This window comes from Spongiactinospora sp. 9N601, from assembly GCF_044326295.1.
Classification (GTDB): Bacteria; Actinomycetota; Actinomycetes; order Streptosporangiales; family Streptosporangiaceae; genus Spongiactinospora; species Spongiactinospora gelatinilytica.
The window spans coordinates 1-57671 of the sequence record NZ_JBIRBB010000017.1 but is presented as its reverse complement, the minus strand read 5'-3'; the positions used below and the strand labels follow the sequence as shown (position 1 = coordinate 57671).

Genomic DNA, 57671 nt, shown 5'->3' with positions numbered 1-57671 from the left:
ACCAAGATCGTCCGCAAGTGATCCGTAGGTAATACGGAGCACGGCGCCCGCCCCCGGTGTGGGGGCGGGCGTTTTGCGTTGTCCGTTATGATCTTTACCTTGGCGCGTTCGCGCTGGTCTGAACGCCGGGCGACCTTATGGTGAACCGCGTGTCGGCCACCGCCGGCGGCCAAGTACCGTTGAGCTGAGATGAATCAACGCACGCTCCTGATCACACTGACCGGCCCCGACCGGCCAGGCGTGACATCGCGGCTCTTCGCGGTCCTGGCCGGGTTCCCGGTCACGGTGGCCGACGTCGAGCAGGTCGTCATCCGCGGCAGGCTCACCCTCGGGGTGCTCGTCGCCTACGCGGGCGACCGTCCGACCGGCACCGGCGGCACACTCGGGGCCCTGTGGACCGCCGTCGAGCGCATCGCCGAAGACCTCGGCATGGACGTCGAGCTGTCCACCAGCACCGCGGCCAAAGAGCACCGCAAGCGCGGGCGGCTGCACGTCAGCGTGCTCGGCGCGCCGCTGCTGCCGGCCGCCATCGCGGGCATCGCCGGGCGCATCGCCGCCGCCGGGGCCAACATCGACCGGATCGAGCGCCTGGCCAACTACCCGGTGACGTGCGTCGAGCTGGCCGTCTCCGGGGCCGACCCCGACGCGCTGCGCGCCGACCTGGCCGCCGAGGCCGCCGCCCAGCAGGTCGACGTGGCCGTGCAGCGCTCCGGCCTGCAACGCAGGGCCAAGCGGCTGGTCGTCATGGACGTCGACTCCACGCTCATCCAGGGCGAGGTCATCGAGCTGCTGGCGGCCCACGCCGGGTGCCTGGACGAGGTCGAGAAGGTCACCGCCGCCGCCATGCGCGGCGAGCTCGACTTCGCCGAGTCCCTGCGCGAGCGGGTCGCGCTGCTGGCCGGGCTGCCCGAGGAGGTCTTCGACCGGGTCCGCGCGGAGGTCGTGCTCACGCCCGGGGCCCGCACGATGGTCCGCACCCTCAAGCGGCTCGACTACCGGTTCGCGATCGTCAGCGGCGGGTTCACGCAGATCACCGACGCGCTGGTGGCCGAGCTCGGCATCGACTACTCGGCGGCCAACACCCTTGAGGTCTCCGGCGGCAAGCTCACCGGGCGGGTGGTCGGCGAGATCGTCGACCGTCCGGGCAAGGCCCGCGCGCTGGAGCGTTTCGCCGCCGAGGCGGGCATCCCGATCACCCAGACGGTGGCGATCGGCGACGGGGCCAACGACCTCGACATGATCGCCGCGGCGGGGCTCGGCATCGCGTTCAACGCCAAGGCGGTCGTACGGCAGGCCGCCGACACCGCCGTGACCGCGCCCTACCTCGACTCGATCCTCTACCTCCTCGGGATCCCCCGGGCCGAGGTCGAGGCCGCCGACGCCGAGGACGGCCTCGCCCACGACCCCCACCACACCCGCCTCGGCCCCCCACCGGCCGCCTCTTCCTGAGGGCCGGGGCGAGCCGGTCACGTTAGCGCGGCCTCCTCGGAGGTGGCCGCGCGGCTCAGCCGGCCCGCGTTGGCGACCAGGTCCTCCAGGGCCGGGTGCGCCGAGGCCGCGTGCATGTACGCGTACCTGATGGCGGTCCACTCCTCCGCCGCGCCCTCGGCGAGTTCGTCGAGGCGCTGCGCGGTCAGCTCCTCGACGTGGGTGGCCAGGGTGTCCATCGCCTGGTCGAGATCGTCCGGGATCCCCTCCGAATCGCCCGTGCGCACGGCGTCCGCCGCCCCCGAGAGGCGGTCCGCGACCGCGTCCAGCACGGCGGCCGTCGGCCCTGCCTGGTCCTCCTCGCCCGGCACCGGGGCCGGTACCGCGTACAGGGCCAGCGCGTCCGCCCTGATCCGCGCCGCGTGCTCGACCGTGTCCCGCAACGCCCGGGGCACCGCGCCGCCGGGCTCCTTCGCCAGCCGTTCCAGCGACTCGTCGAGCCGCCGCGCCGACTCGGCGGCCTCCTCGACCTGCTCGGCGACGCTCGTCCGCTGCTGCTCGACCAGCGCCCGCACCAGCCGGGCGTGCTGGTCGAGCAGCGCCGCCACCCGCCCGGACATCCGTACCCGCTCGCCCCTCGGCCACAGCAGCCGCGCCGCGCCGACCACCGCGACGCCGCCCGCCACCGCGAACCCCACCCGCCACACGGCCGCGTTCCACGACAGCGGCATCGCGTAGTCGGCCAGCAGCAGGCCGAGCGGCGTCGCGAAGACCGTCCACCAGTTGAAGCTCAGCGTGCCCAGCGCGTACCCCACCACCGCCAGCCCGGCGATGACCAGCGCCAGCGTCACATGACCCGGGGTGAGCGCCAGCATGAACGCCGCCGCCGTCGCTCCGACCGCCATGCCGAGCACCGGGAACAGCAGCCGTTCCACCGTGTCGCCGAAGGTCGGCCGCAGGCTGGCCACCACCGTCACCACGAACCACTTCCCGTACGGCTCGTGCGTGACCTCCGCCAGTGTGACCGCGGCCACCGTCACCACCGCCAGCCGGGCCGCGTAGTGCGCCATGCGCTGGCCGTGGCGGCGGCGTCCGCCGGGCCGGGGCGTGAACCGTGGCAGCCGCGGCCCCACCGCCACGCCCTCCGCCGAGATCAGCGCCGCCGAGCGCACCGCGAGGCCGATCCGGTCCAGGCAGCGGCGGACCTGGCCGAGCAGCGCCGACACCGCCAGCGGCTCATCGCCCGACAGGGCGGCCCTGCGGATCGCCTCCACCCGGTCGGCGAACTTCGCGGCGCACGCCAGCGCCCTCGGCACCGCCATCGCGCTGTCCTCGGTCATCGCCTCGCGCAGCGCCCGGGCCTGCGCGCCGGTCGCGGTGTCCAGGTCCTCGACCCAGTCGCGGCGGCCGGTGAGGCCGGTGACGCCGTCGCGCAGGATGTGCAGGGCGACGGTCTCGTGGAAGATCCGGGTGAGCGCGTCGAGCATCCGGCCGGGGCCGGGGTCGTCCTCGTCCTCCTCCTCGCGTTCGACGGCGGTGTAGTGGGCGACCGCCGTACGGGCCTCGGCCAGGGCCTCCTCGGCGGCCTTGCGGCGTTCCTCCCACTCGCGTTCGGCCTCGGCGTCGCCCGAATCGGGCTGGAACTCGGCCGCGTCGAGCAGGTCGGCGAGCGCCACCCCGGCCGTCTCCAGGGACGCCCGCAGCGGCCTGAGCCTGCGCACGGGCCACGACAGCAGTACGACGGCGGTGATCCACAGGCCCCCGGCGCCCGCCAGCTCCATGTGGACCACGGCGCCGTAGGAGACCGGTCCCTGGAAGTAGCTCAGGATCAGCGCGAGCGTCGGCGGCAGGCCGATCATGGGCCACTGCGCGCCCGCGGCGGCGACCAGGCCGATCACCGGCACGGCGATCCAGGGGTGGGGGGCGAGGAGCGTGCCGAGGCCGGTGCCCAGCGTGACGAACAGGGTGCCGCGCAGGAGGCGCCGGGCCCGCCTGCCGTACGGCATGGCGGGGTCGTCGGCGAAGGCCGTCAGGTACGCGCCCAGGGCCGCCGCGGAGCCCTCCCTGATATGGCCGGTGAAGGTCCCGGCGAGCAGCAGCACGCCGATCGCCACGCCGCACAGCGCCCCGTACCCCCACGCCGGCCGCCCGGAGACCCGGAACGCCTCCCGCAACGCCGCTCCCGCCCGCCGCGCCCCCTTCCTCCCGGCCTCCGCCCCCCGACGCCGCAGCCCCCGAACCACCCGCCCCACCGCGCCGGACTCCCCCACACGCCCCTGGGACACCCCAGGATCCTCACCACACCCGCTACCGCGACCACGCAAAACTCGCCCCGCCACCCCCCGCCCCCGCCCAGCACCCTCACAGGACGCTCCAGGGTCCTGACCACGCTCGGTACCGCGACCACCCGCCACCCCCCGACCCCGCCCAGCACCCTCACGGGACGCCCCGGGGTTCTGCTCACCCCCGGCGTGCTCGTGGGACGCGCTGGGGGCCGGATCGCGGCCGGTACGGCGGCGGCGCAGGGCGTGGAGCGTTCGGCCGAGTGCGTTTCGTGCTGAATCGGCCGCTTCGCGGAGCGCCCCCGCGACCCGCTTCATCCCGGCCCCCCCGTTTTCCGCTCCACGGGGTTGTGCCCGGATCGGCCTGGCCTAGTCAGCCCGCCGCGCGCCAAGAATTCCAGGTCAGAGGGGTCAGCCGGCGGATTTGGGGGTCCACAGCGTGACCGCCCGCCCGGACTCCAGCTCCGCCCAGGGAACCGCGGCCTCGATCACCGCGAACGCCCCCGGCGGAAACCCGGGGTCGCCTTCGCCCCCGGTGAGGTCCATGACCAGCTCGTGGACGCCCGGGTTGTGCCCTACCAGCAGAAGCGTCCGCACGCCGGGATCGGTACGCCGGACCAGCTCCAGTAGTTCGTCCGCGTACGCCTGGTAGATCCCATGCTCGAAGTCGACCGGCGCGTCCGGGGCGAGCTGGGCGAGGGCCAGCTCCGCCGTACGTCTCGTGCGCAGGGAGGGCGAGCACAGCACCAGGTCAGGACGCAACTCCAGCGCCTGCAAGGTCTCTCCGACGCGCTTGGCGTCGCCTTCGCCCCGGCCGGTCAGCGGCCGCTCGCGGTCGGCCAGGCCGGGCGTGTGCACCGCCTTGGCATGCCGCAGCACGACCAGCGTGCGCACCCCCGCCTCAAGCACCGGAGGCCCAGATCGAAAGGCCCACCAGCACGGCGAGCACCAGCACCATGGCCAGCAGGATGAGCCCGAGCGTCTTGCCGCCCGAGGGCTTCGGCTTTTCCTTCAAGGGCTGGTCGGACCGGCTCACCGTGGCGCTCCTCCGTTCGTCTTCCACCAGTGTTCCACCCCCGTGACGCGGTACGGCCTGCGGTCCCCTCCAAGGAAACCGCAGGCCGTACCGACGAACTGACCGACCGGACCGGCTACTTGCCGACCGGCTGCGGCTCGCGCTTCTCGCTGTCCTCCGAAGGCGTGTCGCTCACCGAGCGCCGCTTGGAGATCACGACCGCGCCGACCACGACCACGACTGCCACCGCCGTCACACCGACGCGCAGCGCGACGTTGTCGGCGTAGGTGACGACGGCGGGCGCGACCAGCAGCGCGACCAGGTTCATCACCTTGATCAGCGGGTTGATCGCCGGGCCCGCGGTGTCCTTGAACGGGTCGCCCACGGTGTCGCCGATGACCGTGGCCGCGTGGGCCTCGGAGCCCTTGCCGCCGTGGTGGCCGTCCTCGACGAGCTTCTTGGCGTTGTCCCAGGCACCGCCCGAGTTGGCCAGGAAGACCGCCATCAGCGTGCCCGAGGCGATGGCGCCCGCCAGGAACGAGCCGAGCGGCGCGTAGCCGAAGGCGAACCCGACCGCGATCGGGGTCATCACCGCCAGCAAACCGGGCGTGGCCAGCTCGCGCAGCGAGTCACGGGTGCAGATGTCGACGACGCGGCCGTAGTCGGGCTTCTGGGTGCCGTCCATGATGCCCGGATTGTTGCGGAACTGGTCGCGTACCTCGAAGACCACCCGCATCGCCGCGCGGCCCACCGCGCTGATCGCCAGGCCGGAGAACATGAACACCACCGCGGCGCCGATGATCAGCCCGACCAGTACGTTCGGTGCGTCCACGCTGAGGCTGAAGACGCTCGACCCGGCGAGTTGTTCCTCGACCGAGGTCCGGAACGCGCCGAACAGCGCGGTCGCCGCGAGCACCGCCGTGGCGATCGCGATGCCCTTGGTGATCGCCTTGGTGGTGTTGCCGACCGCGTCGAGCGAGGTGAGCACCTTGGCGCCCTCGCCCTCCACGTCACCGGACATCTCCGCGATGCCCTGCGCGTTGTCGGCGACCGGGCCGAAGGTGTCCATCGAGACGATGACGCCGACCGTGGTCAGCAGGCCGGTACCGGCCAGCGCGACGGCGAACAGCGCGATCGTCGTGTTGCCGAACCCGAGCAGGAACGCTCCGTACACCGCGCCGCCGATCAGCAGCGCCGAGTAGACCGCCGACTCCAGGCCGACGCTGATGCCGGCCAGGATGACCGTCGCCGGGCCGGTACGCGAGCTCTCGCCGATGTCCCTGACCGGACGCCGGTTGGTCTCGGTGAAGTAGCCGGTGAGGATCTGGATGGCGCTGGCCAGGACCAGGCCGATCAGCACCGCGCCGACCGCGATGATCCGCGGGTCACCGCTCAGAGCCTGGATCTGCGCACTGACTCCGGTCAGGTCGGCGAAGCTGCCCGGCAGGTAGACGTAGGCGGCGACGGCCACCAGCACCGCGGAGATGATCGCGGAGATGAAGAAGCCGCGGTTGATGGCGGACATGCCGCTGCGGTCGCCGGCCCGCGGGGCGGTCACGAAGATGCCGATGATCGCGGTGATGACACCGATCATCGGGACGATCAGCGGGAAGACCAGACCTTCCGTGCCGAACGCCGCCTTGCCCAGGATGAGGCTGGCGACCAGCGTCACGGCGTAGGACTCGAACAGGTCGGCCGCCATGCCGGCGCAGTCGCCGACGTTGTCGCCCACGTTGTCGGCGATGGTCGCCGCGTTGCGCGGGTCGTCCTCGGGGATGCCCTGCTCGACCTTGCCGACCAGGTCGGCGCCGACGTCGGCGGCCTTGGTGAAGATGCCACCGCCGACCCGCATGAACATGGCCAGCAGCGCCGCGCCGAAGCCGAAGCCCTCCAGCACGGTAGGGGCGTCGCCCTTGTAGATGAACACCACGATGGCCGCGCCGAGCAGGCCCAGGCCGACGGTGAACATGCCCGCGACTCCGCCGGTGCGGAACGCGATGCGCATCGCGGGCCGTTCGCCCGCCTCACGGGCCGCGGCGGCGACGCGGACGTTGCCCCGCACCGCCAGCCACATGCCCATGAAACCGGTCAGCGCGGAGAAGACCGCGCCGACCACGAAGAAGACCGACCGCCCGATCTGCACGCTGGTCGAATGCGCGGGCAGCAGGAGGAGGACCAATGGAATGACGATGACGAATGGCGCGAGCGTCCGGAACTGCCGCCCGAGATAGGCGGCGGCCCCTTCCTGTACGGCTCGCGAGATGTTCTGCATGCGTTCGGTACCCTGACCGGCGCCGAGCACCTCCCGCACCAGACCGCCTGCGACGGCTAGTGCGAGCAATGCGACGGCGGCCACCACGATCACGATCGTGAGATGGGAACCGCTCAGGGAAACCGCTGTGCCCTCCACAGCGGCGAGGTAAGGGCCAGACATCCGTTCTCCTCGGCAAGACGGGTACGTCCTGCCCGGACGGCGCTGCGATAATCACTCGGCGGGCTTTGGCGGCGCGCATCCGGGTCGGTAGGCAGTGCCGCTTCCGGTTGAGTCCGCATACCTACCGCTTGCGTCCGCATACCTACCGCGGAGGTGGCGCGTGGCGGGACAAACCTTGGCCGGTGCCGGGAGTCTACGCAGCGGTGCCGCGGATATGAAGCCTCTCGGGCTGGTCAATTGGCTACGAGTCGGCTATCGAGCGTAACCACGCCAGGCTGACGGGCGATCTGACACGACATGACTGGCTTCGTGGCGAGGATCGGACAGATTTCGCTCTAAGATGAAACCGGGGTTTCGGATGACCGAAACCCCGGGACTAGGCGGGGGTGACCCCGTTCGCCGCTGCGGGCCAGCTCATCCTGATGCGCATGCCCTTCGCACTGGGGTAGACCTCGACGTCGTCTGCGAGCCCCGCGATGACGGCTATCCCGAAGCCCGCAGAGAGGGAATCGGACATCAAGCCGAACTGATCGCTCGGGCCGCTCTGACCGCCCGGCCCGCCCATCAGCGGCGAGAGGTCGTTTTCCATGTCATCGCTCGGGGCCACGTCGGTCACGATCACCTCGAAACGCCCCGAGTCGTCGCGCAGCTCGATGCGGATCGGCTCTCCCGGACAATGCAGGCGGTGCGCCTCCACGGCCCGGGAACATGCCTCCCCCACCGCGAGCCGCACCTCGTCCAGCAGCGACTCCTCCACCCCGGTGCGGCGCGCGATCGCCGTGGCGACCAGGCGTGCCGTACGCACATGCGCGGGCAGTGCGCTGAACGTGAGCTCGACGGTCGCCATGACTACTTGTCTCGGCCGTGAGCTTCCTTGGCCTCGTCGACCGAGGCGTAGATCCCGAAGACCTTGGTGAGCCCGGTGATCCGGAAGATCTTCAGAATGCGCTCCTGAGTGCAGACGAGCTCCAGCGAGCCGTCGTGCGCCCGCACCCGCTTCAGGCCGCCCACCAGCACACCAAGGCCGGTCGAGTCGAGGAAGTCGACCTTCTCCATGTTGACGAGCAGGTGGAAGTTGCCCTTGTTGACCAGGTCGATCAGGAGCTCACGCAATCTCGGCGCGGTGTAGACATCGATCTCACCCTCGACCTCGACGATGGTGAGCCGATCCTCGGTACGGTGGTCCAACTTCAGATCCACTGATCCTCCAGCGCCTTGCCTGCAAAAGTATTGTTCTATCCCTGACGCCCCGGAGGTGGGACTCCGGAACACCAGACCCCGACGCGCGGCATTCAACCACGGTCTGCCTCAGTGTCTATACGAAATCACGAGTCCCGGCGACTCTGCCCGCAGATGCCAGACTGGAAACCAGTGACTCCCTCTGCCTCCTCCTCGCATCGAGCAGACGCGCTGCTGGGCCGTCTGCTCGCGCTCACGGCGCGCCGTGAGCGCGTCACTCACGTGGAGCATGTTCCAGCACGTCAGGCCGGTCAAGCCCGGTGGCCCGACTGGACCCCCGAGCCGCTGGTCAGCGGGCTGCGGCCATTGGGGGTGACTGGACTGTGGCCCCACCAGTACGAGGCCGCCGAGCACGCCCACCGTGGCCAAAACGTGATCATTTCCACAGGGACCGGGTCCGGCAAATCCCTGGCCTACCTGGTGCCGGCGCTCACCGAGGTACTGGACGGCGGCACCGTCCTCTACCTCACGCCCACCAAGGCCCTGGCCGCCGACCAGCTCCAGAACCTCCAGGCCCTGCGCCTCGGCAAGCTGCGCGCGGCCTGCTACGACGGGGACACCCCGTTCGAGGAGCGGGGGTGGGTCCGCCAGCACGCCAACTATGTACTGACCAACCCCGACATGCTGCATCGGTCCCTTTTGCCGCGACACTCCCAGTGGTCCTCCTTCTGGCGGCGTCTGCGCATGGTCGTGGTCGATGAGTGCCACGGCTACCGAGGCGTCTTCGGCTCCCACGTCGCCCAGATCCTGCGCCGCCTCCGCCGCGTCTGCGCCCGGTACGGCCGGCACCCCGTCTTCTTCCTCGCCTCCGCCACGGCGGGCGACCCGGGCGCCGCGGCGACCCGCCTCACGGGCCTCCAGATGGCCGAGGTGGCCATGGACGCCTCCCCCCGAGGTGCCACCACCTTCGCCCTCTGGGAGCCGCCCCTGACCGACCTGCGCGGCGAGGGCGGCGCCCCGGTCCGCCGCACCGCCACCGCCGAGGCCGCCGACCTCCTCACCGACCTCGTCATCGACGGAGTCCGCACCCTCGCCTTCGTCCGCTCCCGCCGCGCCGCCGAAACCCTCGCCCTCACCACCCGCACCAAACTCCACGACCTCCTCCCCCCAAGCGCCCCACCTGCCCCCGAGGGCGCGTTAGCTCACCCCAACACCACCAATCCACACTCCGCCACCTCAAACCCCTCAACCGCCGCCATCCACGCCGACAACACCAACACCACAACACCCAACTCCCAAACCCCAACAACCCACCCCCAAACCGCCACAACCAACCCACACGCCCCCACGCCAGACCACCCGGCCGCCGAAGCACCCCATACCGCCAGCCCCCACCCCCACCACCCGACATCCGACCCCCAAAACCCGACACCTCACCCCCACAGCGCCACCCCACACTCCCAAGACCCGGCAACCAACCCGCACACCGCCACAACCGCCCCACACTCCCCCCTCCCAGACCACCCTGCTGCCGGAGCACCCCCTACCGCTGGCGTCCACCACCGCCCAACGTCCAACCCCCAGAACCCGACAGCCCACCCCCACAGCGCCACCCCGCACTCCCCAAACCCGGCAACCAACCCGCACACCGCCACAACCGCCCCACACTCCCCCACGTCGGACGACTCGACCGACCCACCCGACCTCCAAGCCGCCGCCCCCAGCCCCCAGTCCGCTACCCCCCACTCCCAGCCGCACCTCGCCGTACCTCATAGCCAGGTGTCCGCATCCGACCCCCGTTTCGACCCCACCGACGCGCACACCACCACGCCTCCCAGCGGTACGCCCACCGGACTCTCTCGCCACCCCCACGACGCCGGGTCCCACCGCTTTCCGGCCACCTCCCACCCCCAGGCCGCCCCACCCGATCCCCACTCCGCTCCCGCCGCCTCTCATACCGCCACGCCGGACCCCGACCAGGACACCAGCCACGACGCTCGCCACCCCGCAGGGCCAGGTCCTCATCCCTCCACTCCAGGCGGACCGAACCAGCCTGCTCACCAGGCCGACCCCAGCGGCGCCGGCGCTCCACAATCCGGCCCAGGCCAGCCCGAAGCCCCCCTGGACCGTACGCAGCCCCGTACCGAGCCGACCACGAACTCCATCGACACCGGCGACACGCTCCACAACCCACAGCCCCTTCCCGGCGGCACCGACACCGACATGCCGGAGCACGCCCCCACCGCTGAAGCGGCCGGACCCGAGTGGGAGCACCTGCCCACCGACCTCCCCGACAAGGTGGCCGCCTACCGGGCGGGGTACCTCGCCGAGGACCGGAGAACGCTGGAGAAGGCCCTGCGCTCAGGCGAGCTTCTCGGCCTCGCCACGACCAACGCCCTCGAACTCGGCGTCGATGTGTCGGGCCTGGACGCCGTGCTCATCGCCGGCTGGCCCGGCACCAGGGCCTCGTTGTGGCAGCAGGCCGGTCGCGCCGGTCGTGACGGCCAGGACGCGCTCGCCGTACTGATCGCACGAGACGACCCCCTGGACACCTATCTCGTCCACCACCCCGAGGCCCTGTTCGGCCGGCCCGTCGAGGCGATCGTGCTCGACCCGGACAATCCCTACGTCCTCGGCCCACACCTCTGCGCCGCCGCCGCCGAAATCCCGCTCACCGAAAGCGACCTCCCTATCTTCGGCCCCACCGCCCCCGAGGTGATCGAGGACCTGGTACAGCGGAGCATGCTCCGGCAGCGCACGTCAGGTTGGTTCTGGACACGCCGTGAACGCGCGACCGACCTCGCCGACATCCGAGGCTCCGGCGGAGCGCCGATCCAGGTCGTGGAAACATCGACCGGACGCCTTCTCGGCACGGTGGACGAGCCGTCGGCCCACACCACGGTTCATGAGGGCGCCGTCTACATCCACCAGGGAGAGACCTTCCTGGTGGACACTCTCGATCTCGACGAAGACATCGCCCTGGTCACCGCCGCCCAGCCCGACTACACCACCTACGCGCGCGATGTCACGGACATCGCGGTACTCCACTCCCTGCGCTCACACCCCCTCGGTTCCGGCGAACTGCACTTCGGCACGGTGGAGGTCACCCGCCAAGTCGTCTCCTACCTCAAGCGCCGCCTCCAGACCGGCGAGGTGCTCGGCGACGAGCCGCTCGACCTCCCACCTCGCACACTGCGCACGCGCGCCGTCTGGTGGACACTGCCCACGGCGCTCATCACCCCCCTGGCGGAGGAGCACGGCCTGCACATCGGCGGGGCCGCCCACGCGGCCGAACACGCCTCGATCGGCCTCCTCCCACTTTTCGCCACCTGCGACCGCTGGGACATCGGCGGCGTGTCCACCGAACTCCACCCCGACACGGGCCTCCTCACCGTTTTCGTCTACGACGGCCACGAAGGAGGCGCCGGCTTCGCCGAACGCGGTTTCGCCCGCGCCCGGGAATGGCTCACGGCCACTCGCGAGGCGATCGAGTCCTGCGAATGCGACTACGGATGCCCTTCCTGCATCCAGTCCCCCAAGTGCGGCAACGGCAACGAACCCCTTGACAAGCTCGGCGCCGTCCGTCTCCTCAACGCCCTCCTCACCTCCAACCCCTGACCCGCCACCAGACGCCCAGGCTTGGAACACCCCACCAGAGACCGGCACGCACCGACCGCCTTCGCCGAGAGCATGCCGCCATCGGTAGGCGAACCCCCATGGGGTGAGGGACCCATCGCATGAGACCCCTCATCGTGGGTCGGCCCATCCCACAGCCGATCAACCCCCACCCCAAGGCGGTGCCCGGAAGGCTGTGTTGATCACAGCGGTCGATGCCCGGCCGACAGCGGCCTGGAAGGCCGGCGAACAGGCCCTGCCCGAGCCCTCGACGTGATCCGGCGTTCGGCCAAACCGGGTAACGAGTACCGTACGGACACCCGGACCTCGGCTATCAGCCCATCGACCTGACACTGTTCCAGCACCGCGTGATTCGCCAAGGCCGCCGACTCCGCCTCGTCACATGCCTGGTCGGCCCCGCGCACGACCACCCGGGCAGCAGCCAGCGCACTGAGGTCGGCAGCGCTTCGAACCCGATGTACGGCCACCCGCGCCATCCCGACATAAGCCACACCCATCGCCATCGCCATCAATACCCCCATAAACGCAACCACCCACAACGTCGCCGATCCCCGCTCTTCTATTCCGTCCACACACCCGCCAACACCCACGCCGAACTCCTTTCTGATCCTCTTCCGGTAATCTCCAATCCCAGGCGCCCCGGCTATGCGCAATCCCCGCCAATCCACGCTCACATGAGCAGCGCATGTCGCCAAAAATGGCCTCCCGCCGAGTAGCGCAATGAGAACGCTCAAGTCGGGCATCACGCGCCCCTCCGCGAGACGCGACCTGCCAAGAAAAGGCACCGCCGCAACCTGAGTATCGACGGGTGGTCACACATCGCCGCTATCCAACTCAGCGACAAGAATCGACTGCCAGCGGCCAGGCACCGAGTCGTGATGCGGAGTGAATCCAGCGGCCGGCAGGTCCAGGGCCGCCGGCAGTAGCAGACGGACCACAGCGCTCGCACTTTCTACCATTCACCCGAATAGCGTTACCTCGCACCACGCTCTGAACGCCAGCGCCCCAAGGCAAGAACCCCACATCCCCATATCGCCGCACACCTCCAAGAGCGCGCCCACAGAATTCCAACGGCCCCCGCAGCAGACCATGCCCAAATGAGCAAGAATCCACTACCGATAGGGCCTGTGTAAGGACCACGGCGCGAAATTCACCCCACCTCGCGGGACGCCACCAGGGATGGTTTTCCGGGGCGGCGAACGCGCCACCTCGCACCGACAAAGCCAGGGCCCAACAACCACTGCCCACCAGCAGCGATATAAAAGCTCCTCTCACCACCCAGGACGCAGACCCCGCATGTCGCCGACTGGCCGACTCGCATCGCATCGATCATCCGGGTTCGAAAGCGGGTGTGTATTTCAGATGGGCCTCATGTCGCCTCGTCGGCGCCCGGTTCTGTTATCACCGCGGCATCGCTTCCCACAGAGACCGCAGGAAGTCGCTCACCCCACTTCGGACGCACCTGCGCGGACACACTCACCCTGGTGGTGTGGGCATCCCGCAGTACGGCGACTTCCGCGCCATCAGGAGCGAGATCTGCCACCAGTTGGCGAACCTGTTCGATCGACTCTCCCCTCGCCGCCGCCCGAGCGCCGGCTCGGGCGGCGTCCACGCATTCAAGCTGGGCCCCGACCACGGCCACCGCCCATATGGCCGCGGCCAAAACCACCATCAGCGATGGCAGCACGGCCGCGGTCTCGGCCGTCACCGACCCTCGGGACCGCCCGTAATCGGGTAATAGGACACCTGGCCGCGCACTTGTCCGTCTCGTGCGCTGGTCCGAAGAGATGCTTGCGGTCCGGCCGTAACGCACCTGCGCGATGGAGGATCGGGAAGCGGGCCTGCGGACTGAAGGGGCCGCAGGCCCACCCAGCACACGAACGCAAGCACTCACCGTGCCGCCGAGGAACACGCCCACCATGCCTCCTACACGCCGACGCTGCCTCTCTGCGGGAGATGCACGCGAACCACTGGTACATCGGCCGCCGCCCAGGCCGCCGCCCAGGCCGCCACCGGGCGAACCGGCCACGACCTTCCTGAACGTGCGAGGGCCGCCGGATTCGCAGTTCCCAGTGCCCCTCCTATCAGCGCAACGCTGAGCACGCTGTAGATCACCCATGTCGTCCCTCCATGACCATCTACGAACCATCACAAGCCCCGGATAACCACACACAGGGGCCACCCCCGGCACGCCCTCCCGGAAGTGGAAGTAGCGACGACCTCCGGGAAGGTCATCACTGAACTTTTTCAACCTCAAGCTCCCTGGTCAGAGGCGGTAAACGAGACGCCGTAGCCACATGACCAGACGTCCTACCGGGGCACCAGACCCGGCCTGAGCCCGATGGAGACGCCTTTGGCCTGGTCCAAGCGACCGATTGGGCTCACTGACGCCGACAGCGGTGCCCCGCCGGGTGGTGTGAACCCGCTTCGGCGGTCCTCATACGGGGCCGTCTATGGCGGGTTGCCCCCTCGCCGCTCACAGGCGAGAGCGCCCTTGATCGCAGTGTCCGCAGCCGACGAAACCCCGCCACGCTGCGGGATACGGCGACGCCCACCCAGAGGCTCCCGAAAGCAGGTGCAAACGAACCAGTTCCTACATCGAGCATGGGAACTCCAGCTCTGCAGGAATGGCCATCGCCATGGAGGCCAAGGCCGCCCTCACAAACCTCAACGATCGCGTCCCTCGGTGTGGTAGAACTTCCCGCAGCCCGAGCGGCCGACCTATGCGATGTCCAATCCGAACGTTCCCACTTGCACCACTGGACGGGACACCATCACCCGCCGATCCCCGCAGCCGGACGGCCCCGCCTGGGGATGACCTCATGGCGCCTGCCACCCCCTTAAGGCATGGCGGGCTCACCATGCCAACACCACTCCACAGGACCGCGACACTCCACAAGCAACGAACACTCTGACGCGCATGGGGAGTGTCCGGCTCTGGAAGGACGGTCGGCACCTCGAAGGTCGAAGCATGGCTCCCCACCTTCTCCGAAGGCTCTCTCCGCCCCCGCTCAGTCCGGACACCCCCGGCGGGTCGTAGGCGTTAGCCGGCGACGCTGAGGGCTTTGTTGATCAGATTCATCAGCACCTCCTGAATCTCCGTCCCGGTCACCACCTTGTAGAGGAGGGCGGCGAACCCGCAGGCCGCCAGAGTGCCCATCGCGTATTCCGCCGTGGACATGCCACGGTCTGAGCCGCCCTTCGCCGCGAACGCGACCCGTCTTACGCAGCGTGTAGCCAGTGACAGCACCGCAGCACGTGCCCGATTGCCGACCCGCAGCGCGCTCACCCGGCCCGGCCACCGCCAGATCCCCCTGGCCATCGTCATCAACCTGTCCATCGCGGCCTCCCGCTCTCCGGCCCCAGGCCCTTCGCCCGGCGGCAACGCGTTCAGAATCGCCGATTCCCCGCCCCCGCCAAGCGGCCGAACGCGGTTCTGTGGATAACCGCAAGATCGCTGGAATCCCGCCCTGTGGACAACGTTCCAGGGCCATGAGATCTCCGAGATGCGACTGCGGGCCGGCCTCGCCTACGCCGTCACAAGCCCCCTCGCGCCCGGGCTCCATCGCTCTCGCGGCCCCACCAAAAAACTGCACTGCCGAGCGTCCTGCGAGGTGGTGCAGCTCGGCCCGGCGCTCCTCAGACGGGGCGGTCTGCTGTAGGGGCCTTGGTACGTGTGGGCGGGCGCCGTTACTCGTGTCGTACGCGCCCAAGCGGCCCTCAGGCCGCCGAAACCCCGCCACGGTGCGGACGCGCGCCGCCCTCGGCACTCCCCTCCGGACAACCGCCTGTCATGGCCACATCAGCGGAGGCCATGACAGTGGCACATAGTGAGCCTTTTCATCCTCAAGTTCCCCTGGTCAGGGGCGGTAAGCGAGATGCTGTACCCGCATGACCAGGCGTCCTGCCGGGCTATCAGGCCCGCCCCGAGCTCGACGGAGGCACCCCTGCCCCTGGTGCAAGCAGCCGGTTGAAAAGGGTTCAGTCATCAGGTACGCGTCCAGTTCCGCGCGGCGTACCCTGATCGACGCTGAACCCATTTACTCCGGTCGCTTGAACCAGGCCAGCGGGCGGTACATCGACTCAGGCCGGGCCTGATGCAGCCCCCTATGCCTGGCCAGCCGGATGTGACAGCTCACGCATCGCTCCTGATCAGCGAATATGGGGACGAAAAGGCTCACTGATTCGCGCTCGGGCACACCGCACGGAGATCGAATCGACACTGAGCCTTTTGCATCCTCAAGTCCCTGGTCAGAGGCGGTAAGCGAGATGCCGTACCCGCATGACCAGGCGTCCTGCCGGGCTATCAGGCGCGCCCCGAGCTCGACGAAGGCACCCCTGACCTGGTGCAAGCAGCCGGTTGAAAAGGGTTCACTGAACCCCTTCGTCCTCGGCTGCGGGGGCCTGATCACAATGAGATCGCGGTTCGCGCGAAGGAGCGGCGACGCAAGGGAGCCCTGGTAGATGGGTTTGATCGACCAGGAACAATCACTGGACCTGGGGTCCAGGGGTCTATATCGTGCCGCCGCCGACTTGTTCTCCCGGACGCTCAACCATGTGGTGGGGATCACCCGGCGGCAGCGCAAGGCGGTCCTCTCGCCATGGCGGCGACTCAACCTGAGCCAGCAGCCCCCGCTGGCCTTGGTCTACCTGCGCAACGGCGAGACCTTCTCCCTGGCGGGCGCTGGGGTTGGCGTCTCGGCGGCCACTGCGGGTTGCATGTGGAGCTGTCGGCGCGCTCGCCCGGCTCGGCCGAGAACTTGAGCCGGCTAACTGTGAAAACCATCGTGGTGCTTCGAGCCCACGAGACTGCCCGAGGATGAAATGGATTCTGTGAGCCTTTTTCAACCGGTAGCTTGGACCAGGTCAAAGGCGTCTCCATCGGGCTCAGGCTGAGGCTGGTGCCCCGGCAGGGCGCCTGGTCATGCGGCTACGGCGTCTCGTTTACCGCCTCTGACCAGGGAGCTTGAGGTTGAAAGAGGTTCAGTCATAGCCCTGCCCTGGCCAATTTGCTCGGAAGCTGAAGCTTCTACAGCAACGCATGAAACGCGCAAGGGCGGCTCGGATGCGCGCAGCGGGCCAGGTGTTGAACAGCACGCTCAAGGTCGAGCGCGTGCACCGTCACCCTTCGCGCCCAGATCGAGGCCCGCGCGGAGATCGCCGTCTGGATCGCTGACTTCTACGAGGCCACCTGACGGCATATGGCCAGCGACGGGCTGCCGCGCATCACATCCGTACGTTGCATGATCGAGAAGAGGACAGCTTCATCGGCCCTGCAAAGGACGCCCAGTGGCAGAGAACCGTCTCCATGATTTCAGGGGGCTGGTGCTCACCCCGCCCGCGAGTCCGCCCTCGCTTCTACGCGTGCCTATAGGTAGGCCAGCAGCATGTCCAGGGGCCGCGGTACGCGATCCAGGTCGAGTGCCTCGACGAGGAGACCGGAGTAGCGGATCTTGCGGCCGCTGCCCGAGCCCATGAAACGGCGCAGCTGATCGTGAGTGCTTCTGCCACGCCATGCGAGTTGCCTTTGGAGCGTGCGAAATGAGCTGAGCTCGCCGCCGGCGTCGACAACGCGCTCGACCGCCGCGGTTCCGAGGGCGCGGATCAGCTCATCTTCCAGGTCGGCGACGCATACGAAGAATCCGAGCGCCTCCAGGTCGCTTCGGCTGAGGTCGGTTCCGAGGCCGGCGTGCTCCAGGCTCCTGCGGAAGTCACCTTCCTCCCGGGCATCACAGAGACCGGCCAGCCGTAGGCCGCGACCACGGGGGCCGAACCTGGCGGTGTACTTCCCGATGTTCGTGGCACCGCCCATCGCGAGAAGCGCGATACCTTCGGCCATGAGGTGCCGGCCATGGCGCTTGGCCAGCGCTTCGATGGCCGACTTGTCGCTGGCGCCCTCGACCAGGACCACAGTGTGGGTGTCGCTCACGAGCCCAGCTTTCCACCGAACGTGGCGGGGGTTCGACTCCTTTTACGCCTTGGTGGGTCGTCACAACCGCAGTTCATGCTCGCCGACTGTCGCTCGGCCTATTCTCTTCCTATTGCCGAAGCCTGATCGTTCGCCTCGCTGCGCGCTGAGCGGTCAGTTCATCTCCGCGGCTGATTCGAATAGAATGCAAGACTGGCTATGGTCCCTTCGGCTTGAAAATGAGACTGGCACAATTACCGAGCACTCAAGCCAAGCGAGTACATCAACCTATACCTTAGCCGAAGGGCACAAGCTACCTGTGTCAACGATTCCCCATTGCCTCGATACTCGTAGATATCCTGGTTGCCGAGAATACTTTTATCAAAAGGTCAATACTTGAGCGGCGAGACCGGCGATCACCGGGACGATGCCGAGGCAGACGAAGGCGGGAAGGAAGCAGAGCCCGAGTGGTGCCACCGCCTGAACACCGACTCGGCGGGCTGCGGCGGAGGAGGCGGCTCTGGCGGTCGCGGTGGCGTCGTCCGCGAGACGGGTGAGAGCTTCGGCAACGGGAGAGCCGGTGGTCGCGGCGCGGATCATGGTACGTGCGAGTTGGGCTGTGGCGTCCTCCCGCAGCAGCCATGACCACGCGTAATCGGGTGCGGCCCCCAGCCGTAGCTGGCCGTTCACCCAGTTCAGCCGGTCGCCGAGGGGGCCGCCTATTGCGGCCGCGGTCGCTTCTACGGCGCTGGTCATCGGCTGGCCCGCGCGCAGGCAGGCGGCCATCAGGTCGGCAGCGAGGGGAAGATCGTCGGCTATCTGCGCCATCTCGTGACGGGATTCCGGGGGCCTTCGGGTGCGGAGAGTGAGAATGGTCCCGGCGAAAGCGAGGCCACCCACGAGCACACCTGTAACGCTGGTACCAAAGATCAGTATCCCCAGGACCGCCATCCCGCTCGCAATGGCCAGTTCGCGGACGCCGGCCGCGCCCGGTTGGACGACGAGCGCAGTCGGAGAACTGGGCGAAGCAGGCATTGCCCGGTGCGTTGTCCTGGCCATGGCCGTACCCCCGAGTACGTGGCCGTGAGCAACGCCTGAGCGTCGACGCCTGATGAGTGTTGGTGTTTGGCGGGCGAGGCCGGGCAGTGCGCCGCGTACGAAGAGCGACCGAGGGCGGCCGACGGACGCAGGCCGACGAGCCATCCCCTTCTGACTGCTCCGGTCCGGGATCAGACGGCGGATGGAATCCTTCAGTAAGCGACCACCCGTGTGTCGATGGGAAGCACTGTCCAGCGAAGTGCCTCGTTCTGCGGATGACCAGGAGTGTTCTGCTGCCGCGGCCGACGCTCGGCCAGCGATGTCCGACTGCGGCGGGGTGCCTCTGCCGGGGCCTCGCGTCGGCCCTTGGGCTTTCCGCCCAGGACTCGAGCGAGCCCTTGAGGGCACCGATTCACTGGTAGCGAAACGCGCGGAGGGTGTACGGCCTGCTGTTCTCGATCCGTTGTTTCGTGGCGATCGTGGAGCGCCTGTCTCTGTCCTGCTGGTGATGGCATGCACCTCGGCAGCCTGGCGGCCGACATCGCGGCGGTAAGGGTGAACGCCTGCGATAGGAAGAGGGCCGGTCATGAAGCCACCGCGCGAATGATCTTCGAGGCCACGGGCGGGTTCTTCTGGGAGATGCCGCCCCGAGCCGTTTTCCTCGGCGTGGGCGAGCGTCCCAAGGCGGCGCTCCGTGTCCTCCATCAAGCCGAGCATGAGCGCCCTGGGAAGGTGGCCATGCGGACCGAATCCGTCTCCGGGAGCCGAACCAGAACGCCTCTGGCGGCGTAGCTGATCCGCGTCGCGGATCGCCAGCAAACGATCCGCAGCCGTTGGCGCGGCAAGCCACAGCCACATTGCAATGGAACTCGCTACTACCGCGAGCAAAATCCAGATCACCGCTCAACCTCACTTATCAGCAGAAGTCACTCCAGGAGAGGTCAGAGGTGACCTCCGGGGAGAGATGGAATTTCATGTCGCCACCACTTCGCTCCACTTTTCCGATCTTTTGATGTGACCGTATCAGCGCCTTCTATCGGCCGCGTAGAGCAGATCAAAGATCGGATTTTCGGGCTTGAGCCGGTGGCGGTGTTGTGGAACTTGGGCCAGATAGGATCTTCTGATAGGTACTGGAAACCAAGGTCATGTCCCGGCCCGTGACAGAGTTTTCTACGGCCGAGCCTCATAGGCTGCGTACGCGGCGAGCGACGGCTCCCGCGCAGCCGGCTGGCCGCGCTTCAGTGCTGCGGTGCGAAGTTCGCGCTATGCCGCAGAGCACCAGCATCTCCCGGCGCGGACCGGGCTTGGCTCAAGGGACGCCCATACCGACCATCGAACAACTCTCGCTCTGCGACCCGATTCGCCCCCCTGGCGTTCTCTGGCGCCAAGTGCGCATGGGGTTCCACTGAACCTTTTTCAACCTCAAGCTCCCTGGTCAGAGGCGGTAAACGAGACGCCGTAGCCGCATGACCAGGCGCCCTGCCGGGGCACCAGCCTCAGCCTGAGCCCGATGGAGACGCCTTTGACCTGGTCCAAGCGACCGGTTGAAAAAGGCTCACTGTCCGGCGCCCGGGGAGGAACGAGTTGCGGTTTCGGGTGGCGAGTGCCGTTGGTCGTCGCTTTGGCCGTTCCGGGGTCCAATGGGTTCCGGTAGGTCGTCTGTGTGCTCGGTGTGGCACGGAATTTCACAAGTCTGTGGGATGCCCGCTCACGCCCGTTCGGCACGAGCTACGAGGCGGTTGGTCCACCAGAGCCCGCATGCGTTGAGTGCCAGGCCCACCAGAAGGCAACCGAACCCCATGGGGCCGCCGAAGAGAAAGCCGATGGGGTTCATCCCCATTCCTGTGGCCAACAGCAGCCCCAAAAGCGGCAGAGCGGCCAGCAGGCGTGCGGTGGCTCGCGGGCCCGCGAGTTGGGCGGCCGTGTCCTGGCGGTGCGCCTGTGCGGCCCTGAGGCCGGTCTCCACCCGATCGATGAGGGCTGACAGGCCCGCTCCGACACGTGAACTCAGTTGCCAGCACGCTGCCAGCCGGCGCAAACCCTCACCGCCCTCCTCTGGGGCGACGGCCCGGAGGATCGCCGGGACATCACCACCGTTGCGTGCTGCCGTGTCCAGCGCCTGAGCCGCCGATGGCTCCGGGAAGCGCACCCATGCCACCACTCGGGACAGGGCCTCGGCCGGGTTGCGTCCGGCCGCGAGTTCGGCTCCGAGGCCGTGGCACAACTCAATACAGGCCGTGTGCCACAGCACGGTGGCCTTCGCTCGGGCCGATCGGCGTCCCACACGGTCAGCGAACGGGAGGCGCCTTATGAGAGGCGCACCGATCCGGGCCACGATGTGGATCAAGGCGTTGAAGTCTCTCCGGGCGGGCTCCGTCGAGATCTCGTAGGGAGCGGCCCGTTCTGGATCGGGACGAATGGGCCCAGGGGTGAACCCCACATATGCCGGGCCGTACCGTCGAGCCGGGGAGTTGGCCGGGCCGGGTGCTCGGGTCGTATCCGCGTGGGCGTACAGACCTGTGGCCAGTCGTCGGGCGAGCGACAGGAGCGGGTGGGGCGCGGGAGCCGTGGGCGGACGCGCGTGCGGATCTATGGCCAGTCGGCGGCCGATCGGAGGAGGTGGTCCAGTGGCGGGCGCGCCACCGACGCGGGGGCGTAGTGCCGTGGAAAGACCACGGGCCAGGGAAACGGCACCCTTGGGGGCTGGCACTCCGTCTGCACGAGCGTACGGCGTCATGGTGAGGTCACGGGATGGGGGCGCTGTCGCCGCGTCGGAAGGGCCCCGGCCCGCGTGGGTGTACGGGCCAGTGACCGGCCCCTGGGCAGGAGAGGCAGGGGTTCCAGGGGTGGAGGTCATGTCTCGGTGGACCCGTAGGTGGTCGGTGAGGGACGGGACGGCGAGCGTCTGGAGGCCGTATGGGAGTCCGCCAGGATCAGCGGCGGCGGTTTCTGGATCTGGTGGATGGGCGGACCTGGCCGCGATGAGGCGGGCGAGTCTCGCGCCGGCGGGGCTGGGCAGGGTCCAGATCCATACCGCCAGGGCGGCGAGTACGGCCGTGGCCATGGCGCTCATGAAGTCGCCTCCGGAAGCGTCGGGCGTGTGGGATCGTCCCGCTGGTGACATGGCGACGCGGAAGCGTCGCTTGGAGGCTGCGGGCCCGTGGAGTCGACCTCTGAGGGCTGTGGGCTTGTGCGATCACCCTTCAGGGAACACAGACGCGCGGAATCGCTGTCTGAAAGCCGCACGCCTGCGGGTTCGCTCTCCTGAAGCCCGGAGTTCGTGCGATCACCGTCCGGCGAGTGCGAGCTCGCCCGTCCACTCTTCCGGAACCACGGCCTGGCCGGATCGCTCTCGGAAGCACCGAGATCAGAAGACTCACCTGCTCGAAGCTCTGGGCTCGTACGATCACCGGCTTGAAGCCGCGGGCTCGGGCACCCGTCATCCGCAGACCACAGACCCGAAGGGTCACCATCCCGAAGCCACGAACTCGTACGATCAGCGTCTAGAACCTGCGAGCCATCACCGTCTCGAAGCACTGAGCCCGAGCGACCGCGATCCGCAAACCACGGACTTGGACGACCTTCCTCCGAAAGCCCCAGTTCCGAAGGATCACCCTCGCGAAGACACAGGCCCGCACGCTCACCGTCCGGAACCTGCAAGCCTGCGGGGCCATCCCCATCTCCGGCAGGCCGAAGCCCGGAAGAATCACCGTCTCGAAACCCTGAACTCGGGCACCCATCATCCGCAAACCGCGGACTCGGAGGACCACCCTCCTGAAGCCACGAACTCGTACGATCACCTTCTGGAGCCTGCGAGCGCCCCGGAGCGCCCTCCGGCAATCGAAGCCGGGAAGGATCACCGTCTCGAGGCTTCTGGCTCGGACGACCGCGATCCGCAAACCGCGGACTTGGCGGATCACCCTTCGGTGACCCCGACCATGCCGGATCGCTCTCCGATGGCCGCAAGCCCGAAGGATCACCGTCCGGGAATCGCGAGCCTCGGGGGCCGGCCTCTGAAAAGTGGAGCTCTGGGGGATCTTCCACTGTTGGCCGCAGGCGTGCAGGATCGCCCTGTCGAAACCCCTGGCTCGTGCGCTCAGTCTCTTGAAGCCGTGGGCCCGGTCGCGGACCAACGGGGTCAGTCTCCCAAATGCCTATGTTCACGCAGTCGTCTGCTGAGGGCTGCGGACTCGCCGGGTCGTACTGCGGAAACCGGATGCTTGGGCCATAGCTCTCTGACCGGCGCGGGGTTGTGCGGTTGCGCGGTGGAGGTTGCAGGTCTACGAGGGCGCCGGCGGGGAGCCGGTCGGCGAGGGCGGGGAGGCTGGGGCCGGGGATGACTCGGCCGTCGGGTGGGAAGGTCAGGGCGGGCTCCACCGTGACGAGGCCGGAGGGGGCACGGGTGAGCAGGGCGATTTCGGTCACCCTGCGGCGCCCGCCGGCGTGGTCGCGTACAAGGTGGACGACCACGTCGAGTGCGGCGGCGACCTGGCTGTGGACGGCCTCGCGGGTGAGACCCGCCGCGCAGGCCAGCGCTTCGAGGCGGGGCATCACGTCGGCGGCGGCGTTGGCGTGCAAGGTGCCGCAGCCTCCCTCGTGGCCGGTGTTCAAGGCTTGCAGGAGATCCGTTACCTCCTGCCCGCGTACTTCGCCCACGACGAGCCGGTCCGGTCGCATGCGCAGCGCCTGCCGTACGAGGTCGCGAAGAGTGACACCGCCAAGGCCCTCGACGTTGGGCGGGCGGGACTCCAGCCGGACGACGTGCTGATGTGTCGGGCGTAGTTCGGCCGAGTCTTCCACCAGCAGCAGTCGTTCGGCCGGATCCACCAGGGACAGCAGTGCGCTGAGCAGCGTGGTCTTACCGCTGCCTGTGCCCCCGGTGACGAGGAACGCCAGGCGGTTGGTGATCAGGCCGGTCAGCGCGCCGACAGCATCGTGCGGGACGGTGCCGGCCGAGACGAGGTCGGGGAGGGTGAAGGCACGCCTTGGCGGCAACCTGAGTGACAAACAGGTGCCGCCGGGCACGAGGGGCGGCAGGATCGCGTGCAGTCGCACGCCGCCCGCCAGCCGGGCATCGACGAACGGTGAGGCGTCGTCGAGCCGCCGCCCGGCCCCCGCGGCCAGGCGCTGGGCCAGCCGTCGCAGCGCCTCGTCGTCGGGGAAGCTCACCGAGGTGCGCCGTAGCCCGTGACCATCGTCGATCCAGACCGCGCCTGGTCCGTTGACCAGCACGTCGGTGACGTCGGGGCGAGCCAGCAGCGGTTCGAGCGGGCCTGCTCCGATCAGGTCGGCGCACAGTGCTCTCGCGACGCTGAGGACCTCCGCGTCGCCGAGGATGGCGTTTTCCGCTCTGAGGGCCACTGCGACGTGGGACGCGGTCGGCTCGGCCCCTGTGCGGGCGAGGCGTACGCGCACGGCCTCGACGAGTGCGGGAGAAACGGACTCTGCCTTCATCACACGTGCCCCCGTTCGGTTGCCGGGTCGGTGCCGTTCTCGACCAGGAAGGCATCGAGGAAGGATGTGCAGAACTGTCCCAAAGGTGTCTTGGGACTCACCGGTGGCCCATGGCCGTCGTTGATGTGTTCGCTGAGGCGCGGTTGGTCGGGAAGGGTGCCGGCGGAGGGCAGGTCCAGCGAGGATGTGATCACGGCGTCTCCGACGAGGCCGGGCCGAATGATCGCGCGGATGTCTCCGGCATGGGATCTGAGCACACTGAGAACCTGATCGGCGGCGAGGGCACCGCGCACGTCGGGGCGGACCAGGATCACGGTCGTGGTCGCCCGTATCAGGGCCTCGGTGGCCGCCGCGTCGAGGTGGCGTGGCAGGTCGACCACGATGAGGTCGAAGCCGCGTTTCGCCGACTCCAGCACGGATCGCATGGCCTCGGGCGGCACGGGATCGGTCACGCCGCGGTCGAAGGCCAGCACGAACAGCTCACCGAATGCCGGTAGCACGGCCTGTAGCGCGCCTGGATTGACCCTTCCTTCTCTGGCCACCAGTTCAGACCAGCGGGCACCGGTCGTGTCCTCGCCGGCCACGATGACGTCGATGCCGCCGCCGAGGGGATCGGCGTCGAGGAGCAGGGTGCGCAGACGTCGCCGGGCGGCGACGCGGGCAAGCGCCGCCGAGAACACGCTTGCCCCCACACCTCCGCTGCCGCCCACGACGCAGACGACCAGACCCACCTGCGCGCCTAGCTCCGTGACGTCGGCGAACTCGTCGACCAGACGGCGTTCGGCCGCGGGTAGCTCAAGGACGGCCTGCGCGCCCACGGCCACGCACCGGCGGAAGGTATCGGGGTCCACGCCTTCGCGGGTGACGAGGAGGACCCGCGAGCGCGGGGGCGGCCCGCAGGACGCGAGGGCGTCGGCCGCGTCGGCCCCCACGACCACCACGGGGGCGCGGGTCCAGTACGGCCGGGCGTGCGCGGGCGAGTGGGCGACGTCGAGCTCGGTGCCGGCGGCGGCTGAGATACGGAGCAGGTCGTCGAGCAGGTCACGGTCTTCTGTGATGACCAACGGGCGGATCATGGTGGCCTCCTTCAAGAGCGGAAGCTCCACGATGGGCTATGGGGGCAGGCCGGTTCGGCACCGAACGGCGTTCTGTGGATAAAGGGGGGTGGACGGGGGCGGCGAGGCTGTGGATAACTCGCCATCGGCAGGAGGTCGAGGGCATGAGCCGAGGCATTGGGACGCCAGAGGGAGCACCAGCGGGAACGGGACACGATCGGCAGGAACGTGTGACCGCAGGTAGGCGGCTTCTGTGGACGTAGCCCGGGCGCCAGCGGCAGGTGGCCTTGATGGGCACCGCAGAACATCGGCGGACGGCGCCACCGGCGAATGAGCTATTGGGTGCTGGGGTGAGTGGGCGGCGTCAGTCGGTTGGGCGCGGGACCGCGGCGCCGGCGGGCGGGGGCCGCAGGAGCGGGCGCGACAGCGGCCGACGGTGCCAACAGGGACGTACCCGTGCCGACGGGCGATGGGCAGCGCCGACAAGTCGGACACGGTGGACCACTGAGGAACAGGCCGCAGCGCTGGGCCCACGCAACGTCAGCGGACGGCGGGGAGTGAGCAGGAAAGGGAGACGCGTAATCGGCACGGGCGCGATGGTGCTGGGCAGCGGGCCGCAGGGGAAGGCGCGCCAGCAGCGGACGGCGGACAGCGTCAATGAGGACCGCGCCATGCCAGCGGACGGCGGGGCCACCGGCAAAGTGCTGGGGTAAGTGGGCGGCGTCAGTGGGTTAGACCTGGGATCGGCGCGGGGGGGGAGGTACGCCAGCGGCGGGCGGCGTTAGTGAGGGCCCACGGCGTCAGCGAGCGATGGGCAGCACCGGCAAGTGAGACAGCGGGGTGCTGGGATGAGTCGGCGGCATCAGTCGGTTAGGCGTGGGATCGGCACGGGTGGGAGGTACGCCGACGGCGGGCGGCGTCAGTGAGGGCCCACGGCGTCAACGGGCGATGGGCAGCACCGGCAAGTGAGACAGCGGGGTGCTGGGATGAGTCGGCGGCATCAGTGAGTTAGGCGTGGGATCGGCACGGGTGGGAGGTACGCCGACGGCGGGCGGCGTCAGTGAAGGCCCACGGCGTCAACGGGCGATGGGCAGCGCCGGCAAGTGAGACAGCGGGGTGCTGGGATGAGTGGGCGCGTCAGTCGGTTGGGCGTGGGACCAGCGGCGCAGGGGGGCGGGGGCCGCTGGAGAAGGCGTGACAGCGGCCGACGGCGTCAACAGGGACCGTACCGTGCCGGCGGGCGATGGGCGGCGCTGGCAACTCAGGCACCCTGGCGCCACTGGGGAACAGGCGGCGGCGCTGGGACCGCACGGCATCAGTGGACGGCGGGGAGCGATGGCGAGGGAGGGAGCCGCGGGATCGGTAGTGGGCGCGGTGGTGCTGGGCGGCGGGCTTCGGTCAGGGGGTACGCCGGCGGGGGGTGGCGGCGGTGAGGGCCCTCGGTGTTGGCGGGCGATGGGGAGCGCCGGTAATTGAGGCACTGTGGCACCGAGGGAGGACAGGCAGGGCGGAGGTGCGGGCCTGAGCCAGAGGGGCGTTGCTGGGGTGGTGCGGACCAGGTGGCGCAGGAGGGGTGCTTTGGGGGGCAAAGGGGCGACCCCCGCCGGGGGGGAGAGCGGGGGTCGCCAACCGGTCCGGCTCCGGGGGGGTAGAGCCGGTCCCGTTTCAGAAGAAAGCTTTCAACACTTCACCAGGGCATGGCAAGGGACATGCAATGCGGCCCCGTGCACACTCACTCCAGTTTAGGGAGATACCCACGTATGCTGCCCGATCCACTTGAGTTTCGTCGAGGAGCAATCTGCAATTTCCGCCAAGTTTTTTCGACGTAACCGCACAACTACTCTCTGTTGCCGAATCCGGACATCCCGTACCAGCCCTATATTGCTCACTCAGCGTGAGCATGGATGGCCGCTCACCCACCCACCGAGCATCGTGATCTCATACCAAAGACATATATGAGGAGATACGGGGGGTTCATCCGATTGTGTCACAATTTGGTGAAGATGATTGGTAAAGGTCTTGCTTCTAGGGGTTCCCATCAGGGCGGATCCGACGTAGAAAGGTGTCACGGACGGATTGTCCGGGCACGGCCGCCGGGCACCCACGCGCGACCAGCCGCGGGAGGCGCGTCGAGACGGGCTTGACCCGCTCCGACGGATACGAGGTGCACGCTTGGTAACCCGGTGCGACGTGCCGGCGACGGCGTCCCAGCCCAGGGACGCCGTCCGCTGTGTTTACGGCCCGCCGGTGGGCGGCGAAGGAGCGGCGGGCGCGTGACGCGCCCTCGCTACGCTGGCACTTCTTCCAAGGCACCGGGTAGATCGATCACTGTGCGTCAGCCGCGCTGTAGTGCTTCGCACACCGCGGTGGCCTCTCGGACGCCGAGTGTCACCGCCAGGGCACAGTGCCGTAACCATTGGCCGACTCCATCGCGACCGCCTGTCAAGTATGCCTGAAGGTTCTCGCCGTACGACGACTCGGCATGGCCGACCTCGACGGTGGCGAGCGACTTCGGGTCGAGCCCGAACTCTGTCAGCGTCAGGCGTTCGGCGGCCCGGGCCACCAGGCCGTCGGCCACTCCGAAGGGTCTGAGCACGGCGATCTCGGCGTGTACGACGGCCGCCAGGACCACCGCCGAGGCCTTGGTCTCGCCCGTGATCAAGACGACGAGCGCGTCCATGCGCGCCGCGGTCTCCTCGGCGGAGGGGGCCGGGCCGAGGCCGAGAGGGTCGTTCGGCGGGACGCCGGGCGCGTCGGCGACCCGCGGACGGCCCAGCCGGGCCTCCTCCACCAAGCCGGCGGCGGCGAGGGTGTGGAGGCGGGCCAGTACCTGGCGCGGGGCCGTACGCCAGGTCTTGCTGAGCCGGCCCAGCTCGGCGGAGACGCGCAGCGCGCCCTGCACGAGGGGGTCCGTCACCTCGCCCGCGCGCAGGGGGCCGAGCGGGGCGTCCACGCCTTCCAGCGCGGCGGAGGCTCGGGCGCCGCGCAGTGCGGATTCGGCCGACACCTCAGGACTGCGACGTCGCAGTACGCGGTGGCGGTAGAGCCGGTCCACCGCTTCCCTGGCCTCGGTGACGGCCTCGGGTACGCCGGGGAGTTCGGCGATCACCGCCAATGGGTCACTCACACCGCCCGACCCTACCGAGGCGGTGGTCAGAGCCTCCCAGGTGGGGAGGGCCTAGGAGGGTGCCAACGTCTCGTGTTCCCGGCACCGCTCGGGTGGGACGGCCGAGGTGGACTCTGAAGGGTCTGAGAGGAACGGGGGTACGGCCTGCGGACGAGAAGGTGCGCGCCGGCACGTCCGGCCCGCATCATCCGGGTGTCGCAGGCCCAGCCGATGACGTCTCTCAGGTGATTGCGGCCCGGCGGTCCTGGCGAAGGGGTACGACGGGGCCGCTCCCCCTGCCCGCCGCGCGTGGGCGCCGGCGGTCTTGAGCGTCGACGCAACGCCTGCCGGACCAGGGTTCCCCGGCAGCGCGCCGCCCCCGTAAGGCTGTAAGGCCGTGAGACGTGGGCCGGCGACCTCGGGCAGCGAACCGCCACGCCGTACACCACTTCCGCCGCAGGCCCCTCGGCCGTGCGCCGGGTCGGCACCTTGGGCATCGACGTGGGCCGGTCGCCCGGGCGCAGAGCGGACCAGCCAGTACCTCGGACATCGAACCAACACGCCGTACACCACTTCCACCGCAGGCCCTCGGCCTTGGGCATCGACGTGGGCCGGTCGCCCGGGCGTAGAGCGGACCAGCCAGTACCTCGGGCATCGAACCAACACGCCGTACACCACTTCCACCGCAGGCCCCTCGGCCATGCGCCGGGCCGGCGGGCTTGGGCATCGACGCAGGCGGGACGGTCGGGCGCAGGGCGGACCAGCCAGTACGTCGGGCGGGGTGTGCGAACCGCCGCGGACACCCGGGGGAAAGATCGCGAAATCGCACGTCGTGGTGAGTGCGGAGGGTGGCCGGGGTGGGATCGGGTGAGGGGGATTGGGCGGGGGCTGACCGGCGGACTTTCTCGTTGTCGGGGCCTGCGGGCCGTCGTGGCCGGGACCGTTCGGCGAGGCGTAGGGACCGCCGGGCGCAGCGGTGGGTGCATTGCCGAACCCCTAGGGTATGGGCATTCATAAGATTTCGTTATTACAACTACTACACGCCATTTGTCAGGATCCCGAGAAGACTTCGCCACACGGTACAGACCTGTCTAGACCTCTTGTGGTGGACGCCTGTGGGCTGGTGAAGTGGGATCGCAAGCAACAGATCAGGCCCTCGTGAAGGAGTATGTAGTGGCCCTGGAAACCCCTGGTCACGGCCCCAACGGCGGCAACCGGACACAGGAGACCCTGTCGAACCTGCTTCAGGAGACGAGGCGGTTCGACCCTCCCGCCGACCTGGCCGCCGCGGCCAACGTGACCGCGAGTGCCTACGACGAGGCCAAGCGCGACCAGCTCGCGTTCTGGGATCGGGCCGCGGAACGGTTGAGCTGGTCCAAGCGGTGGGACACCACGCTGTCGTGGAACCCGCCCTTCGCCAAGTGGTTCGTCGGCGGCCGGCTCAACGTCGCCTACAACTGTGTGGACCGCCACGTCGAGGCGGGCAACGGTGACAAGGTCGCCTACTACTGGGAGGGCGAGCCGGAGGGCGACAGCCGCGCGATCACCTATGCCGACCTGCAGCGCGAGGTGAGCCGGGCGGCGAACGCGCTGACCGAGCTGGGGGTCCGCAAGGGCGACCGCGTCGCCATCTACCTGCCCATGATCCCCGAGCTGCCGGTGTCCATGCTGGCCTGCGCCCGCATCGGGGCGGTCCACTCGGTGGTGTTCGGCGGGTTCTCCGCCTCGGCGCTGAAGAGCCGCATCGACGACGCCGACGCCAAGGTGGTCATCACCGCCGACGGCGGTTTCCGGCGCAACGCGCCTTCGGCGCTCAAGCCGACGGTCGATGAGGCCGTGGCCGAGTGTCCGGGTGTGGAGCACGTCGTGGTCGTACGGCGTACCGCACAGGACGTCGCCTGGACCGACAAGGACGTCTGGTGGCACGACCTCGTCGAACGGCAGAGCGACGAGCACAAGCCCGAGCCGCACGACGCGGAGGACCCGCTCTACATCCTCTACACGAGCGGCACCACCGGTAAGCCCAAGGGCATCCTGCACACCGGCGGCGGTTACCTGACGCAGACCGCCTGGACGCACCACGCGGTGTTCGACCTGAAGCCGGAGAGCGACATCTACTGGTGCACGGCCGACATCGGCTGGGTGACCGGCCACTCCTACATCGTGTACGGCCCGCTCGCCAACGGCGCGACCAGCGTGATCTACGAGGGCACCCCGGACACCCCGCACCGCGGCCGGTTCTGGGAGATCGTGCAGAAGTACAAGATCTCGATCCTGTACACCGCGCCCACCGCCATCCGGACCTTCATGAAGTGGGGCGACGACATCCCGGCGAAGTTCGACATGTCCAGCCTGCGGGTGCTGGGCAGCGTCGGTGAGCCGATCAACCCCGAGGCCTACGTCTGGTACCGCGAGCACATCGGCGGCAACCGCTGCCCGGTGGTGGACACGTGGTGGCAGACCGAGACCGGCGCGATCATGATCAGCCCGCTGCCGGGCGTGACGGCGGCCAAGCCGGGCGCGGCGATGCGCCCGCTGCCGGGCATCAGCGCCGACGTGGTGGACGACCAGGGCAACAGCGTGCCCGACGGCGGCGGCGGCTTCCTGGTCGTACGCGAGCCGTGGCCGGCCATGCTCCGCACGATCTGGGGCGACGACCAGCGGTACATCGACACCTACTGGTCGCGCTTCCCGGGGATGTACTTCCCCGGCGACGGGGCCAAGCGGGACGAGGACGGCGACCTGTGGCTGCTCGGCCGGGTCGATGACGTGATGCTCGTCTCCGGCCACAACATCTCCACCACCGAGGTGGAGAGCGCCCTGGTGTCGCACCCGAAGGTCGCCGAGGCCGCGGTGGTGGGCGCGACGGACCCGGTCACCGGTCAGGCGATCGTGTCGTTCGTGATCCTGCGCGGCAACGTGACCGAGAGCGACGACATCGGCGCCGAGCTGCGCGCGCACGTGGCCAAGACGCTGGGGCCGATCGCCAAGCCGCGGCAGATCCTGGTGGTGCCGGAGCTGCCCAAGACCCGCTCGGGCAAGATCATGCGCCGGCTGCTGCGCGACGTGGCGGAGAACCGTTCGCTGGGCGACGTCACCACGCTGACCGACAGCTCGGTGATGAACCTCATCTCCGAGAAGCTGCCCAGCGCCAAATCCGAAGACTGACCCCAACGAGCCCGAACAACCCGAACAACCCCGAACAACCCGAACAAGCCAGAAACAAGAGAGCCACATCACAGGCGCGGCCCCCGTACCCGGGGAGCCGCGCCTGTCCGGTTTAGTACTCTTTAGGAAATGGTGTGCCGGGAAGTCTGGTCGGCGAGCGCCCTGAACGACCCCGACGCACCGGAGAGAGCATGCGCCGAGCCGCCCAGGTATGGCCGCTTCGTCCCACCGCCCGCTACGCCACCCAGATCGCCGAAGCGCTGCGCGCCGAGACCCTCGGCGGCATGATCATGCTGGCGGCCACGGTCGCCGCGCTGATCTGGGCCAACCTCTCCTACGAGAGCTACGACTCCATCCGTACGCTGACGTTCGGCCCGGCGTCCCTCCACCTCGACCTCGAACTCTACAAATGGGCCCAGAACGGCCTGCTCGCCATCTTCTTCTTCGTCGCCGGTCTGGAGGTCAAGGAGGAGTTCACGCACGGCGAGCTGGCCGTGCTCCGCAAGGCCGCGCTGCCGATCATCGCGGCGCTGTCCGGCATGGCCGTCCCCGCCGCGGTCTACCTGCTGGTCACGATCGGCGCCCCGGACGCCGCCCGGGGCTGGGCGATCCCGACCGCCACCGACATCGCCTTCGCGCTCGCCGTACTCGCCGTCACCGCCTCGGCCATGCCCGCCGCGCTGCGCGCGTTCCTGCTCACCTGCGCCGTCGTGGACGACCTCGGGGCGATCACGGTCATCGCGCTGTTCTACACCGAGGGCCTGAACGTCCCGATGCTGCTCGCCGGAGCGGCCCTGATCGCCCTGTACGGCCTGCTCCAGGCGCGCGGGGTCACCAGCCCGTGGATCTACCTGCCGATCGCCCTCGCCGCCTGGTACTTCGTCGAGGTCAGCGGCCTGCACGCGACCGTCGCCGGAGTCGCGCTGGGCCTGCTCACCCGCTGCAAGGCCCGCGAGGCAGAGCAAAGGACCCCAGCGGAAGCCGCCGACCACCACATCCGCCCGATATCCGCCGGCCTGGCCGTGCCGGTGTTCGCGTTCCTGTCGGCCGGAGTGCCGCTGAACGCCTCCGCCGTCGGCGCCATCTTCTCCGACCGGGTGGTCCTCGGAGTAATGGCGGGCCTCGTCGTGGGCAAGTTCCTCGGGGTGTTCGGAGGAGCCTGGATCTCGGTACGGCTGGGCCTCGCGCGCCTGTCCAGCGAGTTGCACTGGCGGGACATGGCCGCGGTGTCCCTGCTCGGCGGGGTAGGGTTCACGGTCTCGCTGCTGATCGGCGACCTCGCGTACGGCGGCGACCCGGCTCGCGCGGACGCGGTGACCACCGGCGTGCTCGCCGCCAGCCTGGTCTCCTCGATCCTGGCCGCCGCGCTGCTGCACTTCCGGGTCCGCTCGCACGCGGCGGCGTCCGCGACATCGGGCCCTGGGCGCGTGCCGGGGCCGATGAGCGAGCAGGATGATTGACAGCACGCCCGGCTACCGATAGGAGATCGTTCATGCCGCACAATCCGGCCGCTGGGCCACCCCAGGACGAATCCCTGGGCGAACTGGTAGCTCACGCGAGCGACCAGATCTCCACGCTGATCCGGGCGGAGATCGAGCTGGCGAAGGCGGAGCTGAGGTTCGACGCCAAGCGGGTGGGCACCGCGAGCGGGCTGTTCGCCGCCGCCGCGTTCATCGGGCACCTGGTGCTCATCCTGGCCTCGTTCACGATCGCCTACTGGCTGGTGGCGGCCGGGCTCTCCCAGGCGCTGGCCTTCACCATCGTCACCGTCTTCTACATCCTGGCCGCGCTGGTGCTCGTCCTGTTCGGCTGGCGCAGGCTGAAGGGCCTGACCAAGATGCAGCGCACCACCCGGACCCTCAGGCACCTCAAGGGCGGCTCCGACGAACTCGGCTCTCTGGGCGCGGCGAAGCTGCCGGAGGGGGCCGGTGAGATCGGCGCCCGGCGTGAGTCGGTGACCGATGGCCGCTGACGAGTCGCTGTCCAGGATCGAGGGGCCCTGGACCCACCGCGGGGTACACGCCGGGGGCACCCGATTCCACGTCGTGGAGGCGGGCAAGGGCCCGCTCGTGCTGCTGTTGCACGGCTTTCCGCAGTTCTGGTGGACCTGGCGGCACCAACTGGTCTCGCTGCCCGCCGCCGGATACCGCGCGGTCGCGGTCGACCTGCGGGGGTACGGCGCGAGCGACAAGCCGCCGCGCGGCTACGACCTGCCCACCCTGGCCCAGGACGCCGCGGGGCTGGTACGCGCGCTCGGCGAGACGGGCGCGATCGTGGTCGGCCACGACTGGGGCGGCATGCTCGCCTGGACCATGGCGGTGCTCGACCCCAAATCGGTGCACCGGCTGGTGCCGGTCTCCGCGCCGCATCCGCTGCGGCTGCGCAGGTCGCTGGCCACCGACCCGTTCGGGCAGTTGCGGGCCAGCGTGGGCCGGGTGGGCTTCCAGCTTCCGTTCCTGCCGGAGTGGCGGCTGACCGCGCGGGGCGCGGCGCGGGTGGGCAAGCTGCTCGACCGCTGGTCAGGGCCGCGCAAGCCGGACGAGGACGTCGCCGCGAAGTACCGCGAGGTGTTCCGCATCCCGGGGGTGGCGCACTGCGCGCTGGAGTACCACCGCTGGCTGGGCCGCTCCCAGTTCCGCCCGGACGGCCTGCGCTACGCCCGGTCCATGCGGACCGAGGTCGAGGCCCCGACCCTGCACGTCCACGGCGCGCTCGACACGTGCGTGCTGCCGCGCACCGCGCACGGGTCCGGCCGGTACGTCTCGGGGTCCTACCGCTGGCGGCTGCTGGAGGGCGTCGGGCACTTCCCGCACGAGGAGCACCCCGAGCGGTTCGACGCCGAGTTGATCGAATGGCTGGACAACGGAGAGGCGAGCCGGTGAGCCGCGACAGAGACCCCTCTGGACGGCCCAGGAACGCCCGTCCGCGCGATGAGTACGGCAGGCCCTTGCCCAGAGACGCGGCGGGGGTGGAACGCGTCCCCGACGACTTCGCGCCCTCCGGCGAGGAGGCCGTGGCCGAGGCGGTGCGGCTGCTGGGCGAGCGCCGGCCGTTCCACGCGCACGAGGTGCTGGAGGCCCGCTGGAAGAACGCCCCGGACGACGAACGCGAGCTGTGGCAGGGCCTCGCCCAGATCTGCGTGGGCCTGACCCACCTGCAACGCGGCAACGCGCGGGGGGCGGCGGCGCTGCTCACCCGCGGCGCCGACCGCGTCCAGCCGTACGACGGGCGCGCTCCCTACGGGATGGATCTGCCGGGAGTCGTACGGCTGGCCCGCGCCCTGGTGAGCGACCCCGGACAGCAGGTGGACCCGGCCATCGACGCGCTACGCGCCTGCCTTCACGGCGAGCGGGGCTAGTCGCACTCCTGGGTGCTCACCCGCTCGACCCGCTGCGAGCCCTCCTCGGCGTCCGGGGTGACCTCGCCCGCGGTCAGCACGTAGCCGGTCTCCTCCCGGTCGGTGGCCGCCGCGAAGATCACGCCGTACACCCTGCCCTCCGGGCTCAGCAGCGGCCCGCCGGAGTTGCCCGGCTGGACCACGCCGCGAATCGAGTAGACCTCCCTGACGACCTGCTTGCGGTGGTAGATCTCGTAGCCCTCGGCGTTCTGTTTGACGCGGATGCGCGCGGCCCGGGGCCGGAACCCCTCGCCCCGGGGGTAGCCCGCGATGATCGCCTGGTCGCCCTTGTCCACCTTGCCGTCGAAGCGGAGCACCGGCAGGTCCAGGCCGGGGACGTACAGGACGGCGATGTCGCGGTCGGAGTTGTAGAGCACCACGCGGGCGGCCCGCGTGGTGCCGGTGTAGTCGGTGACCCGGAGCTGCTGGGTGACGCCGGCGACGACGTGCGCGTTGGTCATGATGCGGTCGTTGGCGTAGACGAAGCCGGTGCCCTCGATGCTCTTCTCGCAGCTCGGCGCGGTGCCCTGGACCTTGACGACGCCCTGGCGGGCGCGTTGCAGCGCGGCCCCCTTCAGCACGCCCTGGTCGGGCGGCGGCACGTCCACGAACTGGCCGCCGCCGATGGCCTCGAACACCTCGGGGAACTCGGAGGTGTCGATGAAGTTCTTGAACGTGCGCCGCCACTGCTTGGCCATGTCGGGGAGCGTCTGGTCGACCGTGGCCAGCACCAGCGAGTTGTTGACCTGCTGGCTCAGCGGCTGGAACGGCCCATTGGCCAGCAGCCCGCCGACCAGCCAGACGAACACGAGGACCGAGATGGCGCCGGTGAAGGTGCCGCCGACGGCGTCGGCGACCTTGGCGGGCTCCCAGGTCACGTGGCTGCGCACGACCGCGCCCAGCGTCGAGGCGGCGAAGTGGCCGACCATCGCGGCCAGGAACACGATCACGATGGCGAGCAGCGCCGACTCGATCGACCCGTCGACCAGCCACCCGGCGATCGACGGCGCGACGGCCACCCCGAGGAAGGCCCCGCCCACGAAGCCGATCAGGCTGAGCACGCCGATGATGAAGCCCTGGCGGTATCCGGAGACGCCGAAGGCGATCATGAGCACGATCAGGACGAGGTCGAGGAGATCACCGAGCACGCTTCAACCGTATCCAGCGGCGACCGCGTACGTGCACCCGTTGCCCAGAACGGGCGCACGCGCGACAGACCGGTCAGCTCCGGGCGGCCACGCCGAGGACGTCGGGCGGAAGGTCCTCGACGCGGGTGCGGTCCCAGGGCCGCTCGAACCCGGCGGCGGCCAGCACCCTGTCCAGTACGCCCGCCGTGAACCCCCACACCAGCAGCCCCCTGACCTGGAAGGCGGGCCCGGCGGGGCCGCCGCGTGGGTGGCGCAGCGTGAACCGGTTGCCCGGGTCGACCAGTTCGGTGACGGGCACGCGTTCGACGGCGGCCACCTCGGCGGGGTCGGCCGGGTGGACCGCGCACGGCGTGTGCCACCAGCCGACCACGGGGGTCACGCGGTTGTCACTGTGCGAGAGGTACAGCTCGGGGAGCGTGCCTGCGACCGTCACCCCGGCGGGGTCGAGCCCGGTCTCCTCGGCGGCCTCGCGCAGCGCCGCTCCGACCGGGCCGCCGTCGCCAGGTTCGAGGCCGCCGCCAGGGAAGGCGGGCTGGCCGGGGTGCCTGCGCCCGCGGGTGCTGCGCTGGATGAGCAGGACGTCGGGGCCGTGCGCCGCCTCGGCGCCGAACAGCAACAGCACGGCCGCCTTCCGGCCCCGGCCGACGGGTGGGCGCAGCGCGGCCGGCACGGGCCGGTCGGCGGACGACGCCACCAGCCCGTGCAACCATTGCGGTTCGGTCATGCCATCAGTAGCCGCGCCGTCGCCCGCGGCATTCCCCGCCGTCACGAGAACGGCCCGGTGCGGACCAGTTTGGCCGCCTTCGGCTCGTCGGTGGGGCCGGTGCCGTACGACGGGCACAGGGCGGCAACCGGGCAGACGCCGCAGGCGGGTGTGCGGGCGTGGCAGATCCGGCGGCCGTGCCAGATCAGCCGGTGGGACAGCAGGGTCCAGTCGCGCTTGGGGATCAGGTCGCCGACCGCGTGCTCGATCTTGACGGGATCGGTCTCGGCGGTCCAGCGGAAGCGGCGGCTGAGCCGCTGGAAGTGGGTGTCCACGGTGATCCCGGGCACGCCGAAGGCGTCGCCCAGCACGACGTTGGCGGTCTTGCGGCCGACGCCGGGGAGCTTGACCAGGTCGGCCTGCCTGCCGGGCACCTCGCCGCCGTACCGGTCGCACAGGACCTGGGCCATGCCCATGATGCTGTTGGTCTTGGCACGGAAGAACCCGGTGGAACGGATCATCTGCTCCAGTTCGGAGCGGTCCGCGGCGGCGTAGTCCGCGGCTGTCCGATATTTCGCAAAAAGGAGTGGAGTGACCATATTGACCCGTTTGTCCGTACACTGCGCTGAGAGAATCGTGGCGACCAGCAGCTCAAGGGGGTTGTGGAAGTCCAGCTCGCAGTGGGCGTCGGGGTAGGTCTCCGCCAGGATCCGGTTGATCCGCCTGGCCCGGCGTACCAGTGCGAGGCGGCTTTCCCCGGCGGGGTCGGCAGCTTTTCGGGGCACCCGGACAGCCTACGCTGGCAGGCCGTCGCGCCTCGCCAGGTGGGGTGCGTCACAATGGCTGCGTGGATCGGGTGGTATCAGGATGGACGGGGTTGCCGGCCCGGCCGACCGCGCGAGCGTGAGCATATTTCATGGAGGAACCGTGAACACCGACGACGTGCTGGGTAAGGCCCCGCTCTTCGCCGCGCTCGACCGCGAGGGCGCCGCGGCCCTGCGCACGAGCATCACCGAGGTCACGCTGCCCAAGGGGCGCACCCTCTTCAACGAGGGCGAGACCGGTGATCGGCTCTACGTGGTGCTGGAAGGTAAGATCAAACTGTCCCGCACGTCACCTGACGGCCGGGAGAACCTACTGAGCGTGCTCGGTCCCAGCGAGATGTTCGGCGAGCTGTCGCTGTTCGACCCGCGCCCGCGTACGGCGAGCGCCAGCGCGCTCACCGAGGTACGGCTGGCCGGGCTCGGCCACGACGACCTGCGCCCCTGGCTCACCGGCCGCCCCGAGGTCGCGCTGCACCTGCTGCGCGCGCTCGCGCAGCGGCTCCGCCGCACCAACGACGTGCTCGCCGACCTGGTGTTCACCGACGTGCCCGGCCGGGTCGCCAAGCAGCTCCTGGACCTCGCCGAGCGGTTCGGCAAGCGGGTGGACGACGGCCTGCGCGTCCACCACGACCTCACCCAGGAGGAGCTGGCCCAGCTCGTCGGGGCCTCCCGCGAGACGGTCAACAAGGCTCTGGCCGACTTCGCGCAGCGCGGCTGGCTGCGCATCGAGGCCAAGGCCGTGGTGATCCTCGACATGGAACGGCTCTACAACCGCTCCAGGTAGCGAAGCTGGGCCCGTACCGACGCCTCGGCGGCCGGCCACAGTGACCGGTCCACGTCGGCGTACACGATCTCGACGATCTCCCCCGGGGTCCCGGCCCCGGCCGCCAGCGCCCGCCTGACCGCGTCGAGCCGCCGCCTGCGGTGCGCGACGTAGCCGTCGAGGGCGGCGATCGGGTCGTCGAGCACCGGCCCGTGGCCGGGCAGCAGCGCCTGCGCGCCGACCTCCTCCGCGGTGGCGCGCAGTTTGTCCAGGGTGGTCAGGTAGTCGGCGAGGTCGCCGTCGCCCGCGATCATGGTGGTGCCCCGCCCGAGCACCGTGTCGCCGGTGAGCATCGCCCGGTCCTGTGGCAGCCAGAAGCACAGCGAGTCGAAGGAGTGGCCGGGGGTGCCCACGACGCGCACCTCCAGGCCCTCGACGGCGAGCACGTCGCCGTCGGCCAACCCTTCGTCGCCGAGGCGGTGGGCCCGGTCCAGGGCCCGCACCGGGGCGCGGGCCAGCTCCGCGAAGCGCCGCGCGCCCGCGCTGTGGTCGGCGTGCCCGTGGGTGAGCAGCACCGCCGCGACCCTGCGCCCGCCCAGGTGGCCGATGACGCGCCGCAGGTGAGCCTCGTCGTCCGGGCCCGGATCCACCACCAGGGCGGATTCGGCGCCGGGCTCGGCGAGCACCCAGGTGTTGGTGCCGTCCAGCGTCATCGGCGAGGCGTTGGGGGCGAGCACGTTGACCGCGCGTGGTGTGCCGGACCCGTCGGGTCCGCCGCCCAAGGGGATGCGCAGGCCGCTCATGGCCGCTCCACGATCCAGATATCGCCGTCCACCTCGACGGCGGCGGGCAGGATGGGCGCGATCTCGCGCGGCGCCGCGAGCACCGCGGCGACGTCGTCGTGCTCGGCCAGCTCGGAGAGCGTGCGGCGGGTGGGCGTCATCAGACGCATCTCGCCGGCCGCGCCGCGGGCCAGCGCGTCGGCCGGCCGTACCCAGGTGACCAGGTCCGCCTCGCCGCCCACGTCGCGGGTGCGCTGGCCGGGCGGCAGCGCGGCCACGAAGAAGCGGGTGTCGAAGCGCAGCGCCTCCACCTCGGGGGTGATCCAGTGCGCCCAGGGCCGCAGCAGGTCCGAGCGGAGCACCAGGCCGCGGCGGGCCAGGAAGGCGGCGAAGGACAGCGTCTTGCCGACCAGCGCAAGCCGGTCGGCCTCCCAGTCCTCCCCCGTGGTGTCGGCCACCACGCCGTCGCCGCCGGGCCCGGCGAGCAGCACGCCGGACTCCTCGAACGTCTCGCGTACGGCGGCGCACACCAGGCCGCGCGCCGTACTGGCGTCCGTGCCGAGCAGCCCCGCCCACTCCTCGGGAGAGGGCCCGTGGAAGGCCACCGGCTGCTCCACGTCACGCCGGTCCACAGAGCCGCCGGGAAAGACGTAGGCCCCCGCCGCGAACGCCATGCTGACCTTGCGGCGGATCAGGTAGACCTCCAGGCCGGAGGGTACGGCCGGGCGGACGACGGCCACGGTCGCCGCGTCGCGCGGGCGTACCGGGGCGAGCCGCCCGGCCATGATGTCGCGCGCCCGGTCATCGAGCGCGCCGGAGAGGGGGAATCCGTTCATGAGCCGTTAGCGCACTTCTGCGATCAGTTCGACCTCGACCGGGACGTTCAGCGGCAGCGCCGCCACCCCGACCGCGCTGCGCGCGTGCTTGCCCGCCTCGCCGAAGACCTCGCCGAACAGCTCGCTCGCCCCGTTGATCACCTGCGGCTGTCCGGTGAAGGCCGGATCGCTGGCGACGAACCCGACGACCTTCACGATGCGCACGACGTTCGACAGGTCGCCGACCACGGACTTCAGCGCGGCCAGCCCGTTCAGCGCGCACACCCTGGCCAGCTCCTTGGCCCGGTCGGGGTCGATCTCCGCGCCCACCTTGCCCTCGGCCAGGACCTTGCCCCCGGACACCGGCACCTGGCCGGAGACGTAGACGTGGTCGCCGCTGCGCAGGGCCGGTACGTAGGCCGCCACCGGCGGCACCACCTGCGGAAGCGTCAACCCCAGCTCGGCCAGCCGCTCCTCCGGGGTCATGCCTTCTCCCGCTTCATGTAGGCCACCAGTTGCTCCGGGTTGGGCCCCGGGATGACCTGGACCAGCTCGTAGCCCTCTTCGCCCCAGTTGTCGAGAATCTGCTTGGTGGCGTGGGTGAGCAGCGGCACCGTGACGTACTCCCATTTCTTCATGGGGTCACATTAGCGATCTGCACCCACGACCGGGGCTCCCGGCCGCCCGGTCAAGTAACCGTTCGGTAGCCTCGAAGCGTGAGCGCTCGTGACTCGGACTGGGACGGCGTCCGCCTGCATATCGTCACCGGCAAGGGCGGTACGGGCAAGACCACGGTGGCCGCCTCGCTGGCGCTCGCGCTGGCCGCGGGCGGGCGCAAGGTGCTGCTCGTGGAGGTCGAGGGCCGCCAGGGCATCGCCCAGGTCTTCGCCCTTCCACCGCTGCCGTACGAAGAACGCAGGATCGCCGTGGCCCCCGGCGGCGGTGATGTCTACGCGCTCGCCATCGATCCCGAAGAGGCGATGCTCGAATACCTGGAGATGTTCTACGGCCTGCGGCGCGCCGGCCGGGCGCTGACCAGGATGGGCGTCATCGACTTCGCCACGACCATCGCCCCGGGCCTGCGCGACGTGCTGGTGACCGGCAAGACCAGCGAGGCGGTCCGCCGTCGCGCCAAGAACGGCAGGCGCGTCTACGACGCCGTGGTGCTCGACGCGCCGCCCACCGGGCGGATCGCGCGTTTCCTCAACGTGACCCACGAGGTCGCCGGGCTGGCCAGGGTCGGCCCGATCAAACACCACGCCGACCTCGTGCGCGGCGTCATGGCCTCCCCCGAGACGGCGGTCCACTTCGTCACGCTGCTGGAGGAGATGCCGGTACAGGAGACCATCGACGGGGTCGCCGAGCTGCGCGCGGCCGGGCTGCCGCCGGGCGGGGTCTTCATCAACATGGTGCGGCCGGCCGGACTGCCCGGCTCCTACCTGGACGCCGCCCTGGAAGGCCGCTTCGACGTGGCCGAGCTCGCCCTCGGGCTGAAGGCGGCCGGGCTCGCCGACGGGCCGGGCGACGCCTCGGCGACCGCCGAGGCCCTGGCGGCGGAGGTGGCCGAGCACGCCCGCCGTATGCGGCTGGAGGGCGCGGAGCGCCGGACCCTCGCCGAGGTGGGCCTGCCGCGGTACGAGCTGCCGCTGCTGGCCGACGGCGTTGACCTGACCGGGCTGTACGAACTGTCCGAATCCATGACCACCCAGGGAGCCGCGTGAGCGCGAGGAAACCCCCGGCCCTGCGGATCGACGCGATCCTCGACGACCCCGCTACCCGCATCATCGTGTGCTGTGGCTCCGGCGGCGTCGGCAAGACCACCACGGCGGCGGCCCTCGGGCTGCGCGCCGCCGAGCGGGGCCGCACGGTCGTGGTCCTGACCGTCGATCCGGCGCGCCGGCTGGCCCAGTCGCTGGGCCTGACCGAGCTGGACAACACCCCGCGGCCGGTCGAGGGCATCACGGGCGAGGGCACCCTGCACGCGATGATGCTCGACATGAAGCGGACCTTCGACGAGATCATCGAGGCGCACGCCGATCCGGAGCGGGCCCGCATGATCTTGACCAACCCCTTCTACCAGTCACTGTCCTCCAGCTTCTCCGGCACGCAGGAGTACATGGCGATGGAGAAGCTGGGCCAGCTCCGCCGGTCCGGCGAATGGGACCTGATCATCGTGGACACCCCGCCCTCGCGCTCCGCGCTCGACTTCCTCGACGCGCCGGAACGGCTCGGGCGGTTCTTGGACGGCAAGCTCATCCGGGTGCTCTCCGCGCCCGCCAAGGCGGGCGGGCGCAGCGCCTTCAAGCTGCTCAACGCCGGGTTCGGCCTGGTGGCCGGGATGCTCACCAAGGTGCTCGGCGCGCAGGTGCTGAAGGACCTGCAGACCTTCGTCTCCGCACTGGACGCCGTCTTCGGCGGCTTCCGGCAGCGGGCCGAGCAGACCTACCGGCTGCTCCAGGCGCCCGGCACCGCGTTCCTCGTCGTGGCCGCGCCGGAGCGGGACGCGATGCGTGAGGCGTCCTACTTCGTCGAACGGCTGGCCGAGGAGCGCATGCCGCTCGCCGGCCTGGTGGTCAACCGCGCCCACGTCTCTCCGGCGGGCGCGCTGTCGGCCACCCGCAGCGCCGCCGCGGCCGAAGACCTGGAAGCGCGCGGGGAACACGAGCTGACCGCCGCCGTGCTGCGGCTGCACGCCGGGCGGATGCAACTCGGGGCCCGCGAACACCGCGAGCGCGACCACTTCGTCTCGGCACATCCCACGGTGCCGCTGGCTCAGGTGCCCGCCCTGCCGGTGGACGTCCACGACCTCACCGGACTGCGGGAGATCGGCGCCCTGCTGGCCACCTGACCGAGCGCTCCCGGCCGGGCTCTGCGCGGCCTTTCCCGACCGGACTGTTCGCGGTCGGCGGAGCTCAGCGGGCTGTGTGGCGGCCATAGCGGTATGGCAGCGTGGCGGGCTGTTGCGCGGCCGGTGGCGGGCCGGTGCGCGCCGGTGCGCACTCGGGGGCCACGGCCTGGTCGCGGCTTACCCGGCGACCAGCTCATTCGTGCGCTCGTACTGCTCCTTGGCCGTTTCGAGCAGGTCGCGCCAGGAGGACACGTCGGGTCGGCGCCGGAGCAGGGCGCGCCGCTCCCGCTCGGTCATGCCGCCCCAGACCCCGAACTCGATCCGGTTGTCCAGCGCATCGGCCAGGCACTCCGTACGGACAGGGCATCCTCGACAGATCAGCTTCGCCCGGTTCTGGGCGGCACCCTGGACGAACAGCGCGTCCGGATCCGCACCTCGACAGGCGGCACGGGAGGTCCAATCCGTGATCCACATTTCGACCCCACTCCCCTTCGGTGGTCAGTCGTCTTGTCGGCCGACGGGCGCGGGCGTCGAGCCTCCTTATTCAGTTGCCGCAGAGGAGAACGTACGCAACCAGACGTTCGGGCCGACAGCCCCCGGCTGGGCCAATTTCTTACATGGTCATCCCGGACCATGTGGCCGGGAATGACTAGTCACCCCTCTCCAGGGGAAGGGGGCCGGCACATGACTCGGTTCGGCAAATTGGACTTTGCATGCCGTTTAACGCACGAGGCCGTCGTACTCTTGAGCTTGTGCAAGCTCAGACCACAGATCGGTCGCCGCTGCTCTTGAACGTGTTACGGCTAACCGCCGCAGCCGCGATCACAGGCGTGCTCGCTGCGGCCGTGGCACTCCCGGCCGTCGGCGGGGCGGGCATCACCATCAAGTCCGCCACCGAAGGGCTACAACTGAAACCAGAGGCGCTGGCCGAGCCTCCGCTCCCGGAGAAATCCGTACTGCTCGACAGAGACGGCGATCCGTTCGCCCAGTTCTACTTCGAGAACCGCGAGTCGATCACGCTGGACCAGGTCGCCCCGGTCATGCGGGAGGCGATTGTGGCCATCGAGGACTTCCGCTTCTACGAACACGGGCCGATCGACCTGGAAGGCACCTTCCGCGCGCTGGTGACGAACCTCTCCAGCGGCGGGGTGAGCCAGGGCGGCTCGTCGATCACGCAGCAGTACGTCAAGCTCGTGCTCCTCAACAAGGCCGAGACCGATGCCGAGCGCAGGGCCGCGACCGCGACCACCTACCCGCGCAAGCTCGCCGAGCTGCGCTATGCGATGGCGCTAGAGAAAAAATACAGCAAGGACGAGATTCTTGAGCGCTATCTCAACATTTCGTACTTCGGCGCGGGTGCGTACGGCATCCAGGCCGCCGCCAAGCGGTTCTTCGACAAGCCGGCCGCCAAGCTGACCCTCGCGGAGGCGGCCACGCTGGCGGGAGCCGTCCAGAACCCCTCGGTCACCGACCCCAACGTCGGCAAGGCCAGCCGCAAGCGCCTCCTGGACCGCCGCAACATCGTGCTGGACCGGATGGCGGAGCTCGACAAGATCAGCGACCAGGAGGCGGCGGCTGCCAAGGCCAAGTCGCTCGGCTGGAAGGACGTGGACATCCCCGGCGGGTGCCACGAGAGCAAGTACCCCTATTTCTGCCTGTACGTCCAGCACGAGATGCTGACCAACGCCGCCTTCGGCAAGACCGAGTCGCAGCGCCGCAGGCTGCTCCGCGACGGCGGCCTGACCATCAAGACCACGCTCGACACCAAGATGCAGAAGGCGTCGGAGGAGGCCATCGGCCACTACGTCGACCCCGGCGACATGCCCGCCGCCTCACAGGCGATGGTCGTCCCCGGCACCGGCGAGATCAGGGCCATGGCGGCGAGCAGGAAGTTCGGTACGAGCAAGAAGAAGAACCAGATCAGCTACAACCTCCCCGCCGACCGGGCGCACGGCGGCGGCGCGGGCTTCCAGGCGGGTTCGACCTTCAAGGTGTTCACCCTGCTCACCGCGCTCGACCAGGGCATGAAGGTGGACGACGGCCTGAAGGCCCCCAACGCCTACCTCGCGCCCAGCGCCTCCGCCTTCAAGGACTGCGAGGGCAACTCCGTCGGCGCGATAAGCGGCCCACCGGCCCACAACTCCAGCGAGGGCACCGGCGGCTTCAAGAGCCTGTCCACCGGCACCTGGGGTTCGGTCAACACCTTCTTCCTGGCCCTTGAACAAAAGGTCGGCCTCTGCGAGGTCGTGACCATGGCCAAGAAGCTCGGCGCCAAGCGCGCCGACGGCGACTCGCTGCGCGAGGTCCAGACCTTCACCCTGGGCGTCAACGAGATGGACCCGGTCACCATGGCCAATTCCTACGCCACCATCGCCGCCAGGGGCGAGTACTGCCGGCCGATGGCGGTCACCGAGGTGCGCGACCGGTACGGCAAGGCCAAGCAGCACAAGCCCCGGTGCAAGCAGGTGCTCGACGAGGAGGTCGCCGACGCGGCCAGCCACATTCTGTCCGGCGTCTTCACAAAGGGCACCATGCAGGATGTGGGCGGCATCGGCAGGGACGCGGCGGGCAAGACCGGCACGACCGACGACTACACCGCGGCGTGGTTCGCCGGCTACACGCCCGACCTGTCATCGGCCGTCAGCATCGGCGACCCGCGCGGGGCCTTCCGGCACGACCTGGTGGGGGTGACCATCGGCGGGCGTTACTGGAGCTACGTCTACGGTGCGTCGATCTCCGGGCCCATCTGGAAGGAGTCGATGCTGAAGGCGCTCGAGGACATCGAGGCGAGTTCGTTCACGGCGATCAACATGGACCGCTTCGGCGGGTGCAGCACGGGCTGCGCGCCCAAGCCGCCCAAGGAGAAGAAGGAGGAGGGCGACGAGCGCGACGGCTTCCCGTTCCCCTTCCCCGAAGGCGACGACCTCCCCGACGAGGAGGAGCAGGACGACGGCCCCGACCCGGGCGGCCGGGACGACGGGCGGCCCGACGACTACCGGAACGACGGCCTCGGCGTTCCGCAGGACACGCCCGTCACGCCGTTCCAGTGACCCTCGCGGACCGGGGTACGGCTCGCCGTACCCCGGTTCATGGTGACGAGGACGTCACGGTGACAGGCGCGCGCGTACGGCCTGCGCGACCCGCCCGCCCTCGGCCCGGCCCGCGACCTTCGGCGTGAGGACCTTCATCACCTGGCCCATCGCCTTCGGCCCGGACGCGCCCGTCTCGGCGATCGCCTCGTCGGCCAGCCGCTCCAGCTCCTCGTCGGAGAGCTGCGCGGGCAGGTAGCCCTCGAGCACCGCGTGCTCGTCCATCTCGGCCTGCGACTGCTCCGTACGGCCCGCGCCGGCGAACGCCTCCGCCGCCTCCCGCCGCTTCTTCGCCTCCTTGGTCAGCACCTTGACGACCTCCTCGTCGGACAGCTCCCTGGCCGCCTTCCCGGAGACCTCCTCGGTGCTGATCGCCGCGAGGGCCATCCTGATCGTGCGGGTACGGACCTCGTCACGGCTCTTCATGGAGACCGACAGATCGGCCTTCAACTTGTCCTTCAGCGCGCTCATGCGCCTTATCTTGCCGCACCTTCTCGCCGTACCGGCCGGTCGCCACCGCGCGTGCCGCAGACGACACTGGCATGATGAACACGTGAGAAAAGCAGCAGCGATCCCCCTGTCCGTGCTGGGGCTGGGTGTGGCGGGCGTCGGGTACGCCGCCGTCGTCGAGCGCAACTGGTTCCGGCTGCGCCGCTTCGACGTGCCGGTGCTGCCCCCGGGACAGCGCCCGCTGCGCATCCTGCACCTCTCCGACCTGCACCTCACCCCGGGCCGGCGGCGGCTGATCGAGTGGGTGCGCTCGCTCGGCGACCTGCGCCCCGACCTGGTGGTCAACACCGGCGACTCCATCTCCCACCCGGACGCCATCCCCCCGCTGCTGCACGCCCTGGAGCCGCTGCTCACCCGCCCGGGCCTGTTCGTCTACGGCTCCAACGACATGTACGCCCCCGTGCCGAAGAACCCGGCCCGCTACCTCTGGCGCACCTCCAAGGGCGACCACCGCCGTAATGTGCCGTCCCTGCCCTGGGAGGAGCTGGGCGCCGCCATGGCCGCCGAGGGCTGGCTCGACATGAACAACACCACCGCCCGCCTCAAGGTCGGCGAGCTGGACATCGCCGTCGGCGGCATCCACGACTCCCACATCAACCGCGACCGCTACGACCTCATCGAGGGCCCGGCCCCGGCCGACGCCGACCTCCGCCTGGGCGTCATGCACTCCCCCGAGCCGCGCAACCTCACCCGCTTCGCCGCCGACGGCTACCAGCTCCTCCTGGCCGGCCACACCCACGGCGGCCAGCTCTGCATCCCCTTCTACGGCGCCCTGGTCACCAACTGCGGCATCGACCGCGCCCGCGTCAAGGGCCTCCACCGCCACGACGCCGCCTACCTGCACGTCTCCGCCGGCCTCGGCACCTCCCCGTACGCCCCGGTCCGCTTCGCCTGCTTCCCCGAGGCATCCCTCCTCACCCTGGTCCCCCGTCGTTGATCACCATCATTGACACAACCACCCCCGAAGTCCGCTAGACTTCTCGAAGCACGGGCCGCCAGGCCCGGGCCACCGGGGTGTAGCGCAGCTTGGCAGCGCGCTTCGTTCGGGACGAAGAGGCCGTGGGTTCAAATCCCGCCACCCCGACCCAGCACGACCGGACAGAGGGCTTGATCCGCTCAGCGGATCAGGCCCTTTTTCGTGCCCCCGCCGCCCTCGGCGATCTGGGCGCCGGGGACGCTGAGCGCTACTTCGGCGGTGTGTGCCGTGCCGTACCGCGAGAACCGGCGGCCAGGATGGCGAGCACTCCGATGATGAGGGGCGCCCAGCCGCCGGTGACCGGGAAGTAGAGGACGCACAGGATCAGGCCCATCGCCAGCAGGTACCAGCCGAACTGGGCGGGGAGGCGGCCGGTGACGCGGATGATGTGCCGGCCGAGCGTGCCCAGGGCGAGCATCGCGACGCCGCCGATCATGAACCAGACGTCCGCCTCGCGGGCGGTGTAGTCGGGGGCCTCGGGGTCGACGATGCTGCGGAAGAAGCCGTCGGCGGCGATGCCGGCCCAGTCGTTGGGCTGGAGGAAGGCCCAGATGAAGTGGAGCACCGCGACGGCGATGAGCAGGCGCGGGATCCAGCGGGTCAGGGTGCTCGCCTGAGGGGGGCTCGTGCGCGGGGTGGTCGTGGTGGTCATTCGGTTTCCGCCTCCTCGGGTGGGGCCAGGCGCAGGGCGCGCTGGTAGATGTCGCGCAGTTCGGTCGCGGAGATCGGCGGGATGACCTGCTGGCCGCCGATCAGGATCAGGTAGAGCAGCCTGGCCATGGGGGTGACGTCGGACTCCGGGCCGCCGAGGTCGCGCCACAGGACGCTCAGGTAGTCGATGCGCGTGCGGTCCACGCGCTCTTGGACCGCCCGTACGTCGGCGTCCACCAGGGCCCAGGCCCGGACGGCGGACTCCAGGCCCGCGCTGCCGCTTTCGACGTCCAGGACGATGTCGAGCAGCCGGCGCAGCCGGGCCGGGGCGGGCTCGCCGGAGCCCTCCACGGCGGTGATGAAGCGGGCGGTGTGCTCGGCCTCGAAGTGGGCGAGCAGGTCCTTGTGGTAGCCCGTCATGCCCTTGAAGTGGTGGTAGAACGAGCCCTTGGTGAGATCCAGCTCGCCGCACAGCCGTTCGATGGTCAGCGCCCGCGCGCCGTCGCGGGCGAGGATCTCAAGGCCGGTGTCCAGCCAGTCGCGTTGGGATGCCATGGCCGGTCACCCCGGCTCGGTCGCGAATTCGCTCATGGGCCATACCATACCTCATGGTATGGCCCCTAGCAGTAGGGCGTCAGGTAGAGTTGCGCCGTGCATCTTTACTTCCTCTGAGGACGACCCTCCGTCCGGCGACGCCGGGCGGACGCGTAGTCGTCTCTCACCCTTCAGGTTCCCCACCTCGCCACTGAGAGCTGCCGAGGTGCGCGCGAGCCTGCTCGCTCGGAGGAAGCATGTTCACCGATCCAACGCCGCATGCCCGCGCGCGTGCCCACCTCAACGCCACCGACCTGCATCTGGCCCGCGGTGGCCGCCCCGTCCTCACCGGGGTCGACCTGACCGTCTCGCCCGGAGTCCGGCTCGGAGTGGTCGGCGAGAACGGGCGCGGGAAGACCACCCTGCTCCAGGTGCTCGCCGGGACGCTGGTCCCGGACGCGGGCACGGTACACCGGTCCGGCACGCTGGGCGTCGCCGACCAGGAGATGCCGATCGCCGCCGACCGCACCGTCGGCGACCTCATCGACGTCGAACTCGCCCAGGTCCGCGCGGTGCTGCGGGCCTTCGACGAGGCCACGCTCGCGCTGGCCGCGGAGCGCCCGGAAGCCGGCCGGGCGTACACGGACGCGCTCGCCGCCGCGGAGGCCATCGACGCCTGGAACGCCGACCGGCGCGTCGATGTCTCGCTGGCCGCGCTGAGCGCGGTCACCGACCGCGCCCGGCCGCTGGCGACGCTGTCCGTGGGCGAGCGCTACCGGATCAGGCTGGCCTGCCTGCTGGGGGCCGGGCACGATCTGCTGCTGCTCGACGAGCCCACCAACCACCTCGACGCGGGCGGCCTGGACCACCTGACCGGCAGGCTGCGCGAGCACCCGGGCGGCGTGGTGCTGGTCAGCCATGACCGGGCGCTGCTGTCCGACGTGACCACCGCGATCCTGGACCTCGATCCGACCAGCGACGGACGCGCCCGGCTGTACGGGAGCGGCTACGACGGCTTCCGCGAGGCGCAGCGCGCCGAACGCGAGCGCTGGGAGACCGCCTACCGCGACCAGCGGCTCGAACGGCAGCGCCTGGCGCAGGACCTCTCCGCGGCCCAGAACCGGCTGTCCACCGGATGGCGGCCGGACAAGGGCACCGGCAAGCACACCCGCGCCACCCGCGCGCCCGCCCTGGTCCGGGCGGTGCACCGGCGGCAGGAGGCCATGGAGGCGCACGTCATCGACGTGCCGGAGCCGCCGCTGCGGTTCCAGATGCCGCCGCTGGACGCGCCCGCCGGGGCCACCCTGCTGCGGGCCGACGACGTGGTGGCCCACGGCCGGTTCGAGTCGCCCTGTTCGGTACACCTGCGCGGCGGCGACCGCCTGGTGGTCACCGGCCCCAACGGTTCGGGCAAGTCGAGCCTGCTCGCGGTGCTCGCCGGGACGCTCGCCCCGGACGCGGGCGCCGTGCAGCGCAGGCGCGGCGCGCGTGTCGGCCTGCTCGCCCAGGAGTCCCCGCCGCCCTCGCGGCGGCGGGCGTTCGAGGTGTACGAGGCCGTCGCGGCTCGTGCCGGCACCGAGGCCATCGGCCTCGCCCGCCTCGGCCTGCTGCCCGCCGACGCCGCCCACCGCCCGGTGACCGAGCTGTCCATCGGCCAGCGGCGCCGCCTGGACCTGGCCCTGCTGCTGGCCGCCCGCCCCCAGGTCATCCTGCTCGACGAGCCCACCAACCACCTGTCCATGACCCTCGTCGAAGAACTGGCCGACGCGCTCGCCACCACCGGAGCCGCCGTGGTCCTCGCCACTCACGACCGCCGGCTGCTGCGCGACACCGTCGGCTGGCCCCGCCTCCAGCTCTGACCGTCGCGCCGAGCAGGCTCTTGACATCGAATGCATCCAGTGGATACTTGGGATCCAAAGTTGGTGACGAGAGAAGAGAGCCGTGCTGGAACCGCTGCAGATCACACTCCTCGCCGTGGCGGGCTTCCTGGCCGGCGCCGTGAACGGGGTGGCCGGAGGTGGTTCGCTCATCTCGTTTCCGGCGCTCCTGGCCATGGGGTACTCGCCGGTGGCGGCCAACGTCACCAGCGCGCTCACCACGTTGCCCGGCTATCTGGGCGGGCTCGCCGGATACCGGGACGAGTTGCCCGCGATCGGCGGGCGGGTGCTGCGCCTGGCCGCGGTGACCGTCGCGGGGGCGGCCTGCGGGTCGGCGATCCTGCTGGTGGCGCCGCAGGAGCAGTTCACGTCCGTGGTGCCGGTGCTGGTGCTCGCGTCCGTGGCGGCGCTGGCCTTGCAGGGGGTGGTGGCGCGGCGGCTCGCCAAGGCCAGGGCGGCGGACGGCGGGCGCGGGCTGCTCGCCGCGCAGTTCGTGGTCTCGGTCTACGGGGGCTACTTCGCCGCCGGGCTCGGCGTGATGATGCTCGCCGTGCTCGGCGCGTTCGTGGCCGAGAACCTGCACCGGCTCAACGCGCTCAAGGGCGCGCTGTCGCTGATCGTCGGATCGGTCTCGGCGCTCGCCTTCACGGTGTTCGGGCCGGTGCAGTGGCTGCCCGTCACGGTGATGTCGCTGGCCGGGCTGGCCGGCGGGCGGGGCGGCGTCGTCCTCGCCCGCCGGGTGTCCCCCGAGATCCTCCGCTGGCTCGTCGTCTCCGCCGGGCTCGTCCTGTCCGTCGCGCTCTTCCTGAGGTGACCATGCTTCCCGACCGAACCGACCTGCTCATCTCGGGCACGTACCTGATCTCGATGGACCCGGACGTGGGCGACCTCCCGCGCGCCGACGTCCTGGTCCGTGACGGGCGGATCGCCGAGGTCGCCCCGCACGACCCCGGCCGCGCGGCCGGTGACGCCCAGGTCATCGACGCGGGCCGGACGGTGACCCTCCCCGGGTTCGTGGACACCCACTGGCACCTGTGGAACTCGCTGCTGCGCGGCACGGTCGGCGACCGGCCGGGCCGGGACTACTTCACCGTCAAGCGGGCGCTCGCGCCGCACTTGACGGTGGACGACTTCTACTGGGCGGCCAGGTTCGGGCTGGCCGAGGCGATCGGCGGCGGCATCACCACCGTGCACAACTTCGACCACAACGTACGCGGGCCGCGGGACGCCGACGCCAACATCCGGGCGCACCTGGACTCCGGCCTGCGCGGGCGCTTCTCCTACGGCCCGCCCGACTCGGCCGGACCGGACGCCACCAACGACCTCGACGACCTGGCCGCGCTGCGCGCCCGCTGGCCCTCCTCGCTGCTGGACGGCAGGCTGGACTTCGGCGTCGCGCTGCGCGGGCCGTACCGGACGCCGCCCGCCGTCTACGAGCGGGAGTGGGCGGCGGCCCGCTCGCTCGGCCTGCCGATCACCATGCATTGCGACCGCTGCCTGCGCGAGGAAGGCTGCCGCGCCTGCGGCCTGACCCGCCTCGCGGACCTCGGCCTGCTGGGCGAGGACGTGCAGATCATTCATGCCGTCCACGCGAGCGAGGACGACATCGGGGCGCTGGCCCGCACCCGTACGCGGGTGTCGGTCAGCCCGATGACCGAACTGCGCACCATGGGCTTCCCGCTGATCAGCGAACTCATCGAGGCCGGCGTGCGCCTCTCGCTGTCCCTGGACACCCTCGCCATGCCCACCAGCGCCGACATCCTCGGGCACCTGCGCGCCATCGTCTCCATCGAGGCCGCCCGCACCGGCTCACCGGCCGTGACACCGCGCCGGCTGCTCAAGCTGGCGACGCTCGACGGCGCCGAGGACCTCGGGATCGGCGACGTCACCGGCTCCATCACGAACGGCAAGCGCGCGGACATCGTGATCCTGCGCCTGTCCGACGTCAACCTGCTCCCCTCGGGCGACCCGGCCGAGGGGCTCGTCTACACCGGTCAGATCGACAACATCGACACCGTCATCGCCGACGGCCGCGTGCTCAAGCGGCACGGCAGGCCGGTGCTCGCCGAGGGCGGTCCCGACCCCGTCGCCATGGCCGAGGCCCGCAGGGACGCCCTGCTCGAAAGGGCCGCGGCGGCGGGCGACTGGCCCTCCACTCCAGAAAGCGGCTCCACCCCCGAAAGAAGCCTGCCATGAGCGCCACCCCCGTCGCCCGGACGACGTCCCGGCACGAAACCCTCACCCCACGTGCCGCGGTCGCGATGTTCGGCCTGCTGCTGCTCGCCTACGCGGTCAACGCCATGGACCGCATGGTCTTCCCCGTGCTGCTGGTCGAGGTCCGCAGCGAGTACGGCTTCAGCCTGGAGGCGGCCGGACTCCAGGCCACCGTCTTCGCCCTGGGCATGGGCCTGGCCGGGCTGCCCGCCGGACGGCTGGAGCGGATGTTCGGCCGGCGGCGGACGATCGTCGCGGGCACCCTGCTGTTCTCCGTGGCGACCGCCCTGACCGCGGCCTCCACCGGCTTCGCGGACATGCTGCTGTGGCGCGTCCTGTCCGGGGTCGGCGAGGCGCTCCAGCTCGCCGCGATCATCACGGTGGCCTCCAGCGCGTTCCCGGCCCGGCGCGGCGTGGCGATCGGCAGCATCAACATGGCGTTCGCCGCCGGGTCGGTGATCGGCCCGTCCTTCGGCAGCAGCCTGATGGAGAGCTACGGGACCTGGCGGGCTCCGATGATCGCGTACGCGGCGATCGGCGTCGCGCTCGCGCTGGCCACGCTCCTGCTGGTGTCGCCGCGGCTCACCGAGGCCAGGGCGGCGGCCGGCGTGGTCCGCCACATCGGCGGCGCGGCCACGCTGCTGGCCCGCAACCCGCTGGTACTGGCCGCCATCATCGTGCTGTTCGGGCTCGCCGACTTCGCCTTCATCGGCATGTACGCCAGCTACCTGCGGGAGGAGCTGGGCTTCGGCTCCGGCGCGGCCGGATTCGTGGTCGGGCTGTCCGGGCTGGCGGCGTTCGCCTCACCGCTCGGCGGTCACCTGGTCGACCGGTGGAGCCCGCGGGCCGTGCTCGCGCTGCTCAACCTGGGCGTCGCGGCCTGCGGGTGCGCGCTGTTCCTCGGGTCGCCGGGGATGGCCTGGCAGTCGGTCTTCTCGTTCCTGTTCGGGCTGTTCGCCAGCAGCGGCGTGTACGTCGCGGCGGCCGGCTACCTGGTCAAGGCGGTGGACGCCAAGGGCGTGAGCCGCGCCGCCGGCGTGTTCGTGACCTGCGTCTACGTGGCGGCCAGCGCCGCCGGGCTGCTGTTCAGCAGCCTTACCTCCGCGGCCGGGTGGACCACCGCCGCGATGATCCAGATCGTCGGCTTCTCGGTGGCCGGCGCGGCCCTGGCGCTCGCCCTGCGCCCGCATCTGTTCAGCACGACCGACACCTCAGGGGATCACTCATGACCACTTCCCTGCTCTGGCGGCTCCCCCAGGCCGCCGTGCCCGTCACCGGCCGCCCGGAGGCGTTCCCGGTCCGGCGCGTCTACTGCGTCGGGCGCAACTACGTCGATCACATCCGGGAGATGGGCGAGGGCGACGAGCGCGACGACCCGTTCTTCTTCCAGAAGCCCGCGGACGCCGTGGTCACGGACGGCTCCGCCGTACCGTATCCGCCGCACACCGGCGACCTGCAGTTCGAGGGCGAACTTGTGGTCGCCGTCGGCAGGGAGGGCGCGGACGTCGCCGCCTCCGACGCGCTCGGCCACGTCTTCGGGTTCGCCGCAGGGATCGACCTGACCCGGCGCGACCGGCAGCGGGACTGCCGGGCCATGGCGCACCCGTGGGAGGCCGGCAAGTCCTTCGACCACTCCGCGCCGTGCGGCCCCATCGTGCCCGCCGCCGAGGCCACCGGAACGCTGGACGGTGAGCTGCGGCTGACCGTCAACGGCGAACTCCGCCAGCGCACCGGCCTGGACCTGATGGTGTGGAAGGTCCCCGAGATCATCAGCCACCTGTCCCGCTCCTACCGGCTGATGCCGGGCGACCTCATCTACACCGGCACCCCGGCGGGAGTCGCCGCGGTGGGCCCCGGTGACCTGATCCGCGTCGAGATCACCGGCCTGCCCGCCCTGACCGTGACCATCCGATGAGCCACCTGAAGGAGACACCCATGCGTCCCAGCGAACGGCTTGAGTACGACCCCATCGAGGGCCGCCCGGCGCGCACGCTGCCCGGCGGCGGCCGGATGGTGGTGTGGGTCATCGTCAACGTGGAGACCTGGTCCGACACCGACCCGATGCCCCGTACCGTGCTCACCCCGCCCGCGGGCGGCATCCCGGCCCCCGACGTGCCGAACTGGGCCTGGCACGAGTACGGCAACCGGGTCGGCTTCTGGCGCATGATGCACGCGCTGGACCGCCAGGGGGTGCGGGCCGCGCTGGCGATCAACGGCCAGGCGGTGGAGCACTACCCGCAGATCACCAAGGCCGCGCTGGAGCGCGGCTGGGAGTTCGTCGGCCACGGGTTCACGCAGAAGAACATGCAGAAGGTCGCCGACGAGCGGGCGGACATCCGGGCCACCACCGAGGCGATCGAGTCCGCCACCGGGGCACGGCCGCGCGGCTGGCTGGGCCCGGGGCTCACCGAGACCTGGGAGACCCCGGACATCCTCGCCGAGGAGGGGTACGAGTACGTCTGCGACTGGGTCCTCGACGACCAGCCGGTGGAGCTGGCCACGCGGACCACGCCCATCGTGAACGTCCCGTACACGCAGGAGTGCAACGACGTCGCGATGATGCTGATCCAGCATCACCCGGCCCGCGAGTACTACCAGCGGGCGATCGACCAGTTCGACCAGTTGTACGCGGATTCGGCGGACTCCGCGCGGGTCATGGCGCTGGTGGTGCACCCGTACATCATGGGCGCCCCGCACCGGCTGAAGTACTTCGAGCAGGCCCTGCACCACATCCGGGGACACCGGGACGTGGAATTCTGGACCGGGGAGCAGATCCTCGACTGGTACCGTGCCACCTCACCCGGGCGCTGACCCCCGGCAGCGGCCGGAAACCCGCCCGCGGCCGGACCTCCTGTAAGGATCAAGCTTTTTGCACACGGCGTATACTAACCGCGTGCCCAGCTCTCCCGAACCCCGGCCGGGCAGTGCCCAGGCGGTGTACGCGGAGCTGCGCCGCCGGTTCGCGGCCGGTGAATACGCGCCCGGCCAGCGGCTCACCGAGGCCGTGCTGGCCGCCGAGCTGAGCGTCAGCCGCACCCCGGTCCGTCAGGCGCTGGGCAGGCTGCTGACCGACGGCCTGGTGGTCCCGGCCGCCAGGGGCGTCGCCGTCGCGGCGCTCACCGCCGCCGAGGCCGGTCACCTGTTCGTGCTGCGCGGCCGGCTCGAAGCCCTGGCGGCCGAGCTGGCCGCCACCCGGCAGAAGGAGGGCCGGCTCGCGCCCGCCGAGATCGACGCGCTGGACGAGGCCGTCGACCGGGTCGAGGCCGCGGTGCGCGCGCACGACCCGCGCGCCTCCGCGCAGGCCAACCTGGCCCTGCACCGGGCCATCGGCGCGGCGGCCGGCAACCCGTTCCTGGAAGACGCCCTGCACCGGGTGTGGGACCGCATCGCGGTCACCACCGTGGCCAACCTCGACGACCCGCACTGGGCCGACGCGATCACCGAGCAGCACCGCGCGATCATCGCCGGCATCCGTGCGGGCGACCCGCAGGCCGCCGGGGAGGCGGCCCTGTCCCACATCCAGGCGGCCGGTCGCGCCTACCGGCCCCTCGACCACTGACGGACGCCTCACGGCACGAACCGGTAGCCCATCCCCGGCTCGGTGATCAGGTGGGCGGGGTGGCCCGGGTCCGGTTCGAGCTTGCGGCGAAGCTGCGCCATGTACTGCCGCAGGTAGTGCGACTCCTTGACGAACTTCGCGCCCCACACCTCGGTCAGCAGGTGCCGGTGGGCGATCAGCTTGCCCGGGTTGCGCAGCAGGATCTCCAGGATGTGCCACTCGGTCGGGGTCAGCCGCACGTCGCCGGAGACGGTCTTGCCGACGAGGTCCACGACGTGGTCGCCGACGCGTACCAGCGCGCTCTCCGACTCGGTCACCGCCGAGCGCCGGGAGACCGCGCGGACGCGGGCGAGCAGTTCGTCGATCCCGAACGGCTTGGTCACGTAGTCGTCGGCGCCCGCGTCCAGGGCCTCGACCTTGTCCCGATTGGCGGCCCGGCCGGACAGCACGATGATCGGCACGCTGGTCCAGCCGCGCAGGCCGTGGATCACGTCGATGCCGTCGAGGTCGGGCAGCCCGAGGTCGAGCAGCACCAGGTCGGGGTGGAAGGAGGCGGCCTGGCGCAGCGCCGAGCCGCCGTCGGCGGCGACCGCGACCTCGTAGTGCCGGGCGGCCAGGTTGATCCGCAGCGCCCGCAGGATCTGGGGTTCGTCGTCCACGACGAGGACGCGGGTCATGCCGCTACCCCGGTACGGCCGGTGACCGGCAGCGTGAGGATCATCGTCAGCCCGCCTCCTGGTGTGTCCTCCGGGGTCAGTGTGCCGCCCATCGCCTCGGCCAGGCCGCGGGACAGGGCCAGGCCAAGCCCGACGCCGGTGTGGTTGTCCCGGTCGCCGAGCCGCTGGAACGGCATGAACACCCGCTCGTGGTCCTCCTGCGGGATGCCGGGGCCGCGGTCGATGATCCGGATCTCCACTCCGGAGCCGTGCCCGCTCGCCCGGACCAGTACCGGCCGCCCGTCGGGGCTGTAGCGCACGGCGTTGGCGATCACGTTCACCAGCACCCGTTCCAGCAGCACCGGATCGGCGGTGACCTCCGGCAGGTCGGCCGGGATGTCGCAGGTCACCCGGCCGCGCGCGGTCCCGAGGTCGTCGATCGCGCGGGGCACCACCTCGTCCAGGGCGAGCGCTTGCGGCGACGCGCCGAGTACGCCTGCCTGGAGTCTGCTCATGTCCAGGAGGTTGGCGACCAGGCGGTCCAGGCGGGCGAGGGATTCGTGGGCGGTGTCGAGGAGTTCGGCGCGGTCGGCGGGACTCCAGTGGACGTCGGTGGCGCGCA

At 70.4% G+C, this 57671-nt stretch carries 47 protein-coding genes, 1 tRNA gene and 1 pseudogene (1 of these 49 running past the window's edge); 21 read left to right on the top strand and 28 right to left on the bottom strand.

The window, feature by feature from the left end; translation table 11 throughout:
* A protein-coding gene (locus ACH34R_RS33650) for a hypothetical protein (RefSeq protein WP_397565592.1) crosses the window boundary here: on the top strand, window positions 1-21 show its 3' end. Its footprint begins 612 nt before the window's first position; only the last 21 of its 633 coding nucleotides appear in the window; its start codon lies beyond the left edge, outside the window; it ends in the stop codon at window positions 19-21.
* Between the two features lie 168 nt (window positions 22-189).
* Entirely contained in the window at window positions 190-1449 is a 1260-nt protein-coding gene (serB, locus tag ACH34R_RS33645; protein WP_397565591.1) for a phosphoserine phosphatase SerB, read from the top strand.
* Window positions 1450-1466: 17 nt separating this feature from the next.
* Here serB and ACH34R_RS33640 read toward each other — a convergent pair whose 3' ends face one another.
* The 6 genes from ACH34R_RS33640 to ACH34R_RS33615 all read right to left on the bottom strand — a co-directional run bounded on the left by ACH34R_RS33640 (window position 1467) and on the right by ACH34R_RS33615 (window position 8359).
* Window positions 1467-3713: an FUSC family protein gene (locus ACH34R_RS33640; protein WP_397565590.1), complete on the bottom strand. Its 2247-nt coding sequence runs from the start codon at window positions 3711-3713 to the stop codon at window positions 1467-1469.
* Between the two features lie 408 nt (window positions 3714-4121).
* Window positions 4122-4604, bottom strand: coding sequence for a SixA phosphatase family protein (locus ACH34R_RS33635; RefSeq protein WP_397565589.1), 483 nt, complete (start codon window positions 4602-4604; stop codon window positions 4122-4124).
* Between the two features lie 7 nt (window positions 4605-4611).
* The gene (locus ACH34R_RS33630; protein ID WP_397565588.1) at window positions 4612-4746 is read right to left on the bottom strand and encodes a hypothetical protein; all 135 of its coding nucleotides are present in this window, start codon (window positions 4744-4746) and stop codon (window positions 4612-4614) included.
* 115 nt (window positions 4747-4861) lie between these two features.
* Complete coding sequence (locus ACH34R_RS33625; RefSeq protein ID WP_397565587.1) at window positions 4862-7159, bottom strand: sodium-translocating pyrophosphatase; 2298 nt, start codon at window positions 7157-7159, stop codon at window positions 4862-4864.
* Window positions 7160-7535: 376 nt separating this feature from the next.
* On the bottom strand, window positions 7536-8006 hold the full coding sequence (locus tag ACH34R_RS33620) for an ATP-binding protein (protein WP_397565586.1): 471 nt from the start codon (window positions 8004-8006) through the stop codon (window positions 7536-7538).
* A 2-nt stretch (window positions 8007-8008) separates the two neighbouring features.
* Complete coding sequence (locus ACH34R_RS33615) at window positions 8009-8359, bottom strand: STAS domain-containing protein (protein ID WP_111171502.1); 351 nt, start codon at window positions 8357-8359, stop codon at window positions 8009-8011.
* Between the two features lie 411 nt (window positions 8360-8770).
* On the opposite strand from ACH34R_RS33615, the gene ACH34R_RS33610 reads away from it, so the two are divergent.
* Window positions 8771-11956: a DEAD/DEAH box helicase gene (locus ACH34R_RS33610; RefSeq protein ID WP_397565727.1), complete on the top strand. Its 3186-nt coding sequence runs from the start codon at window positions 8771-8773 to the stop codon at window positions 11954-11956.
* Between the two features lie 200 nt (window positions 11957-12156).
* On the opposite strand, the gene ACH34R_RS33605 is transcribed toward ACH34R_RS33610, so the two are convergent.
* The 9 genes and pseudogenes from ACH34R_RS33605 to ACH34R_RS33565 form a co-directional block, all read right to left on the bottom strand.
* Window positions 12157-12717 carry an Rv3654c family TadE-like protein gene (locus tag ACH34R_RS33605; RefSeq protein ID WP_397565585.1) on the bottom strand — a complete coding sequence of 187 codons (561 nt, stop codon included), beginning with the start codon at window positions 12715-12717 and terminating at the stop codon, window positions 12157-12159.
* A 626-nt stretch (window positions 12718-13343) separates the two neighbouring features.
* Entirely contained in the window at window positions 13344-13682 is a 339-nt protein-coding gene (locus ACH34R_RS33600; protein ID WP_397565584.1) for a TadE family type IV pilus minor pilin, read from the bottom strand.
* A 1335-nt stretch (window positions 13683-15017) separates the two neighbouring features.
* Entirely contained in the window at window positions 15018-15314 is a 297-nt protein-coding gene (locus tag ACH34R_RS33595; RefSeq protein ID WP_397565583.1) for a DUF4244 domain-containing protein, read from the bottom strand.
* 2028 nt (window positions 15315-17342) lie between these two features.
* Window positions 17343-17903, bottom strand: a complete 561-nt coding sequence (locus ACH34R_RS33590; RefSeq protein ID WP_397565582.1) for a TOPRIM nucleotidyl transferase/hydrolase domain-containing protein — start codon at window positions 17901-17903, stop codon at window positions 17343-17345.
* A gap of 360 nt (window positions 17904-18263) precedes the next feature.
* On the bottom strand, window positions 18264-18710 hold the full coding sequence (locus ACH34R_RS33585; protein WP_397565581.1) for a type II secretion system F family protein: 447 nt from the start codon (window positions 18708-18710) through the stop codon (window positions 18264-18266).
* 1918 nt (window positions 18711-20628) lie between these two features.
* Window positions 20629-21171 (bottom strand): type II secretion system F family protein, encoded by a 543-nt coding sequence (locus ACH34R_RS33580; RefSeq protein WP_397565580.1) that lies wholly within the window; start codon window positions 21169-21171, stop codon window positions 20629-20631.
* 2045 nt (window positions 21172-23216) lie between these two features.
* A pseudogene (locus tag ACH34R_RS33575) lies at window positions 23217-24374 on the bottom strand (TadA family conjugal transfer-associated ATPase); the annotation flags it as partial.
* Entirely contained in the window at window positions 24374-25450 is a 1077-nt protein-coding gene (gene ssd / locus ACH34R_RS33570; RefSeq protein ID WP_397565579.1) for a septum site-determining protein Ssd, read from the bottom strand. The pseudogene ACH34R_RS33575 and the gene ssd, both read right to left, overlap by 1 nt.
* Before the next feature lie 2314 nt (window positions 25451-27764).
* Window positions 27765-28556 carry an oxidoreductase gene (locus ACH34R_RS33565; RefSeq protein WP_397565578.1) on the bottom strand — a complete coding sequence of 264 codons (792 nt, stop codon included), beginning with the start codon at window positions 28554-28556 and terminating at the stop codon, window positions 27765-27767.
* 1152 nt (window positions 28557-29708) lie between these two features.
* On the opposite strand from ACH34R_RS33565, the gene acs reads away from it, so the two are divergent.
* The 5 genes from acs to ACH34R_RS33540 all read left to right on the top strand — a co-directional run bounded on the left by acs (window position 29709) and on the right by ACH34R_RS33540 (window position 35061).
* Window positions 29709-31703: an acetate--CoA ligase gene (acs, locus tag ACH34R_RS33560; RefSeq protein WP_397565577.1), complete on the top strand. Its 1995-nt coding sequence runs from the start codon at window positions 29709-29711 to the stop codon at window positions 31701-31703.
* A 191-nt stretch (window positions 31704-31894) separates the two neighbouring features.
* Window positions 31895-33163 (top strand): Na+/H+ antiporter NhaA, encoded by a 1269-nt coding sequence (nhaA, locus tag ACH34R_RS33555; protein ID WP_397565576.1) that lies wholly within the window; start codon window positions 31895-31897, stop codon window positions 33161-33163.
* Between the two features lie 32 nt (window positions 33164-33195).
* Window positions 33196-33675 carry a phage holin family protein gene (locus ACH34R_RS33550; protein WP_397565575.1) on the top strand — a complete coding sequence of 160 codons (480 nt, stop codon included), beginning with the start codon at window positions 33196-33198 and terminating at the stop codon, window positions 33673-33675.
* Window positions 33665-34585 carry an alpha/beta fold hydrolase gene (locus ACH34R_RS33545; RefSeq protein WP_397565574.1) on the top strand — a complete coding sequence of 307 codons (921 nt, stop codon included), beginning with the start codon at window positions 33665-33667 and terminating at the stop codon, window positions 34583-34585. The genes ACH34R_RS33550 and ACH34R_RS33545 overlap by 11 nt, the downstream gene beginning before the upstream one ends.
* On the top strand, window positions 34582-35061 hold the full coding sequence (locus tag ACH34R_RS33540; RefSeq protein ID WP_233507997.1) for a DUF309 domain-containing protein: 480 nt from the start codon (window positions 34582-34584) through the stop codon (window positions 35059-35061). Before ACH34R_RS33545 ends, ACH34R_RS33540 begins: the two co-directional genes overlap by 4 nt.
* On the opposite strand, the gene ACH34R_RS33535 is transcribed toward ACH34R_RS33540, so the two are convergent.
* From ACH34R_RS33535 to nth, 3 genes are all read right to left on the bottom strand, one after another.
* Window positions 35058-36248, bottom strand: a complete 1191-nt coding sequence (locus tag ACH34R_RS33535; RefSeq protein WP_397565573.1) for a MarP family serine protease — start codon at window positions 36246-36248, stop codon at window positions 35058-35060. The genes ACH34R_RS33540 and ACH34R_RS33535 overlap by 4 nt on opposite strands.
* Window positions 36249-36321: 73 nt before the next feature.
* On the bottom strand, window positions 36322-36972 hold the full coding sequence (locus ACH34R_RS33530; protein ID WP_397565572.1) for an NUDIX hydrolase: 651 nt from the start codon (window positions 36970-36972) through the stop codon (window positions 36322-36324).
* A 41-nt stretch (window positions 36973-37013) separates the two neighbouring features.
* Window positions 37014-37736, bottom strand: a complete 723-nt coding sequence (nth, locus tag ACH34R_RS33525; protein ID WP_397565571.1) for an endonuclease III — start codon at window positions 37734-37736, stop codon at window positions 37014-37016.
* 142 nt (window positions 37737-37878) lie between these two features.
* Between nth and ACH34R_RS33520 the strand changes: the two genes are divergently transcribed.
* The gene (locus tag ACH34R_RS33520; RefSeq protein ID WP_111168841.1) at window positions 37879-38559 is read left to right on the top strand and encodes a Crp/Fnr family transcriptional regulator; all 681 of its coding nucleotides are present in this window, start codon (window positions 37879-37881) and stop codon (window positions 38557-38559) included.
* On the opposite strand, the gene ACH34R_RS33515 is transcribed toward ACH34R_RS33520, so the two are convergent.
* Genes ACH34R_RS33515 through ACH34R_RS33500 form a run of 4 tightly spaced genes read right to left on the bottom strand, consistent with a single transcriptional unit; the run spans window position 38541 to window position 40773 of the window.
* Window positions 38541-39341 (bottom strand): MBL fold metallo-hydrolase, encoded by an 801-nt coding sequence (locus ACH34R_RS33515; protein ID WP_397565570.1) that lies wholly within the window; start codon window positions 39339-39341, stop codon window positions 38541-38543. The two genes, ACH34R_RS33520 and ACH34R_RS33515, sit on opposite strands and share 19 nt — an antisense overlap.
* On the bottom strand, window positions 39338-40156 hold the full coding sequence (locus tag ACH34R_RS33510) for an NUDIX hydrolase (protein ID WP_397565569.1): 819 nt from the start codon (window positions 40154-40156) through the stop codon (window positions 39338-39340). Before ACH34R_RS33510 ends, ACH34R_RS33515 begins: the two co-directional genes overlap by 4 nt.
* A 6-nt stretch (window positions 40157-40162) precedes the next feature.
* A complete protein-coding gene (locus ACH34R_RS33505; RefSeq protein ID WP_397565568.1) occupies window positions 40163-40621 on the bottom strand; it encodes a RidA family protein in 459 nt (152 codons plus the stop codon).
* On the bottom strand, window positions 40618-40773 hold the full coding sequence (locus tag ACH34R_RS33500) for a hypothetical protein (protein ID WP_199537050.1): 156 nt from the start codon (window positions 40771-40773) through the stop codon (window positions 40618-40620). The genes ACH34R_RS33505 and ACH34R_RS33500 overlap by 4 nt, the downstream gene beginning before the upstream one ends.
* A gap of 78 nt (window positions 40774-40851) precedes the next feature.
* On the opposite strand from ACH34R_RS33500, the gene ACH34R_RS33495 reads away from it, so the two are divergent.
* Window positions 40852-41856 carry an ArsA-related P-loop ATPase gene (locus tag ACH34R_RS33495; protein ID WP_397565567.1) on the top strand — a complete coding sequence of 335 codons (1005 nt, stop codon included), beginning with the start codon at window positions 40852-40854 and terminating at the stop codon, window positions 41854-41856.
* A complete protein-coding gene (locus ACH34R_RS33490) occupies window positions 41853-42983 on the top strand; it encodes an ArsA family ATPase (RefSeq protein ID WP_397565566.1) in 1131 nt (376 codons plus the stop codon). The genes ACH34R_RS33495 and ACH34R_RS33490 overlap by 4 nt, the downstream gene beginning before the upstream one ends.
* Window positions 42984-43160: 177 nt before the next feature.
* Here the strand turns inward: ACH34R_RS33490 and ACH34R_RS33485 are convergent, their stop codons facing one another.
* Window positions 43161-43457: a WhiB family transcriptional regulator gene (locus ACH34R_RS33485; protein WP_111168836.1), complete on the bottom strand. Its 297-nt coding sequence runs from the start codon at window positions 43455-43457 to the stop codon at window positions 43161-43163.
* A 356-nt stretch (window positions 43458-43813) separates the two neighbouring features.
* Between ACH34R_RS33485 and ACH34R_RS33480 the strand changes: the two genes are divergently transcribed.
* Window positions 43814-46033: a transglycosylase domain-containing protein gene (locus ACH34R_RS33480; RefSeq protein ID WP_397565565.1), complete on the top strand. Its 2220-nt coding sequence runs from the start codon at window positions 43814-43816 to the stop codon at window positions 46031-46033.
* A 54-nt stretch (window positions 46034-46087) separates the two neighbouring features.
* Here ACH34R_RS33480 and ACH34R_RS33475 read toward each other — a convergent pair whose 3' ends face one another.
* The gene (locus tag ACH34R_RS33475) at window positions 46088-46543 is read right to left on the bottom strand and encodes a GatB/YqeY domain-containing protein (RefSeq protein ID WP_397565564.1); all 456 of its coding nucleotides are present in this window, start codon (window positions 46541-46543) and stop codon (window positions 46088-46090) included.
* Window positions 46544-46625: 82 nt separating this feature from the next.
* Here ACH34R_RS33475 and ACH34R_RS33470 point away from each other — a divergent pair, with 82 nt between their 5' ends.
* Both ACH34R_RS33470 and ACH34R_RS33465 read left to right on the top strand, forming a co-directional pair.
* Window positions 46626-47519 (top strand): metallophosphoesterase, encoded by an 894-nt coding sequence (locus ACH34R_RS33470; protein ID WP_397565563.1) that lies wholly within the window; start codon window positions 46626-46628, stop codon window positions 47517-47519.
* A gap of 73 nt (window positions 47520-47592) precedes the next feature.
* Window positions 47593-47666 (top strand) — tRNA-Pro (locus ACH34R_RS33465).
* A gap of 100 nt (window positions 47667-47766) precedes the next feature.
* Here ACH34R_RS33465 and ACH34R_RS33460 read toward each other — a convergent pair.
* Window positions 47767-48210 (bottom strand): DUF6463 family protein, encoded by a 444-nt coding sequence (locus ACH34R_RS33460; protein WP_397565562.1) that lies wholly within the window; start codon window positions 48208-48210, stop codon window positions 47767-47769.
* Window positions 48207-48764 carry a TetR/AcrR family transcriptional regulator gene (locus ACH34R_RS33455; RefSeq protein WP_397565561.1) on the bottom strand — a complete coding sequence of 186 codons (558 nt, stop codon included), beginning with the start codon at window positions 48762-48764 and terminating at the stop codon, window positions 48207-48209. The genes ACH34R_RS33460 and ACH34R_RS33455 overlap by 4 nt, the downstream gene beginning before the upstream one ends.
* Before the next feature lie 236 nt (window positions 48765-49000).
* On the opposite strand from ACH34R_RS33455, the gene ACH34R_RS33450 reads away from it, so the two are divergent.
* The 7 genes from ACH34R_RS33450 (at window position 49001) to ACH34R_RS33420 (ending at window position 56393) form a co-directional block, all read left to right on the top strand.
* Window positions 49001-50602, top strand: a complete 1602-nt coding sequence (locus ACH34R_RS33450; protein WP_397565560.1) for an ABC-F family ATP-binding cassette domain-containing protein — start codon at window positions 49001-49003, stop codon at window positions 50600-50602.
* An 82-nt stretch (window positions 50603-50684) separates the two neighbouring features.
* Entirely contained in the window at window positions 50685-51434 is a 750-nt protein-coding gene (locus ACH34R_RS33445; RefSeq protein WP_397565559.1) for a sulfite exporter TauE/SafE family protein, read from the top strand.
* A 2-nt stretch (window positions 51435-51436) separates the two neighbouring features.
* Window positions 51437-52816, top strand: coding sequence for an amidohydrolase family protein (locus ACH34R_RS33440; RefSeq protein ID WP_397565558.1), 1380 nt, complete (start codon window positions 51437-51439; stop codon window positions 52814-52816).
* The gene (locus ACH34R_RS33435; RefSeq protein ID WP_397565557.1) at window positions 52813-54063 is read left to right on the top strand and encodes an MFS transporter; all 1251 of its coding nucleotides are present in this window, start codon (window positions 52813-52815) and stop codon (window positions 54061-54063) included. The genes ACH34R_RS33440 and ACH34R_RS33435 overlap by 4 nt, the downstream gene beginning before the upstream one ends.
* Window positions 54060-54749 (top strand): fumarylacetoacetate hydrolase family protein, encoded by a 690-nt coding sequence (locus tag ACH34R_RS33430; protein ID WP_397565556.1) that lies wholly within the window; start codon window positions 54060-54062, stop codon window positions 54747-54749. The genes ACH34R_RS33435 and ACH34R_RS33430 overlap by 4 nt, the downstream gene beginning before the upstream one ends.
* A gap of 20 nt (window positions 54750-54769) precedes the next feature.
* The gene (locus ACH34R_RS33425; protein ID WP_397565555.1) at window positions 54770-55645 is read left to right on the top strand and encodes a polysaccharide deacetylase family protein; all 876 of its coding nucleotides are present in this window, start codon (window positions 54770-54772) and stop codon (window positions 55643-55645) included.
* 82 nt (window positions 55646-55727) lie between these two features.
* Window positions 55728-56393 (top strand): GntR family transcriptional regulator, encoded by a 666-nt coding sequence (locus tag ACH34R_RS33420; RefSeq protein ID WP_397565554.1) that lies wholly within the window; start codon window positions 55728-55730, stop codon window positions 56391-56393.
* 8 nt (window positions 56394-56401) lie between these two features.
* Here the strand turns inward: ACH34R_RS33420 and ACH34R_RS33415 are convergent, their stop codons facing one another.
* Together ACH34R_RS33415 and ACH34R_RS33410 are read right to left on the bottom strand one after the other, a co-directional pair.
* On the bottom strand, window positions 56402-57070 hold the full coding sequence (locus ACH34R_RS33415) for a response regulator (RefSeq protein ID WP_397565553.1): 669 nt from the start codon (window positions 57068-57070) through the stop codon (window positions 56402-56404).
* Window positions 57067-57671 (bottom strand): sensor histidine kinase (locus tag ACH34R_RS33410; RefSeq protein WP_397565552.1); only part of this gene is annotated, 605 nt, incomplete at its 5' end. The genes ACH34R_RS33410 and ACH34R_RS33415, both read right to left, overlap by 4 nt.

Bases quoted from the DNA above. Each gene is read 5' to 3' on its own strand.
- serB (WP_397565591.1), top strand. From the start codon at position 190: ATGAATCAACGCACGCTCCTGATCACACTGACCGGCCCCGACCGGCCA.
- ACH34R_RS33625 (WP_397565587.1), bottom strand. From the start codon at position 7,159: ATGTCTGGCCCTTACCTCGCCGCTGTGGAGGGCACAGCGGTTTCCCTG.
- ACH34R_RS33620 (WP_397565586.1), bottom strand. From the start codon at position 8,006: ATGGCGACCGTCGAGCTCACGTTCAGCGCACTGCCCGCGCATGTGCGT.
- ACH34R_RS33605 (WP_397565585.1), bottom strand. From the start codon at position 12,717: ATGCCCGACTTGAGCGTTCTCATTGCGCTACTCGGCGGGAGGCCATTT.
- ACH34R_RS33595 (WP_397565583.1), bottom strand. From the start codon at position 15,314: ATGGACAGGTTGATGACGATGGCCAGGGGGATCTGGCGGTGGCCGGGC.
- ACH34R_RS33585 (WP_397565581.1), bottom strand. From the start codon at position 18,710: ATGGCGCAGATAGCCGACGATCTTCCCCTCGCTGCCGACCTGATGGCC.
- ssd (WP_397565579.1), bottom strand. From the start codon at position 25,450: ATGATCCGCCCGTTGGTCATCACAGAAGACCGTGACCTGCTCGACGAC.
- nhaA (WP_397565576.1), top strand. From the start codon at position 31,895: ATGCGCCGAGCCGCCCAGGTATGGCCGCTTCGTCCCACCGCCCGCTAC.
- ACH34R_RS33550 (WP_397565575.1), top strand. From the start codon at position 33,196: ATGCCGCACAATCCGGCCGCTGGGCCACCCCAGGACGAATCCCTGGGC.
- ACH34R_RS33545 (WP_397565574.1), top strand. From the start codon at position 33,665: ATGGCCGCTGACGAGTCGCTGTCCAGGATCGAGGGGCCCTGGACCCAC.
- ACH34R_RS33530 (WP_397565572.1), bottom strand. From the start codon at position 36,972: ATGACCGAACCGCAATGGTTGCACGGGCTGGTGGCGTCGTCCGCCGAC.
- ACH34R_RS33515 (WP_397565570.1), bottom strand. From the start codon at position 39,341: ATGAGCGGCCTGCGCATCCCCTTGGGCGGCGGACCCGACGGGTCCGGC.
- ACH34R_RS33510 (WP_397565569.1), bottom strand. From the start codon at position 40,156: ATGAACGGATTCCCCCTCTCCGGCGCGCTCGATGACCGGGCGCGCGAC.
- ACH34R_RS33505 (WP_397565568.1), bottom strand. From the start codon at position 40,621: ATGACCCCGGAGGAGCGGCTGGCCGAGCTGGGGTTGACGCTTCCGCAG.
- ACH34R_RS33500 (WP_199537050.1), bottom strand. From the start codon at position 40,773: ATGAAGAAATGGGAGTACGTCACGGTGCCGCTGCTCACCCACGCCACC.
- ACH34R_RS33485 (WP_111168836.1), bottom strand. From the start codon at position 43,457: ATGTGGATCACGGATTGGACCTCCCGTGCCGCCTGTCGAGGTGCGGAT.
- ACH34R_RS33475 (WP_397565564.1), bottom strand. From the start codon at position 46,543: ATGAGCGCGCTGAAGGACAAGTTGAAGGCCGATCTGTCGGTCTCCATG.
- ACH34R_RS33460 (WP_397565562.1), bottom strand. From the start codon at position 48,210: ATGACCACCACGACCACCCCGCGCACGAGCCCCCCTCAGGCGAGCACC.
- ACH34R_RS33455 (WP_397565561.1), bottom strand. From the start codon at position 48,764: ATGGCATCCCAACGCGACTGGCTGGACACCGGCCTTGAGATCCTCGCC.
- ACH34R_RS33450 (WP_397565560.1), top strand. From the start codon at position 49,001: ATGTTCACCGATCCAACGCCGCATGCCCGCGCGCGTGCCCACCTCAAC.
- ACH34R_RS33440 (WP_397565558.1), top strand. From the start codon at position 51,437: ATGCTTCCCGACCGAACCGACCTGCTCATCTCGGGCACGTACCTGATC.
- ACH34R_RS33435 (WP_397565557.1), top strand. From the start codon at position 52,813: ATGAGCGCCACCCCCGTCGCCCGGACGACGTCCCGGCACGAAACCCTC.
- ACH34R_RS33430 (WP_397565556.1), top strand. From the start codon at position 54,060: ATGACCACTTCCCTGCTCTGGCGGCTCCCCCAGGCCGCCGTGCCCGTC.
- ACH34R_RS33425 (WP_397565555.1), top strand. From the start codon at position 54,770: ATGCGTCCCAGCGAACGGCTTGAGTACGACCCCATCGAGGGCCGCCCG.
- ACH34R_RS33415 (WP_397565553.1), bottom strand. From the start codon at position 57,070: ATGACCCGCGTCCTCGTCGTGGACGACGAACCCCAGATCCTGCGGGCG.